At 58.5% G+C, this 40,896-nt stretch carries 39 protein-coding genes, 1 tRNA gene and 2 pseudogenes; 8 read left to right on the top strand and 34 right to left on the bottom strand.

The genetic code is table 11. The features are described 5' to 3' along the window. Nucleotides 1–37: 37 nt before the first annotated feature. Nucleotides 38–382 (bottom strand): annotated as a pseudogene (locus AMM33_RS04990) (transposase); the annotation flags it as partial. Nucleotides 383–442: 60 nt separating this feature from the next. Between AMM33_RS04990 and AMM33_RS04985 the strand changes: the two are divergent. Continuing rightward, nucleotides 443–1,303, top strand: a complete 861-nt coding sequence (locus AMM33_RS04985; protein ID WP_194945248.1) for a ShlB/FhaC/HecB family hemolysin secretion/activation protein — start codon at nucleotides 443–445, stop codon at nucleotides 1,301–1,303. A 269-nt stretch (nucleotides 1,304–1,572) separates the two neighbouring features. Here the strand turns inward: AMM33_RS04985 and AMM33_RS21775 are convergent, their stop codons facing one another. Continuing rightward, nucleotides 1,573–2,661, bottom strand: a complete 1,089-nt coding sequence (locus tag AMM33_RS21775; RefSeq protein WP_194945247.1) for a flagellar biosynthesis protein FlhF — start codon at nucleotides 2,659–2,661, stop codon at nucleotides 1,573–1,575. Between the two features lie 243 nt (nucleotides 2,662–2,904). Here AMM33_RS21775 and AMM33_RS04970 point away from each other — a divergent pair, with 243 nt between their 5' ends. After that, entirely contained in the window at nucleotides 2,905–4,227 is a 1,323-nt protein-coding gene (locus AMM33_RS04970; RefSeq protein WP_090139281.1) for an ISL3 family transposase, read from the top strand. Between the two features lie 176 nt (nucleotides 4,228–4,403). Here AMM33_RS04970 and AMM33_RS04965 read toward each other — a convergent pair whose 3' ends face one another. The 16 genes from AMM33_RS04965 to uvrB all read right to left on the bottom strand — a co-directional run bounded on the left by AMM33_RS04965 (nucleotide 4,404) and on the right by uvrB (nucleotide 18,312). Then, a complete protein-coding gene (locus AMM33_RS04965) occupies nucleotides 4,404–4,808 on the bottom strand; it encodes a YkgJ family cysteine cluster protein (protein ID WP_019430691.1) in 405 nt (134 codons plus the stop codon). Nucleotides 4,809–4,815: 7 nt separating this feature from the next. Next, entirely contained in the window at nucleotides 4,816–5,103 is a 288-nt protein-coding gene (locus AMM33_RS04960; RefSeq protein WP_228767968.1) for a HigA family addiction module antitoxin, read from the bottom strand. 5 nt (nucleotides 5,104–5,108) lie between these two features. Beyond that, nucleotides 5,109–5,387, bottom strand: coding sequence for a type II toxin-antitoxin system RelE/ParE family toxin (locus AMM33_RS04955; RefSeq protein WP_090139279.1), 279 nt, complete (start codon nucleotides 5,385–5,387; stop codon nucleotides 5,109–5,111). 82 nt (nucleotides 5,388–5,469) lie between these two features. Beyond that, on the bottom strand, nucleotides 5,470–6,084 hold the full coding sequence (locus AMM33_RS04950; RefSeq protein ID WP_090139278.1) for a class I SAM-dependent methyltransferase: 615 nt from the start codon (nucleotides 6,082–6,084) through the stop codon (nucleotides 5,470–5,472). A 304-nt stretch (nucleotides 6,085–6,388) separates the two neighbouring features. Then, nucleotides 6,389–8,434 (bottom strand): phenylacetic acid degradation bifunctional protein PaaZ, encoded by a 2,046-nt coding sequence (gene paaZ / locus AMM33_RS04945; RefSeq protein ID WP_090139277.1) that lies wholly within the window; start codon nucleotides 8,432–8,434, stop codon nucleotides 6,389–6,391. Between the two features lie 185 nt (nucleotides 8,435–8,619). Then, the gene (locus tag AMM33_RS04940; protein WP_090139276.1) at nucleotides 8,620–9,603 is read right to left on the bottom strand and encodes a Bug family tripartite tricarboxylate transporter substrate binding protein; all 984 of its coding nucleotides are present in this window, start codon (nucleotides 9,601–9,603) and stop codon (nucleotides 8,620–8,622) included. Nucleotides 9,604–9,836: 233 nt separating this feature from the next. Next, nucleotides 9,837–9,911: transfer RNA gene (locus AMM33_RS04935), tRNA-Val, on the bottom strand. Between the two features lie 83 nt (nucleotides 9,912–9,994). After that, nucleotides 9,995–10,708: a DNA polymerase III subunit epsilon gene (gene dnaQ, locus AMM33_RS04930; protein WP_090139275.1), complete on the bottom strand. Its 714-nt coding sequence runs from the start codon at nucleotides 10,706–10,708 to the stop codon at nucleotides 9,995–9,997. A gap of 16 nt (nucleotides 10,709–10,724) precedes the next feature. Beyond that, nucleotides 10,725–11,063 carry an ISC system 2Fe-2S type ferredoxin gene (gene fdx, locus AMM33_RS04925; protein WP_090139274.1) on the bottom strand — a complete coding sequence of 113 codons (339 nt, stop codon included), beginning with the start codon at nucleotides 11,061–11,063 and terminating at the stop codon, nucleotides 10,725–10,727. A 33-nt stretch (nucleotides 11,064–11,096) separates the two neighbouring features. Further along, the gene (hscA, locus tag AMM33_RS04920; RefSeq protein ID WP_090139273.1) at nucleotides 11,097–12,974 is read right to left on the bottom strand and encodes a Fe-S protein assembly chaperone HscA; all 1,878 of its coding nucleotides are present in this window, start codon (nucleotides 12,972–12,974) and stop codon (nucleotides 11,097–11,099) included. Nucleotides 12,975–12,990: 16 nt separating this feature from the next. Further along, nucleotides 12,991–13,506, bottom strand: coding sequence for a Fe-S protein assembly co-chaperone HscB (gene hscB, locus AMM33_RS04915; RefSeq protein WP_194945250.1), 516 nt, complete (start codon nucleotides 13,504–13,506; stop codon nucleotides 12,991–12,993). 36 nt (nucleotides 13,507–13,542) lie between these two features. Then, on the bottom strand, nucleotides 13,543–13,866 hold the full coding sequence (gene iscA, locus AMM33_RS04910; protein WP_019425275.1) for an iron-sulfur cluster assembly protein IscA: 324 nt from the start codon (nucleotides 13,864–13,866) through the stop codon (nucleotides 13,543–13,545). Nucleotide 13,867: 1 nt separating this feature from the next. Beyond that, complete coding sequence (gene iscU / locus AMM33_RS04905) at nucleotides 13,868–14,254, bottom strand: Fe-S cluster assembly scaffold IscU (protein ID WP_062405706.1); 387 nt, start codon at nucleotides 14,252–14,254, stop codon at nucleotides 13,868–13,870. A 32-nt stretch (nucleotides 14,255–14,286) separates the two neighbouring features. Continuing rightward, entirely contained in the window at nucleotides 14,287–15,504 is a 1,218-nt protein-coding gene (locus AMM33_RS04900; RefSeq protein ID WP_090139272.1) for an IscS subfamily cysteine desulfurase, read from the bottom strand. 19 nt (nucleotides 15,505–15,523) lie between these two features. Further along, on the bottom strand, nucleotides 15,524–16,060 hold the full coding sequence (gene iscR / locus AMM33_RS04895; RefSeq protein ID WP_090139271.1) for a Fe-S cluster assembly transcriptional regulator IscR: 537 nt from the start codon (nucleotides 16,058–16,060) through the stop codon (nucleotides 15,524–15,526). A gap of 125 nt (nucleotides 16,061–16,185) precedes the next feature. Then, nucleotides 16,186–18,312: an excinuclease ABC subunit UvrB gene (uvrB, locus tag AMM33_RS04890; RefSeq protein ID WP_228767967.1), complete on the bottom strand. Its 2,127-nt coding sequence runs from the start codon at nucleotides 18,310–18,312 to the stop codon at nucleotides 16,186–16,188. 119 nt (nucleotides 18,313–18,431) lie between these two features. Between uvrB and AMM33_RS04885 the strand changes: the two genes are divergently transcribed. The 3 genes from AMM33_RS04885 to rsxB all read left to right on the top strand — a co-directional run bounded on the left by AMM33_RS04885 (nucleotide 18,432) and on the right by rsxB (nucleotide 22,067). Further along, nucleotides 18,432–19,628 (top strand): amino acid aminotransferase, encoded by a 1,197-nt coding sequence (locus AMM33_RS04885; RefSeq protein ID WP_090139270.1) that lies wholly within the window; start codon nucleotides 18,432–18,434, stop codon nucleotides 19,626–19,628. A gap of 178 nt (nucleotides 19,629–19,806) precedes the next feature. Then, nucleotides 19,807–21,372, top strand: coding sequence for a polyhydroxyalkanoate depolymerase (locus AMM33_RS04880; protein ID WP_090139269.1), 1,566 nt, complete (start codon nucleotides 19,807–19,809; stop codon nucleotides 21,370–21,372). Between the two features lie 5 nt (nucleotides 21,373–21,377). Then, nucleotides 21,378–22,067, top strand: a complete 690-nt coding sequence (gene rsxB, locus AMM33_RS04875) for an electron transport complex subunit RsxB (protein WP_090139268.1) — start codon at nucleotides 21,378–21,380, stop codon at nucleotides 22,065–22,067. Between the two features lie 89 nt (nucleotides 22,068–22,156). On the opposite strand, the gene AMM33_RS04870 is transcribed toward rsxB, so the two are convergent. From AMM33_RS04870 to scpA, 10 genes are read right to left on the bottom strand one after another with little or no spacing between them, the layout of a single operon-like run. Then, nucleotides 22,157–22,639, bottom strand: coding sequence for a VOC family protein (locus tag AMM33_RS04870; RefSeq protein ID WP_090139267.1), 483 nt, complete (start codon nucleotides 22,637–22,639; stop codon nucleotides 22,157–22,159). Beyond that, nucleotides 22,640–24,688: an acetyl-CoA carboxylase biotin carboxylase subunit gene (locus AMM33_RS04865; protein WP_090139266.1), complete on the bottom strand. Its 2,049-nt coding sequence runs from the start codon at nucleotides 24,686–24,688 to the stop codon at nucleotides 22,640–22,642. Between the two features lie 49 nt (nucleotides 24,689–24,737). Further along, nucleotides 24,738–25,415, bottom strand: coding sequence for a phosphatase PAP2 family protein (locus AMM33_RS04860; RefSeq protein WP_090139265.1), 678 nt, complete (start codon nucleotides 25,413–25,415; stop codon nucleotides 24,738–24,740). After that, nucleotides 25,412–27,049, bottom strand: a complete 1,638-nt coding sequence (locus AMM33_RS04855; RefSeq protein WP_090139264.1) for a sulfatase-like hydrolase/transferase — start codon at nucleotides 27,047–27,049, stop codon at nucleotides 25,412–25,414. Before AMM33_RS04855 ends, AMM33_RS04860 begins: the two co-directional genes overlap by 4 nt. Before the next feature lie 36 nt (nucleotides 27,050–27,085). Then, a complete protein-coding gene (locus tag AMM33_RS04850; RefSeq protein WP_090139263.1) occupies nucleotides 27,086–28,618 on the bottom strand; it encodes an acyl-CoA carboxylase subunit beta in 1,533 nt (510 codons plus the stop codon). Between the two features lie 18 nt (nucleotides 28,619–28,636). Beyond that, complete coding sequence (gene meaB, locus AMM33_RS04845) at nucleotides 28,637–29,665, bottom strand: methylmalonyl Co-A mutase-associated GTPase MeaB (RefSeq protein WP_090139262.1); 1,029 nt, start codon at nucleotides 29,663–29,665, stop codon at nucleotides 28,637–28,639. Next, on the bottom strand, nucleotides 29,662–30,111 hold the full coding sequence (locus AMM33_RS04840; protein WP_228767966.1) for a DUF4260 family protein: 450 nt from the start codon (nucleotides 30,109–30,111) through the stop codon (nucleotides 29,662–29,664). The genes meaB and AMM33_RS04840 overlap by 4 nt, the downstream gene beginning before the upstream one ends. Nucleotides 30,112–30,121: 10 nt before the next feature. Continuing rightward, nucleotides 30,122–30,529 (bottom strand): type II toxin-antitoxin system VapC family toxin, encoded by a 408-nt coding sequence (locus AMM33_RS04835; protein ID WP_090139261.1) that lies wholly within the window; start codon nucleotides 30,527–30,529, stop codon nucleotides 30,122–30,124. After that, nucleotides 30,526–30,858, bottom strand: a complete 333-nt coding sequence (locus tag AMM33_RS04830) for a hypothetical protein (RefSeq protein WP_090139260.1) — start codon at nucleotides 30,856–30,858, stop codon at nucleotides 30,526–30,528. Before AMM33_RS04830 ends, AMM33_RS04835 begins: the two co-directional genes overlap by 4 nt. A gap of 50 nt (nucleotides 30,859–30,908) precedes the next feature. Continuing rightward, on the bottom strand, nucleotides 30,909–33,086 hold the full coding sequence (scpA, locus tag AMM33_RS04825) for a methylmalonyl-CoA mutase (RefSeq protein ID WP_090139259.1): 2,178 nt from the start codon (nucleotides 33,084–33,086) through the stop codon (nucleotides 30,909–30,911). Nucleotides 33,087–33,273: 187 nt separating this feature from the next. On the opposite strand from scpA, the gene AMM33_RS04820 reads away from it, so the two are divergent. Beyond that, nucleotides 33,274–33,909 carry a GntR family transcriptional regulator gene (locus AMM33_RS04820; RefSeq protein ID WP_090139258.1) on the top strand — a complete coding sequence of 212 codons (636 nt, stop codon included), beginning with the start codon at nucleotides 33,274–33,276 and terminating at the stop codon, nucleotides 33,907–33,909. A gap of 48 nt (nucleotides 33,910–33,957) precedes the next feature. Here the strand turns inward: AMM33_RS04820 and AMM33_RS04815 are convergent, their stop codons facing one another. Both AMM33_RS04815 and dusA read right to left on the bottom strand, forming a co-directional pair. Further along, nucleotides 33,958–34,581 (bottom strand): FMN-binding negative transcriptional regulator, encoded by a 624-nt coding sequence (locus tag AMM33_RS04815; protein ID WP_090139257.1) that lies wholly within the window; start codon nucleotides 34,579–34,581, stop codon nucleotides 33,958–33,960. Nucleotides 34,582–34,691: 110 nt separating this feature from the next. Then, entirely contained in the window at nucleotides 34,692–35,693 is a 1,002-nt protein-coding gene (gene dusA, locus AMM33_RS04810) for a tRNA dihydrouridine(20/20a) synthase DusA (RefSeq protein WP_090139256.1), read from the bottom strand. Nucleotides 35,694–35,805: 112 nt separating this feature from the next. On the opposite strand from dusA, the gene AMM33_RS04805 reads away from it, so the two are divergent. Then, entirely contained in the window at nucleotides 35,806–36,225 is a 420-nt protein-coding gene (locus AMM33_RS04805) for an NfeD family protein (RefSeq protein WP_090139255.1), read from the top strand. 36 nt (nucleotides 36,226–36,261) lie between these two features. Beyond that, a complete protein-coding gene (locus AMM33_RS04800; RefSeq protein WP_090139254.1) occupies nucleotides 36,262–37,179 on the top strand; it encodes an SPFH domain-containing protein in 918 nt (305 codons plus the stop codon). Between the two features lie 63 nt (nucleotides 37,180–37,242). Here the strand turns inward: AMM33_RS04800 and phbB are convergent, their stop codons facing one another. From phbB to AMM33_RS04780, 4 genes and pseudogenes are all read right to left on the bottom strand, one after another. Next, nucleotides 37,243–37,980, bottom strand: coding sequence for an acetoacetyl-CoA reductase (gene phbB / locus AMM33_RS04795; protein WP_090139253.1), 738 nt, complete (start codon nucleotides 37,978–37,980; stop codon nucleotides 37,243–37,245). 120 nt (nucleotides 37,981–38,100) lie between these two features. Further along, on the bottom strand, nucleotides 38,101–39,282 hold the full coding sequence (locus AMM33_RS04790) for an acetyl-CoA C-acetyltransferase (protein WP_090139252.1): 1,182 nt from the start codon (nucleotides 39,280–39,282) through the stop codon (nucleotides 38,101–38,103). 24 nt (nucleotides 39,283–39,306) lie between these two features. Next, nucleotides 39,307–40,548, bottom strand: a pseudogene (locus AMM33_RS04785) (PHA/PHB synthase family protein); the annotation flags it as partial. A 16-nt stretch (nucleotides 40,549–40,564) separates the two neighbouring features. After that, nucleotides 40,565–40,896, bottom strand: a 332-nt coding sequence (locus AMM33_RS04780) for a transposase (RefSeq protein ID WP_194945246.1), incomplete at its 5' end; no start/stop codon positions are given.

Here is a 40,896-nt window from a genome sequence, read left to right as displayed (position 1 = left end):
CACTGTTTTACGGTAGGTTCAGCGGGCTCTCTTCCGATCTATTCTTGGTGAAGTACGTGGGCACCCAGACTACCTCGTCCATTGCCAGTCCTACCAACCAGCGAAAGAGCATGTTGTACTGAATTTKCTCCMTGAGCATGCGCTCCGAGCGCACGCTGTAGAGCACCTGCAGCAGCATGGCGCGCAATAGCTTCTCGGGGGCAACGCTAGGGCGACCGCCTTTGATGTCAGCTTCATACATGTCCGCAAACAAGCCGTCCATGGCCACCAGTGCTTTATTGACCATCTCACGGATGGCTCGCAAAGGGTGTCCAGCAGGTACGAAATCATCCAGCCGTTTCATCAGAAACAAGCTCTCGGTAAAGGTGTCTGCGCCGCGCATGTCAAACTGTTTTTTTGTGATGCCTGAATTCTCGAACGCGCAGCTGAATTGACGCTTTCAGTGAGTCAGTATTTCAGCAGCCTGCTAGTGCCCGATAACACGCCACCGGCAGACCGCTTGAAGGCCAATTTCGCAGTCAGCCGAACCCGGTATGTTTTGGGTAAGGAGTTTGCTGCGCTCGACGCCTTGGGTATATCGGACATGATCTCCGGTGGAATTTCTTACCCCGTGGTTCGCTCTCAACAGACCAACCTTTATGCCAGCATGACCCTGCAGCGGAAAGAGTTGATGGATTTTTACCGCACGACTGAAACCAAACTCCAGAAATCCAGTACAGCTGGCGTTTTTGCCGTCAACTTTGATCTGCGCGATTCATTTGCAGGTGGCGGTCTGACTTATGGCGCGTTGACTTATACAGTGGGGAATATGAGTAATTTGAATGATTTCGCAAATACCGTCGGCGAGTTCAAGAAAACTTCTTTGGATTTGGTGCGCATTCAGTCCTTGTCACCACGTTTCAGTGCCTTTTTCAAATATTCGGGCCAGTTTACGAGGAAGAATCTGGACTCCTCGGAGGATCTTTTCCTCGGTGGGGCCAATGCTGTCCGCGCTTACCCTCAGGGTGAGGGGGCCGGCGATAGTGGCTACTTCACGCAAGTGGAATTGCGCTACACCGATGGTGCTTATTCGCCGTATGTGTTTTATGACAGCGGTCGAGTCAGCGTGTATGCCGAGCCTACTGACACTTTGCCTGCAGACGTTCGCAAGCTTGCCGGTGTGGGCTTGGGTCTGCGTTACAACCGGGATAAGTTCAGCTTGGATGTTTCGGCAGCCTGGCGCAAACAAGGTGGCAAGCCTGTGGCTGATATGTCCAGCGATCCTAAACCTCGGGTGACAGGTACAGCCGGATATCGCTTCTGAAGCTCAGGCGCGGCGGCCAACATGGGGGTGGCTGCACACCCCGGGGGGGGACTGACACACACCCAGGCGGTGCTGTTACGGTGAAGCTCCACAGTGATGGTGCAGGGCGTGCGCTTGGGCACTTTGTCAACCGAACATTGTGTGTGCTTCTGAAGCAACTGGCTTGCGTTGGAGCTGGCGATAGCGATTGGGCGGGGTGTTTTGCATCTGCGGACCTTACACGGTTGGCAGGTGTTGCACTTCACTTGTGTTTCCCACCGATTAGTTTTTCAGTTTTTGAATCCAAAATTATTGTTGCTTAATTCGTAAGCAAATTCCCCTTTGGTTACGGTCAGGGTGCAGTTGTCTGTGTTTCTGAATAATTCATCAAATTGGATTCTCTCCATTTGGGTATTCAGAATAATTTCATTGATCAATTGACTTCCAAAATTGGATTGATTTTGTTTGTTGAAGAAATCAATGATGTTCATTCGTGAATTGAATGCAAAGCCACCTGCGGGGTAATTCTTGATTTCTTTTGCACAATTGGATGCTGCGGCGGCATCAAGGGACATAGCCAATAAATAGTGTCTCGAAAAAACGTTGTAGAACAGAATGGCTTGTTCATTGCTGTACCGTGGTGCCGAAGGAAAGAATTTCGGCGCGGATGGGCCTTCAGTTCGAGCGTCTGATTGTCTGGCTGCAGGAACCATCTCTTGAGATGGGATGAGGGATGTACTTTGTGGTGATTTGGGCTGAGCAGCGTCTTGAAGTTGCGCAGGGGCAGGAGCAGGTGTCCCGGTTGTGTCTTGCGGCGGCTTGGCCGATCCCGGTGCCGGATTGACTTGAGCAGATTGGCCAGGTCGTAGCGCTGCCGGTGGTTCAGATTTTTCAACCGCCTCAGGTTCCGGTGGACTTGCTGCTTGTACCATCGACTTTGTCTGGATTTGCGCTGTTGCCGGTATGGGTGCAGTGGTGACGATGGGAACATCCGATTTTGCAATTTCGGTAATTTCCAGACCATTTTCAAGAACGGCGACTCTGACGATCAATTCTTCATCGATCATTTTCTGAATCAATTCAGGTGAGGCTTTCAGTATTCTGTTGGGTGATTTTATTTTTGATCGCTCTTTTATGGATGAGAATTTGCAATCTGCTTCATCCTCTGCATCTTTTTGGTTGAATCTGTAAAAGTTGGCTCGGTCTTGTAAAATAAATAATGCCAAAGTAACACGTGTGTTGCTGTTGAGCAGCGAAACGCCAGAGCTGTCGATTTTGTCTTTGGCTGATATTTTGGTCGTGTATGAGCAAATTTCCTGTGCATGCAAATTGAATGATTGGGAAATCAAGATGCTCAAGGCGATGAATGATTTTTTCATGAGTCCTGCCCTTCTTGTTTTTAAATATCTGAATAACTTATTTGCTTTTCATATTTTATCCAAAAATGCTGACTACGCACTGTTTTGATGCCGCTTCCACCGGCTCTTCGTCATTCCGTGTGGAACTTGACTTGAAAAATACAATGCAGCAACCGAGCCCGGTGGTGTTTGTTGGCAACAGGCGCAGTCGGCTGCTCACAAATCCTCATGGCGGATGTCCGTTCATCAACTGAAGATCCGTAAATGGCTATTGGAATCGAATCTTTGTTCACCAGTGCGCTGGGCTTGTCTGCCCCGTGGCGCGTTGAAAACGTCAACCTTGACACGGCCCGCCGTCGCATTGACTTTGATCTCACCTGTGATGCCAAGCGTCTGGCCTGCCCCGTGTGTGGCTTGCTCGATCAAGGCATTCATGACCGACAAAAACGCCAATGGCGGCACTTGGACTTCTTCCAATACGAAGCCTGGCTGCACGCCGAGGTGCCACGCGTGGCCTGCAGTGGCTGCGGCAAGACAACACAGGCACAGGTCCCCTGGGCGCGCGAGGGCAGTGGTTTCACTGCATTGTTTGAAGCGCTGGCTTTGTCTTTGTGCCGGGAGCTGCCCGTGCGCCAAGCCGCTGCACTGCTGCGCTGCACCGACAAACAGCTGTGGCGGCGCATTGAACACTACGTGGGAGCGGCCCGCACGCTCGACGATATGTCGGCGGTGCGCGTTATCGGCATCGATGAGACCAGCCTGCGCAAGGGTCAAAATTACATCACCGTGGTGCATGACCTTGACAAGAAGCGCCTGCTGTTTGCCTGTGAAGGAAGAGACCATCAAACGGTCGTCAACTTTGCGCAAGACCTTCAAGCGCACGGTGGCAAACCAGAGCAAGTCTCGCACGTTTGTCAGGACATGAGCGCAGCCTACGCCAAAGGGGTTGCGCAAGCCTTGACGCAAGCGCAAATCAGTTATGACCGGTTTCATGTGGTGGCGATGGCCAATGAGGCCATGGACGAGGTGCGACGCCACGAGACAAGCACCCAGCCCCAAGCGATCAAGGCTGCATTGGGTGACAACGACCGCAAATTGCTCAAGAGTCTGACCTGGGGCATGCGCCGCAATCCTGATGGCTGGAGCGTCAAGCAGACCAACGCCATGCACTGGCTGCAGCATTCCACCTTGAGGAGTGCCCGCGCGTGGCGGCTGAAGATGGCGCTGCGTACGGTTTATGCCAATGCGGCCAGGCACAACAACGCGACACAAGCCAAGTCTGAATTGAAGGCGTGGCTGAGTTGGGCCGCGCGCTGTCGTCTGGCACCCTTTAAGAAGTTGGCCAGCACATTAAAGCAGCGCTTGGACGCAGTGGTGCGGGGCATGCTGGACAACCGCAGCAATGCTTATGTGGAGGCCATGAATGGTTTGCTCCAACAGGCTAAACGCGCCGCGCGTGGCTTCAAAACTGCAAGCAACTTTATCGCCATTGCGTATTTGCGGATGTCCAAGCTCAAGCATCTGCCAAGCAACCCGCTGGAGCGGGCTGTGCCCAAATACAACGTGCTAATCCACCGCTGCCTTTGATGTCAAGTTCCACACTAAACGGCATAGAGCCGATCAAACTCGTATCGACAAAGACAGGGCTGTTGGTATGGTTGTATTTGAGCGCGTTTTCCAAAAGATGGGAGAAAAGAAATAGGAGCATTTCCTCATCCGCTTTAATGGACAAGACGCCCAAGCTCGTTTGAGCAAACCGCCGTTCAACGCGACTGCGCTTTGTTACCGTAAGGGCAGTGGTTGGGACGTGGCCCCACTTGCGGGTGCAGGCGGCAGGTGTTGGGACGCTTGTCATACACGGTGCAGCGGCGCGTCTTGGCATCGAGAAACTGGCAGTCGCCACTGGCGCGGCGTGCCAAACTGAAGATGCTGTTCTTGAAGTTGAAGTGCTCGATCAGCCCGGCTTTGGACAGGCGTTTGGCGATCTGTTTGGGGTCTTCGTGCTCGGCCTCAAACGGGTCCACCAATTCCAGACGCACCAGATCGGCCAGCTTGACCTCGACCGGCATGGTGCAGCAATTGGCCGCGCAGGTGTCGCACAAACCGTTTTTGTAACGGGTCCAGGTTTCACAACGGTCAACGTCGACAACGGCAATGGGGGATCTCATGGCGTGCTCAGACCGCAGAAAACTGCAAAGGCACCACGCGGTTCATGTCCACGTTTTGACGAGCGATCCAAAGATCATGGGCATCTTGCAGGCTCAACCAGCTTTCGGGCGTGCGGCCCAAAGCCTTGGACAGACGCAGCGCCATCTCGGGCGTGACCCGGCTGCTGCCCTTGAGTATGCGGCTTAAGGTAGACGGAGCCACATCGAGTTTTTCAGCCAATTCCCTGCCGGAAATGCCGTGCGGATCAAGGTAGACTTCCTGGATGAATTCACCAGGATGAGGGGGTGTGTGCATGGCCATCAGTGGTAGTCCTCGTAATCCAATATGTAGGCGTTGCCATCTTCAAACTCAAAGGTCAAGCGCCAATTGCCGTTGACGGTGATGGACCACCGCCCGCGCATCTCGCCTTTGAGTGAGTGCAAACGAAATCCCGGAATGTCCATGTCGTCGATGACTTGCGCGGTGTCCAGCGCTGCCAATTGCATGCGCAAGCGCTTGACATGGCTGGCTAGAACACCGGCCCCCTTGCCTGACTCAAACAGACTGCGCAAGCCTTTGTGTCGAAACGACTTGATCATGGCTGGACTTTAGCATGTTGCGCACCACGCAACGAATGAGGGCGAATCCACGCAACTGCTTCACGGCTTTCTGCAATCGTTTTCAGGCCGCTTGCGCCTGGCCCCAGTAATGAAAAGTCATGGGTCGCGGCCCTGCCAGATAGGCCGATTGCGTTTGGGCGGCAAAGCCCGCTTCTTGCAGCATGGCGGGAATGTCGCGCCCCAGCTGACAACCTCCGGCCAGCGGCCCCCAGAGGGGCTGCAAGCGCTCTTGCCAACGGCGCACACCCGAATCCGGTGCGCGGCCGTGCTCGCAAAAAAGCAGTTTTCCGCCCGGCACCAGCACCCGTCGCATCTCGCGCAGGGCCTGCGCCGCATCCGGAATGCTGCACAAGGTGTAAGTGCAGACCACGGTGTCAAAGCTGGCGTCTGCTGTGGGCAACTGCTCGGCCGACAGACCCATCAGCTCGACTGCGATGCCTGCCTTTTGGCTGCGCTTTTGGGCCAAGCGGTGCATCTGCATGGCCGGGTCTACACCCACCAGGCGGGTCACTCGGTTGCGGTCATAAAAAGGCAAATTGCGCCCGGTGCCCATGCCAATCTCCAGCACCCGGCCCTGCGCCTGGGGCACCAGCTGGCGGCGCTGCGCCTGCACCATGGGCAGGCCACAAGCGAAGTCGATCAGGTATGGCAAGACGTAGCGGTCATAAACATTCATGGCAACGGCCTCCTGCCGTGTTCACTCAACACCGAGAGCAAAGTTTTTCAGGCCTTGTGTCACACCCATCGCGCACGGGGTCCGCTCCTACAAAGTCAGCCCCTGCGTATATGCAAGGTCGGACCTTGTTTTTTGTCGATCCATCGCGCACGGGGTGCGCTCCTACGAAGTCAGACCCTGCGTATTTGCAAGGTCTGACCTTGTATTTTGTAGGAGCCCACCCCGTGGGCGAAAAAAACGGTGTGGGCTCTGCAGGATCAAACCACACCAAGTCGCCTGCAAGCACGGCCTGCATGACCCAGTTTCAACCCTTCTTGGCCACCAAGGTCAAGATGTCATAACTGGCCACCAGCTCGCCCAACTGGTTTGTCACCTCCACGTCCCAGGCGACCACGCCCTGGCCCACACCGTTGGCGTCTTTCTTGTTGCGGTCAATCTTGCGCTTGGCCGTCAGGCGGGCCTGGATGGTGTCGCCAATGCCCACGGGCTTGACGAAGCGCAGCGTGTCCAGACCGTAGTTGGCCAGCACCGGGCCGGGCGCAGGCGAGACGAACAAACCCGCAGCTGCAGACAGCACGAAGTAGCCGTGCGCGATGCGCTTGCCAAAAGGCGAATCCTTGGCGGCGATCTCGTCGAAGTGCATGTAGAAATAGTCGCCCGACAAACCACCAAAGGCCACGATGTCGGCCTCGCCCACGGTGCGGCGGTGGGTCAGCAGGCTCTCGCCAATTTGCAGGTCTTCGAAGTGGCGGCGGAAGGGGTGGACCTCGGTCTCGATCAGCTTGGCGCCGCGCATGTACTCGCCCGTGACGGCTGCGATCATGGTGGGTGAGCCCTGCAGCGCGGTGCGCTGCATCAGGTGCTTGACGGCGCGGATGCCGCCGAGTTCTTCACCGCCACCTGCGCGGCCGGGGCCTCCGTGCTTGAGCGGGGGCAGTGGCGAGCCGTGGCCGGTCGATTCGACCGCCGATTCGCGGTCCAGGATGTGCAGGCGGCCATGCAAGGCGGCTGCCACCGGGATCATGCGGGCCGCGATTTGCGGGTCTTTGGTGACCAGCGTGCCGACCAAGCTGCCTTGGCCGCGAGCGGCCAATTGCAGCGCTTCGTCGATGCCGTCATACGCCATGAGCGTGCTGACTGGACCAAAGGCTTCCACATCGTGCACGCTGTCGGTGTGCAAAGGCTTTTGGCACAGCAGCAGCGTGGGCTGGAAGAAAGCACCGCCTTCAACGCCCTGCCCCACGGGTTTGAAATCGGCACCGCCACCAAACACCAACTCGGCGCTTTGGCGCAGCAGGGCCACGCGCTCGGCCACGTCGGCCTGCTGCGAATGTGAAGCCAAGGCCCCCATCTTCACGCCTTCAACAGACGGATCGCCCACCACCACTTTGGCCAGGCGTGCCTTGAGTTTTTCAGCCACGGCGTCCAGATGCTGGCGCGGCACGATGGCGCGGCGGATCGCGGTGCACTTCTGGCCGGCTTTGACGGTCATCTCGCGGGCGACTTCTTTCACGAACAAATCAAACTCTTCGTCGTCGGGCGAGACATCGGGCGCGAGGATGGCGCAGTTGAGCGAATCGGCTTCGGCGTTGAACGGGATGCTGTGTTTGACCACATTGGGGTGCACACGCAGCATGGCGGCGGTGTCGGCCGAGCCGGTGAAGGTGACCACGTCCTGGCCGTTCAGGCGGTCCAGCAGGTCACCCGTGGAGCCGATCACCAGCTGGAGCGAACCGGCAGGCAAGATGCCCGATTGCTCCACCAAGCGCACCATGGCTTCGGTCAGGTAGCTGGTGGACGAAGCGGGTTTGCCGATGCAAGGCATGCCGGCCAAAAAGCTGGGCGCAAACTTTTCAAGCAAGCCCCAGATGGGGAAATTGAAGGCGTTGATGTGCACTGCAATGCCGCCACGCGGCACCAGGATGTGCGTGCCCGCAAAGCCGCCATTTTTACCGAGCGGAAAAGCCGGGCCTTCGTGGATCAGGTTGCCGCTGGGCAGTTCGTTGCTGCCGATGCCCGAATAGGCGAACAAGGTGCCTGCACCGCCTTCGATGTCCACCCAGCTGTCGGCGCGGGTGGCGCCCGTGTGGGCCGAGATGGCGTAGAGCTGCTCTTTGTGCTCACCGAGGTATTTGGCCAGGGCCTTGAGGCGCTGGGCGCGTTCCTGAAAGTCGAGTTTCAGCAAATTGGGCAGGCCCACGGTGCGGGCGTAGTGCACCGCGTCGCCAAAATCGATGGCTTCGGCGTGGGTTTGGTAGACGGTCTGGCCGTTGAGGGCGCTGCGCAGAGCTTGCGCGCCTTGCTGGCCGATCCACTGGCCACCGATAAAACTTTGCAGGACTTGGGACATGTGTGAGAGCTTTCTGAAAAGAACAAAGCTCGGTTGATCCGAATTAACCAACCGAGCGGTCGGTTAATTCTAGTCGGTTTGCTTGCCGCCATAAGCCCAACGAGACTGGGGTTTCCCCTTGTGTCCCTTACATGGACTGCTCTTAGCACTTGGCCCCTGCCATGCATCGGCCTTCAGCTGGAACATTAATCGATGGTGGCACCAGAGGCCTTGACGATTTTGGCCCAGCGCGGCAAATCTTCACGAACCAAGCTGGCAAACTGCTCTTGAGAGGTTTTGAAGGGCTCGCAGCCCACCGCCGCCAAGCGCTCCTGAACGTCTTTGGACTCCAGCGCTTTCGCAATTTCCGCATTGAGCTGGGCCACGATGGGTTTGGGAGTGCCCGCTGGGACAAACAGACCATACCAGGGCGTGGCACCAAAGCCCTTGAGGGTTTCACCCATGGTGGGTGCATCCGGCAAAGCGGGCAGGCGTTGCGGGTTGACGACGCCCAGGACTTTGATCTTGCCACTGCGGATAAAAGCAATTGAAGAAGGCAAACTCTGCACCGACACCTGAACTTGCCCTGCGATGAGATCCGTCACAGCCGCAGCAGAACCTTTGTAAGGCACATGCACCAGATCAATGCCTGCCGCCTTACCCAACATTTCACCGATCAGGTGGTTCAGCGTGCCGTTGCCCGCAGAACCGATGTTGATCTTGCCCGGTTGCTGTTTGGCCAAAGCAATCAATTCGGCGGTGCTTTTGGCCGGGAATGCCGGATGGGCGACCAGCACATAGCCAGCCGTGGCCACAGTGCCTACTGGTTCAAAGTCCTTGATCGGATCAAAACCCGTGATTTTGTAAAGCGATGGATTGATGACCATGGAGCTGTCAGCCGTGATCATCAGGGTATAGCCATCGGCCTTGGCACGCGCAACCGCCACGGTGCCCACGTTACCGCCCGCTCCGGTGCGGTTGTCCACCACGAAAGACTGGCTCATTTGCTCGGACAACTTTTGCGCGATGACGCGGGCAATGGCATCGTTGGCACCGCCGGCCGCTTGCGGCACCACCACCGTGACGGGTTTACTCGGATATTTGTCTTGCGAAAAGGCCAGACCGGTCAAAGCCAGTGACAAGGCCAGTGCCAGCAGGTTTCTGCGCTGATGTGTGCGTACTGTAGTCATGAAATTCTTCCTCGTAGGTCGCAGGCTCATTGGATCTGTCCGTGAAAGGACAGGCATTTCAGTTGGACAAGGGTGCAGGCGATTCGTTCATGGTTGCGTTGAGTCCGTTCATCCAAGGGCGTCGTCGTCAAGCACTGAGGAGGATCCGCTTTGCAGCCAGCGCTTCTATTGGAACCACAAGGCGAAAAAAAAGCACCTAGCGTTTCCGCTAAGTGCATTTTTGAGGCTTGTTTTGGTGGGCGATACATGGATCGAACATGTGACCCCTGCAGTGTGAATGCAGTGCTCTACCGCTGAGCTAATCGCCCCTCACTGCGTTGCAGCGAAGACCTCAATTATGGCATGAAAATTTACGCTCTTTGGGGCCTGCCTGAAAAATTTGAAGCAATTTTCAGGCGCAGGCCAATTGTCGCCAAACAGTCTTGCCCCCACTGGACTTGTCCAACTGGGCAAGCACCTCATCATGCGCCGCCAGCTCTTGGGCATTGGCGGGCAATACGGGCAATACAAAGGTGGTCAAGTCGACTTGAACCATCACTTGCTGAGCATCGTTGGGCGTACTGTCCCCAACATCCATCAGCAAGGCCTCTTGCCCACGGGTCATGTTGATGTAGACATCGGCCAGCAACTCGGCGTCGAGCAAAGCGCCGTGCAGTGTGCGCCCGGAGTTGTCGACTTCGAGGCGGTCACACAGCGAGTCGAGGCTGTTGCGCTTGCCGGGGAACATTTCCTTGGCCATGGCCAAGGTGTCGATCACGCCGCTGACATAGGCCTTCAAAGGCTTTTTGCCAACGCGTTCGAGTTCCTTGTTCAGAAAGCCGATGTCAAAAGCCGCGTTGTGGATGATCAGTTCCGCATCGGCCAGGTAATCCAGAATTTCATCGGCCAGCTGTGCAAACTTGGGCTTGTCGCGCAAAAACTCGTTGCTGATGCCGTGCACCTTGAGGGCGTCTTCGTGGCTGTCGCGCTCGGGGTTGAAATAGAAATGCAAGTTGTTGCCCGTGAGCTTGCGGGCGTACAGCTCCACACAACCGAGCTCGATGATGCGGTCACCACCTTCGGCCGACAGGCCGGTGGTTTCGGTGTCCAGAACGATTTGACGCATGGCTTGCAGCTCCGGCTCAGTGCAGTTCTTTGGCGTGGTTGATGGTGTAGCGCGGGATCTCGATGACCAGATCGCTCTTGGCCACAAAGGCCTGGCAGCTCAGGCGCGAATTGGGCTCCAGGCCCCAGGCGCGATCGAGCAGGTCTTCCTCGGTTTCTTCCATCTCGTTGAGCGTCTTGAAGCCTTCGCGCACCACCACATGGCAAGTGGTACAGGCTGCGCTCATGTCGCAGGCGTGCTCGATGTTGATGTGGTTGTCGAGCAGCGCTTCGCAGATGCTGGTGCCCGAAGGCGCGGTGATCTCGGCACCTTGGGGGCAATACTCAGCGTGGGGCAGGATTTTGATGACGGGCATAAGAGTCTTCTCAATTCAGGGCAGGTCGGGCTTTTACAAGGCCTGGATGTTTTGACCGGCCAGGGCTTTCTGGATGCTGTGGTTCATGCGCTCAGCGGCAAAGGCTTCGGTGCCTTTGGCCAATGCCTGGGTGCAGTCTTCCAGCGCCTTGGCGTCTTGTTCGGTTTGCACGGCGGCTTGCAATGTGGCCATGAGTGCGTCGATGGCGCTGCGCTCTGACGCTTGCAGCAAATCGCCGTCGGCTGCCAAGGCGCTGCGGGTGGCCAGCAGCATGCGGTCGGCGTCCACACGCGCCTCGACCAAGGCACGCGCCTTCATGTCGGCTTGCGCAGTGGTGAAGCTTTCTTGCAGCATGGTGGCGATTTGGTCGTCGCTCAGGCCATACGAGGGCTTGACGTCGATGCGCGCCTCTACACCGCTGATTTGTTCTTTGGCACCCACGTTCAGCAGACCATCGGCATCCACCGTGAAGGTGACGCGGATGCGGGCGGCACCAGCGGCCATGGGCGGGATGCCACGCAGCTCAAAGCGGGCCAGGCTGCGGCAGTCTTGCACCAGGTCGCGCTCGCCCTGCACCACATGCAACGCGAGGGCCGTCTGGCCGTCTTGGTAAGTGGTGAAGTCTTGCGCCATGGCGGTGGGGATGGTCTGGTTACGCGGGATGATGCGCTCCACCAGACCGCCCATGGTCTCGATGCCCAACGACAGTGGAATCACGTCGAGCAACAACAACTCGCCTGCGGCGTTGTTGCCCGCCAGCTGGTTGGCCTGGATGGCCGCGCCCAAAGCGACGACTTCGTCGGGGTTGAGGTTGTTGAGCGGGGCTTGACCAAAAAAGTCAGCCACAGCCTGCTGGATTTGCGGCATGCGGGTGGAGCCGCCCACCATGACCACGCCTTGCACATCGTCTTTGGACAGCTGCGCATCGCGCAGGGCTTTGCGCACGGCGGTGACGCAGCGGGCCGTCAGGGCTTGGGTGGCTTGCTCGAAATCAGCGCGGCTGAGCTGCACCGACAAAGCGCCAGTGGACAGGGCCACATTCAGGCTGGCCGAGTCTGCGCTGGTCAAGGCTTCTTTGGCCGCACGGGCCGCTGCTTTGAGCCGTGTTTTGTCTTCGGCCGTGGCGGCTTGCAAGCCAGGCTGCTGAGCCATCGCGAAGTCGGCCAAGGCCTGGTCGTAATCGTCGCCGCCCAGGGCCGAATCGCCACCTGTGGACAGCACTTCGAACACGCCTTGCGTGAGGCGCAGGATCGAAATATCGAAGGTGCCGCCGCCCAAATCGAACACGGCGTAAACGCCTTCGCTCGCGTTGTCGAGGCCATAGGCAATCGCGGCAGCCGTGGGTTCGTTGATCAGGCGCAGCACATTCAGGCCAGCCAATTGCGCGGCGTCTTTGGTGGCCTGGCGCTGGGCGTCGTCAAAGTAGGCGGGCACGGTGATGACGGCGCCGTAAAGGTCGTCGTTGAAGGTGTCTTCGGCGCGGTAACGCAGGGTGGCCAAAATCTCGGCACTCACCTCCACGGGCGACTTGGGGCCTTGCACCGTCTGGATGCTGAGCATGCCACCCTTCGCTGTGCCTTCGCTGGCGGTGAACTCATACGGCAGCTTGCTGCGGTCGGCGATGTCGTTCAGGCCACGGCCCATGAAGCGCTTGACCGAGGCGATGGTGTTGACCGGGTCGGACGCAGCAGAGTGCACGGCGTCGAAACCGATCTGGCGGCCTTGGCCCGGCATGAAGCGCACGACAGAAGGCAGGATCACCCGGCCATCGTCGTCGGGCAAGCACTCGGCCACGCCGCTGCGCACCGAAGCCACCAGCGAATGCGTGGTGCCCAGGTCAATGCCCACCGCGATGCGGCGTTGGTGCGGGTCGGGCGACTGGCCCGGTTCGGAAATCTGCAGTAAGGCCATGGTCAATCGGGAAAATTCATGTCAATCGGTCGAGTTTAGCGTTCACTTCTTGCGTGAAGCGCTCGATGAACATCAGCGCCCTCACCTGCCCCACGGCTTGCAGAGGGTCTTGCACCTCGTCGAGCAAGCGGGCCAGTTCTTGCTGCACACGGCGCTGCTCGGCAGACACTTCATCCGCCAGCGCTTCCAATCCTTGAGCGGATTCGGTGTCGTCGAGGTTTTCACGCCACTCCATCTGCTGCATGAGGAACGCTGCAGGCATGGCGGTGTTGTTTTCGGCTTGCACTGGCGCGCCACGCAGCTCGCACAAATAGGCGGCGCGTTTGAGCGGGTCTTTGAGCCTTTGATACGCCTCGTTGATGCGCACCGACCACTGCATGGCCACGCGCTGGGCGGCGGCGCCTTCGGCGGCAAAACGGTCAGGGTGGGCTTCGCGCTGCAGGGCTTTCCAACGGGCGTCGAGCTGTGCGCGGTCCTGCGCGAAGCGCGCTGGCACGTCAAACAGCTCGAAGTCGTTGGCTTGCAGCGAGATCACACGCAAAAACTCACAGTCGACTTCAAACGCGGCTTAAACGCGAAACGACTCACCGCAACCGCAGCGGTCACGCTCGTTGGGGTTGTTGAAGCGAAAGCCCTCGTTCAGGCCTTCGCGCACGAAGTCGAGCTCGGTGCCATCGATGTAGGCCAGGCTTTTCGGGTCCACCAGCACCTTGACGCCGTGGCCTTCAAAGACCACGTCTTCCGGCGCAATCTCGTCCACGTATTCGAGCTTGTAGGCCAGGCCCGAGCATCCCGTGGTCTTGACCCCCAGGCGCACACCGACACCCGAGCCACGCTTGGCCAGGTACCGGGTCACATGCCGAGCTGCGGCAGCAGACAGTGAGATGGCCATGTCAGTTCAGGTGTTTCTTTTTGTAGTCGTCCACAGCCGCCTTGATGGCGTCTTCGGCCAAGATGGAGCAGTGGATTTTGACGGGGGGCAGCGCCAGCTCTTCGGCAATTTGGCTGTTCTTCAGGGCCGCTGCTTCGTCCAGCGTCTTGCCCTTGACCCACTCGGTCACGAGTGAGCTGGAAGCGATGGCCGAGCCGCAACCGTAGGTTTTGAAACGTGCGTCTTCGATCACGCCGGTTGTTGGGTTGACCTTGATCTGCAGCTTCATCACGTCGCCGCAAGCCGGTGCACCGACCATGCCGGTGCCCACGCTGTCGTCGCCCTTGTCAAAAGAGCCGACGTTGCGGGGGTTTTCGTAGTGGTCAACCACTTTTTCAGAATATGCCATGGTGTTTTCTCCGTATTCAGGTCAGTGTGAACTCAGTGGGCCGCCCACTGGATGGTGCTCAGATCGATGCCGTCTTTGTGCATTTCCCAAAGGGGACTCAAGTCACGCAGCTTGGCCACATTCTCACGGATGGTCTGGATCGCGTAGTCGATGTCTTCTTCGGTGGTCCAGCGGCCAATCGTCATGCGCAGGCTGCTGTGGGCCAGCTCGTCGCTGCGGCCCAGGGCACGCAGCACATAGCTGGGCTCCAGGCTGGCCGAGGTGCAGGCAGAACCGGACGACACCGCCAAGCCCTTGATGCCCATGATGAGCGACTCGCCTTCAACAAAGTTGAAGCTCATGTTGATGTTGTGCGGCACGCGCTGCGTGGCGTGGCCGTTCAAAAACACCTGCTCCATGTCGCTCAGGCCGTTGATCAAACGGTCGTGTAGCGCACGCGCTTTGGCGTTGTCTTGAGCCATTTCCAGTTTGGCAATGCGGAACGCTTCGCCCATGCCCACGCACTGGTGGGTGGGCAAGGTGCCCGAGCGCATGCCGCGCTCGTGACCGCCGCCGTGCATTTGCGCTTCGAGGCGAATGCGGGGCTTGCGGCGCACATACAAAGCGCCGATGCCTTTGGGGCCATAGGTTTTGTGCGAGGCCAGGCTCATCAAATCGATGGGCAGCTGGGTCATGTCGATCTCGACCTTGCCCGTGGCTTGGGCCGCATCGACGTGGAAGATGATGCCTTTTTCGCGGCACAGGTTGCCAATCGCGGTCACGTCTTGGATCACGCCGATTTCGTTGTTCACGAACATCACGCTGATCAGGATGGTGTCGGGGCGAATCGCGGCCTTGAGCGCGTCCATGTTGAGCAAGCCATCGGCCTGCACATCGAGGTAGGTGACTTCAAAACCCTGACGCTCGAGCTCGCGCATGGTGTCGAGCACTGCTTTGTGCTCGGTCTTGACGGTGATCAGGTGCTTGCCGCGTGACTTGTAGAAATGCGCTGCGCCCTTGATGGCGAGGTTGTTGGATTCGGTCGCGCCGCTGGTCCAGACGATTTCGCGCGGGTCGGCACCGATCAGGTCGGCCACTTGCTCGCGGGCGGTTTCAACGGCGGCTTCGGCTTCCCAGCCCCAGGCGTGGCTGCGGGATGCGGGGTTGCCAAAGTGCTCGCGCAACCAGGGGATGATGGCGTCCACCACGCGGGGATCACAAGGGTTGGTCGCGCCGTAGTCAAGGTAAATGGGGAAGTGGGGCGTGGTCATGGTCGGGTCTTCTTTTCAATCAGGATTTGGCAAACACGTTGCCCAGGTCGAACACAGAATTGGGGCCGGTCAGGCGGATGGGTTGGCTCATCGGCATCGGGGCAATCGCACGCTTGATGCTGGGTTTGTTTTCGACCACCAGGCCTTTGGCCAGTTGGTCGTCCACCAGCTTTTGCAGGGACACGGAGTCGAGAAACTCGACCATTTTGGAATTCAGCGAAGCCCACAGGTCGTGCGTCATGCAGCGGCCATCGCCGCCGTTGCAGTTTTCCTTGCCGCCGCAGTGGGTGGCGTCGATGGGCTCATCGACTGACAAGATGATGTCGGCCACGGTGATGTCGGTCGATTTGCGGCCTAGGGTGTAGCCTCCGCCGGGGCCACGGGTGGACTCAACCAGGTTGTGGCGGCGCAGCTTGCCAAACAACTGCTCCAGATAAGACAGTGAAATCTGTTGGCGCTGGCTGATGGCGGCCAAAGTCACGGGGCCGGCGTCTTGGCGCAAGGCCAAGTCGATCATGGCGGTGACGGCGAAACGGCCTTTGGTGGTTAAACGCATGGCAGACTCCTGAAGTGGGTGGGGGCTTGGTCTTGGCCCCGCCGAAGCGGGTTCCCGACTAAACAAGTCAAGTATAAACCAATCCCGATCAAAACACTCGGGTTATAGGGTCATTCACTGAGTTCTTAAGCCCGGATCAGCGGCACGATGTGGTCGCCGCCTGTCGCCCCAAACGCCTGCTCTTTCAGGATGGTCAACTGGTCTCGCACCTGGGCGGCTTTTTCGAACTCCAGATTGCGGGCGTGCTCCATCATCTGCTTTTCCAGCTGCTTGATGGCGCGGGCGATGTCTTTCTCGCTCATGTCCTCGACCTTGGCCTTTTGCATGGCCGCTTGTTCCAGGCGTTCGGCTTCCTTGCCCGATTTTTCGCTATACACGCCGTCGATCAGGTCTTTGACCTTTTTCACAATGCTCTTGGGCGTGATGCCCATGGCCTCGTTGTGCGCCAATTGTTTGATGCGCCTGCGCTCGGTCTCGCCCATGGCTTTTTTCATGGACTCGGTGATGCGGTCGGCGTACAAAATCGCCCGGCCGTTCAGGTTGCGCGCTGCGCGGCCAATGGTCTGGATCAGGCTGCGCTCGGCACGCAAGAAACCTTCTTTGTCGGCATCCAAAATAGCGACCAGCGACACCTCGGGAATATCCAAGCCCTCGCGCAGCAAGTTGATGCCCACCAGCACATCAAAAGCGCCCAGGCGCAGGTCCCGCAAAATTTCGACCCGCTCCACCGTGTCCACGTCGCTGTGTAAATAGCGCACCTTCACACCGTTGTCGCTCAGGTAATCGGTCAGCTGCTCGGCCATGCGTTTGGTGAGGGTGGTGATCAGCACGCGCTCGTGCTTTTCGACCCGAATGCGGATTTCCTGCAGCACATCGTCCACTTGGTGCGTGGCGGGGCGGACCTCGACCTGCGGGTCCACCAGGCCCGTGGGGCGCACCACCTGCTCGACCACTTTGCCCGAATGCGTCTTTTCATAATCAGCGGGAGTGGCCGAGACGAAGATGCATTGGCGCATGCGCTTTTCAAACTCTTCGAACTTGAGCGGGCGGTTGTCCAGCGCGCTGGGCAGGCGAAAACCGTATTCGACCAGCGTGGTCTTGCGGGCCTTATCGCCGTTGTACATGGCGTTGAGCTGGCCAATCATCTGGTGGCTTTCGTCCAGAAACATGATGGCGTCGGGTGGCATGTAGTCGGTCAGGGTGCTGGGCGGGTCGCCGGGGGCCGCGCCCGACAAATGGCGGGTGTAGTTCTCGATGCCTTTGCAGTGACCCACTTCGGACAGCATTTCCAGATCAAAACGGGTGCGTTGCTCCAGGCGCTGCGCCTCAACCAATTTGCCCATGCCTACCAGTTCTTTCAGGCGTTGGGCCAGCTCGACCTTGATAGTCTCCACCGCCGCCAAGACCTTGTCGCGGGGCGTGACGTAATGGCTAGATGGATAGACCGTGAAACGCGGGATCTTCTGGCGTATGCGGCCGGTGAGTGGATCAAACAGCTGCAGGCTTTCGATCTCGTCGTCGAACAACTCAATGCGGATGGCCAACTCCGAGTGTTCTGCCGGGAACACGTCGATCGTGTCGCCGCGTACCCGGAACTTGCCGCGTGAAAACTCCATGTCATTGCGCTGGTATTGCATGCGGATCAGCTGCGCAATCACGTCACGCTGGCCCAGCTTGTCGCCCGTGCGCAGCGTCATGATCATGCGGTGGTAGCTCTCGGGCTCACCAATGCCGTAGATGGCCGACACCGTGGCCACGATCACCACATCGCGACGCTCCATGATGCTTTTGGTGCAAGACAGCCGCATCTGCTCGATGTGCTCGTTGATCGCGCTGTCTTTTTCAATGAACAGGTCCCGCTGGGGCACATAGGCCTCGGGCTGGTAATAGTCGTAGTAGCTGACGAAATACTCCACCGCGTTCTTGGGAAAGAACTCCCGGAACTCGCTGTACAGCTGCGCGGCCAATGTTTTGTTGGGCGCAAACACGATGGCGGGCCGCCCCAGCTGGGCGATCACATTGGCCATGGTGAAGGTCTTGCCCGAACCGGTCACACCCAGCAGGGTCTGAAAAACCTCGCCGTCGTGCACGCCTTCGACCAGTTGCTCAATGGCCACGGGCTGGTCGCCTGCGGGCGGGTAAGGCTGGTAGAGCTCAAACGGGGAGCCCGGGTAGCTGATGAACTTTCCCTCAGCGTACTTGTCCGCATCAGACACAACTTCAACAACGGAGGCTTCGGGCACGGTGGACATCTTTGTAGGGACCGCCTGGCCAAACCAGACGGCGGGGGCCGTTAAAATAAGGGACAACCCGAAAGCCTAACCGAGGAACGGGTTTTCTGCCACCACTGAACACAATCCAAGGACTTTCCATGTCTCTGTTTTCCGCCGTCGAAATGGCCCCCCGCGACCCGATCCTGGGTCTGAACGAGCAATTCAACGCCGACACCAACCCCAACAAAGTGAACCTGGGTGTGGGCGTGTACTTCGACGACAACGGCAAACTGCCCCTGCTGCAATGCGTGCAAGCGGCCGAAAAAACCATGATGGCCACCCCCACTGCGCGTGGTTACCTGCCCATCGACGGCATCGTGGCCTATGACAACGCCGTCAAGGCGCTGGTGTTTGGTGCTGAATCCGACGTGGTCAAGTCTGGCCGTGTGTCTACAGTGCAGGCCATTGGCGGCACGGGCGGCCTGAAAATCGGCGCTGACTTTCTGAAAAAAGTCAGCCCCAAGGCCAAAGTCATGATCTCCGACCCCAGCTGGGAAAACCACCGCGCCATCTTCATCAACGCGGGTTTTGAAGTCGAGAGCTACACCTACTACGACGCGGCCAAGCGCGGTGTGAACTTCGAGGGCATGTTGGCCAGCCTGAACGCGGCCGAGCCCGGCACCATCGTCGTGCTGCACGCCTGCTGCCACAACCCCACGGGTTACGACATCACCGACGCCCAGTGGGACCAGGTCATTGCGATGGTCAAGGCCAAGAGCCTGACCGCATTCCTGGACATGGCCTACCAAGGCTTTGGCCACGGCATTGCCGAAGACGGCGCGGTGATCGGTAAGTTTGTGGCGGCCGGCCTGAACATCTTCGTGTCGACTTCTTTCTCGAAGAGCTTCAGCCTGTACGGCGAGCGCGTGGGTGCCCTGTCGGTGGTGGCCTCTGACAAGGAAGAAGCCTCACGCGTGCTGTCGCAACTCAAGATCGCCATCCGCACCAACTACTCCAACCCGCCCATCCACGGCGGTGCGGTGGTGGCGGCTGTGCTGAACAACCCCGAGCTGCGGGCTCAGTGGGAAAGCGAATTGGCCGAAATGCGCGTGCGCATCAAGGCCATGCGCCAAAAGTTGGTCGACGGCCTCAAAGCTGCAGGCGTCCAGCAAGACATGAGCTTCATCACCAGCCAGATCGGCATGTTCAGCTATTCGGGCCTCACCAAAGACCAGATGGTGCGTCTGCGCAGCGAGTTCGGCGTGTATGGCACCGACACCGGCCGCATGTGCGTGGCGGCGCTCAACAGCAAGAATATCGACTACGTGTGCGCCTCAATCGCCAAAGTTGTCTAATTTGACACCTTCCGAAACTGACATTCGGCTTGCAACCGCCCCTGACGGGGCGGTTTCTTTTTGGTCGGTCAAGAAGGTGACTCCCAATTAGGGGGACTACTCAAAAAATACACGATCAAGTCCTGTAGGATTGCTGCACCGCACCATTTCACGGCCAAGCCGCAAGGGAAACTGTTACATGCTCTACCAGATCTTCGAAACTCAACGCTCGATCATGGAACCCTTTTCTGATCTGGCGCAGGCTGCTGCCAAGCTTTACAGCAACCCGCTGAGCCCGATTTCTCAGACCCCCCTGGCACAACGTGTGTCTGCGGGTTATGCGCTGATGCACCGTCTGGGCAAAGACTACGAAAAACCCGAATTCGGCATCAAAACCGTCAAGGTCAACAACACCGATGTCGCCATTCATGAGCGCATTGAAATTGACAAACCCTTTTGCGAACTGCGCCGTTTCAAGCGATTTTCGGACGATCCGGCTACCCTGACCCAGCTCAAGACGCAACCCGTTGTCCTGATCGTGGCCCCCTTGTCCGGCCACTACGCCACCTTGCTGCGGGACACCGTGCGCACCATGCTGCAAGACCACAAGGTCTACATCACCGATTGGAAAAACGCCCGTTTGGTGCCCCTTTCTGACGGCGAATTTCACCTGGACGACTACATCAACTACGTGCAGGAATTCATCCGCCACCTGCAATCCATTTATGGCAATTGCCACATCGTGAGCGTTTGTCAGCCCACTGTGCCCGTCATGGCCGCCGTCTCGCTGATGGCCAGCCGTGGCGAAAAAACCCCATTGACCATGACCATGATGGGCGGCCCCATCGATGCGCGCAAGTCGCCGACATCGGTCAACAACCTGGCCACCAACAAGAGCTTTGAGTGGTTCGAGAACAATGTGATCTACCGCGTTCCGGCCAACTTCCCGGGCGCGGGTCGCCGCGTGTACCCCGGCTTCCTCCAGTACACCGGTTTTGTGGCCATGAACCCCGACCGCCACGCCAACAGCCACTACGACTACTTCAAGGACCTGATCAAGGGAGATGACGCGAGCGCCGAAGCCCACCGCAAGTTCTATGACGAGTACAACGCGGTGCTGGACATGGACGCCGATTACTACCTGGAAACCATCCAGACCGTGTTCCAGGATTTCAAACTGGTTAACGGCACCTGGGATGTCAAAGGTGTGGACGGCAAGATCGAGCGCGTGCGCCCGCAAGACATCAAGGGCACGGCCCTGATGACCGTGGAAGGCGAGCTGGACGACATTTCTGGCTCGGGCCAAACGCGCGCTGCACAAGACATGTGCACGGGAGTGGCCGCCAACGATCGCTTGCACCTGGAAGTGCCAGGAGCGGGTCACTACGGCATTTTCAGCGGCAGCCGCTGGCGCTCGCTGGTTTACCCGCAAGTGCTGAACTTCATCAAAAGCCGCGAACCCCAAGCCAAAGCACAAGCCGCTGTGAGTGCTGCGCCCGCATCCGCATCCGCAAGCCCTGCACAAGCCAAAGCCAAAACCCCTGTTTCGGCAAAAACAGTGCCAGCTCCTTCCAAAGTGGCGGTGAAACCTGCCGAGAAAGTGGCAGCCAAACCTGCGGCTCAGGCTGCCACCCGTGCCAGCAAAGCCACCACAGCAAAGGCAACACCGGTCAAAGCTAAAGCTGCAGCCAACAAGGCAGCGCCCACGGCCAAGCCCACGACAGGCGTGAAAACGACCTGGGTTGCCCCCAAGAAAAAAGCCTGAGGCCCATGCCTAACTTGCCCCGAACAGCGCCTGAGACCCAGGCGCTTTTCTTATTGCTCAACGATGCCCTGCCCCAAACCCAGTGCACGCGTTGCGGCTTTCCAGACTGCGCCAGTTATGCCCGGGCCATGGCCGAGGGACGAGCGACCATCAATCAATGCCCGCCGGGCGGACAAGAAGGCATAAAGCGGTTGGCTGCTTTGACAGGACAAACCAACGTGCCCTTGAACACCAATCACGGCATCGAAGGCCCACGCCATGTTGCCATCATCGACGAGGCCTGGTGCATCGGCTGCACCCTGTGCATCAAGGCCTGCCCGACCGATGCAATTTTGGGCGCCAACAAGCTCATGCACACAGTGATTGAGCCGTGGTGCACAGGCTGCGAACTGTGCATCCCGGTCTGCCCGGTGGACTGCATCCAGCTGGAAAACGTGACCGACACGCGCACCGGCTGGGCCGCATGGTCTGCGCAAGAGGCCTTCACGGCCCGCACGCGTTTTGAGGCTCGCCAGCAACGCCTGCTGCGCGAAGATGCGGTCCATCAAAGCCAGCTTCAGGCCAAAGCCGAACATAAGCTGGCCGATCTGGCCGCACACACCAAGGGCACAGAAAACGCCCCCGAGGTGGACCGCAAACGCGCCATCATCGAAGCGGCGCTGGCCAAAGCAAAAGCCCGCCAGACCGGGGTCTAACGGGCTTTTTAAGTACATCGGACTCTGCGAGTGCCGACCTACAGACTACCTCGTCGGTCGGTGGTCGAAGACCCCGATGGCTGTTGATTTCAATGCGAAGCCGCCGCCAACGCCTCAAACGCCTTGACCACTTCGGGAGGTGCCTGCACCAACTCGATCAACACGCCCTCCCCGCCAATCGGAAACTCTTCATTCGCCTTGGGGTGCAAAAACGTGATGTCAAAACCGGCTGCGCCCTTGCGGATGCCCCCAGGCGCAAAGCGCACGCCTTGCGACGTGAGCCATTCGACAGCCACCGGCAGATCGTCGATCCACAAGCCGATGTGGTTCAGGGGCGTGGTGTGCACGGCGGGCTTTTTCTCGGGGTCCAGCGGCTGCATCAGGTCGACCTCGACCTTGAACGGGCCTGTGCCGATGGCGCAAATGTCTTCGTCCACGTTCTCGCGTTCGCTTTTGAAGGTGCCGCTCACTTCCAGGCCGAACATGTCGACCCAGAGTTTTTGCAGGCGGGTCTTGTCAGGCCCGCCGATGGCAATTTGCTGGACGCCCAGCACTTTGAAAGGACGCGTCATTTATTCAAACTCCACAATCATCTGGTCCACGGTGAGCGATTCGCCTTTGGCAGCGACCACCTTCTTCACAACGCCGTCTTGCGCGGCAAACAGCACGTTTTCCATCTTCATGGCTTCGATCACGGCCACACGCTCGCCGGCTTGCACCTTCTGGCCAGGCTGCACCGACACCTCGACCAAAAGGCCGGGCATAGGCGAAATCACATAGCGGCTCAGATCCGGTGGCGCCTTGAACGGCATGAGCTTGTGCAGCTCGGCCATGCGGGGCGACATCACCAGCGCTTCAATGCGGGTGCCGTTGTGCTGAACTTGCAGGGCCAGCGGGTTCTTGACCGTGCCGCGCTCGATCTGCGCTGTGAAAGGCTGGCCGTTGCAGGTGCCTTCGATGCGGATGTCGTTCAGGCGTGAATTGCTCTCGATCGCGTAGGTCTTGCCATCCACGGTGATCTGCGCCACGCCGGACTTGCCCAAGAACTCGTCCACATGCACTTGCACGTAGCGGTTGTTGCCGCCTTGGCCGAGTTCGACCACGGTGTAGTCCTGACCGACCTTGACGTCGTAACCGGGCAACTGGCCGCTCAGGTTGGCGGCGCGTTCACGCGACTTGCGGCGCACAAAGGCAGCCAATGCAGCCAAAAAGTCATGGTCATCGTGCGGCACATCTTCGGCACGGAAGCCTTGGGCGTAATGTTCGGCGATGAAGCCGGTGTTGAACTGCCCCGTCACGAACTTGGGGTGGGCCAGCAAAGCGGCCTGGAAGGGGATGTTGGAGCTGATGCCACGGATCACAAAGCCGTTCAAGGCTTCGCGCATCTTGGCGATGGCCTCATTGCGGTCTTTGCCGTGCACAATGAGTTTGGCAATCATCGAGTCGTAGAACATCGGGATCTCGCCGCCGTCCTGCACACCAGTGTCCACACGCACGCCTTGCAGGTCGGCGGTGTTGCCCTGGAACATGCTCTGCTTGGGCGTCTGGAAACGGACCAGACGACCCGTGGAGGGCAGGAAGTTGCGGAAGGGATCTTCGGCGTTGATGCGGCACTCGATGGCCCAGCCGTCGCGCTTGACGTCGGCCTGACCAAAGGCCAGCTTCTCACCAGCGGCCACGCGAATCATCTGCTCGACCAGGTCCAAGCCAGTGATGCACTCGGTCACCGGGTGCTCGACCTGCAGGCGGGTGTTCATCTCGAGGAAGTAGAAATCCTGGTCCTTGCCGACCACGAACTCGACCGTCCCGGCGGACTGGTACTTCACAGCCTTGGCCAGGGCCACGGCCTGTTCGCCCATGGCCTTGCGGGTGGCGTCCGAGATGAAGGGCGACGGGGCTTCCTCGATCACCTTCTGGTGGCGGCGCTGGATCGAGCATTCGCGCTCGTTCAGGTACACCACGTTGCCGTGGCTGTCGCCCAGGATCTGGATCTCGATGTGGCGGGGCTCGAGCACATATTTTTCGATGAACACACGGTCGTCACCAAAGCTGTTGCGCGCTTCGTTGCGGCAAGAGGTGAAGCCTTCAAAAGCTTCCTTGTCGTTGAAGGCCACGCGCAGCCCCTTGCCGCCCCCACCGGCCGAAGCCTTGATCATGACGGGGTAACCAATGCCCTTTGCGATCTCGACCGCCTGCTCGGCGGTGTCGATGGCGTCGTTGTAGCCAGGGATGGTGTTGACCTTGGCTTCATTGGCCAGCTTTTTGGAGGCGATCTTGTCGCCCATCGCCGCAATCGAATGGGCCTTGGGGCCGATGAAGGCGATGCCTTCGTCTTCGCAGCGCTTGGCAAATTCGGTGTTCTCGCTCAGGAAGCCGTAGCCGGGGTGAATGGCCTGGGCACCCGTGGCTTTGGCGGCGGCGATGATTTTTTCTGCGACCAGATACGACTCGCGCGAAGGCGCAGGGCCGAGCAAGACGGCTTCGCCCGCCAGTTGCACATGGCGAGCTTCTTTGTCGGCTTCGGAGTAAACGGCTACGGTTTGGATGCCCATTTTGTGGGCGGTGGCAATGACACGGCAGGCGATTTCGCCGCGGTTGGCAATCAGGATTTTGGTAAACATGATGAATTTCTAAATCGTCAATGGGTGGTTGAAATAAAGTTCCTGGGAATCACATGGCGACAGACACTTTTCTGGGACTGGTCATGACATAAGTCACCACCACCCCCAAAATGGCGCCTGCAAGCACTGCGGAAATCGTATGAGCGGATAAAAAAACACGTGTTGCCATGGTGGCAATCAAAATGGGCAACAAATACATCAAATGCCAAGCGCCATATCGTCTCCAGACAAAACCCAGCGCAGAACCAGCCATGGAAGAATGACCGGAAGGCACATTATGTCGCCCACCATTTGGACGTTCACCCAAGCGGGTTTGGCCAATATGCACGTCATTTTTCACGCGCTTGAGAAAATGCGTCGTCACGGTGGTGGCCAAACCCGAATACAACATTTGAGCCAAGCCGACTTTGTCATTCAGCAGCAATGGAATCATGACTTGCGCAGCAGTGGAAATAAATCTGCCGCGATTTTCGACCCACTGAACACCTTCTTCCAGAATGGTGTGCACATTTTCAACAGGCGTGCTCGTGGCATTGGCCAGCCAAAAACTCGATGACAACAAGGGCGTTTCATCACGGTAACTGGCAATATCGGAAGGAAAAATACCGCATGCCATGATGGTCACAAAGGCCACCACCATAAATCTCCGATGCATCGCCATAGATTTTTTGCATTCATTCCAAGCTTGTCGCCAGAACGAATTTTCAGTCTTGATGCTTGAATTCATTTCCTCTCCCCATGGTGATTAAAAATATCCTGGTCAGACAAATAAACACTGCCGCGCCCCCCCAAGACCCCCACCACACTGTGAAAAACCTGAAAATGTCCATTTTGCCAAATTTTATCTGCATGGTCATTGCTTTTGGCATCCAACCGTTTGGCATTGATGGTGAGTTTATTCGCCATGGATGGTGATCTCCAAACCAGGAATGGAATATCTTTTTGCTCGTTTGGTGCCACCATCTCCGGGGCGCCATGCAAATACCAGCCTCCCTCGCCCAAAGATTCACCATGATCCGACAAATACATCATGACAATATTTCTATTTTTTTTCTGCTCAAGAACACTTATTAATTTATTCAAAAAATGATCGGTATAGACAATGGTATTGTCGTAAGCATTTATCAATGAATCAGGGCTACAAGCTTTCAAATCCACAGAGTCACACACGGGCATAAATTTCGCAAACTGAGCGGGGTACTTGCTGTGGTATGAAGGCCCATGGCTGCCTGCCTGATGCAACACAATGAACTGCCTGGCATGCTCCGAATTGGAAATGTCTTGCTCCAGACCGGCCAGCAACGCTTCATCTTGATCGGGATTCAAACAAGTTGGCCCTTTGCACAACTGCGATAAATCTTTGCCACGTAAAACTTTAAAGTCAGCCAAAGCAGGCTCACCCCAATTGCGTGTGCGCCAAATGACCTCGACCTGACCTGATCTGTGCAAATAATTGGGAAGGATTTCAAACTTCAAATCATCTGCCGTCGGGTCGTGCGACAAAATACATTCCAAAGACCGACGGGTATAGGTCGAACACGCCTTGGCTTTGGGCATGATCAGTACATCTCGTTGAACGAGCATTGGATTTGTCTGGCGAGGATAGCCATACAACTGGAAATTTTTGACCCTGGCTGACTCCCCAATGACCAAAACCACTGTGATGGGCGTTTCAGGTTTTTCAGCCCAACTCAAATCGGGTAATTTTTCAAAACTTCTTTTTGCTTGTGCTTGACTTTGAAAATGGCGAAGTGAATTCAAGGTATACGACCAAGGCAAAAGCAAGCCGCCCACCACCTTCGAGTGTTTGTCAATCCACAGCCAAGCTGATGCGTTGTAGAAAACAATGCCCAAGCCTAAAACGCCTGCTATCACAAAATGGAGAAGGAATTTCAAACGTGTTTGTGCCCGCCACTGCACTTTTCGCACAACAAGCCAGCAAACAAGCAACGCAGCTGACACATACACCAACAACTTGGGATGAAACAATTCACCCGCTTCACCGCTGTGGGTCTTCCAGACATTGCCCATCATGGTGATATCCAGAATCACTTGATAAGTATCAATGGCATACAAAGCAATGGCATTGCAGATGATCATGGTCAGGGCCAAGGGCTTGATCAACCGAGTCGTCATCAAACCTGAAAACCCCAACAACAACCACATCAAAACACAGGACAAACTCAACAAAACCAGTTGAACGCCAATGCCCAAACTGCTGGAAAGTTCAATTTGCGATTGAACATACCTCAATAAAGGCCAATGGAATACCAGTCCATTGACAAAAGCAAAGCACCACACAAATACCGCAGGTGATATTTTGTATTCAGAAACGGAAAAATCACGCTGAGGTATTTTCATAGCCAAAAAACAGCAGTTTCAGTGGTGTACATGCCATCACAGCGGAATGTTCCCGTGCTTGCGCCAAGGGTTTTCAATCTTCTTGTCTTTGAGCATGACCAGCGACCGGGCAATGCGCTTGCGGGTTTCGTGCGGCTGGATCACGTCGTCAATGAAGCCACGGGCACCGGCCACAAAGGGGTTGGCAAAGCGGGCTTTGTATTCGGCTTCCTTGGCGGCCAGCTTTTCGGGGTCGCCCTTGTCTTCGCGGAAGATGATTTCCACCGCACCCTTGGCACCCATGACCGCGATTTCGGCGTTGGGCCAGGCAAAGTTCACGTCGCCGCGCAGGTGCTTGGAGGCCATCACGTCGTACGCGCCGCCATAGGCCTTGCGGGTGATGACGGTGATTTTCGGCACGGTGCACTCGGCGTACGCGTAGAGCAGCTTGGCACCGTGTTTGATGATGCCGCCGAACTCCTGGCTGGTGCCGGGCATGAAACCGGGCACGTCCACGAAGGTGATGACGGGGATGTTGAACGCATCACAGAAACGCACAAAGCGGGCAGCCTTGATGGAGCTCTTGATGTCGAGACATCCGGCCAGAACCAGTGGCTGGTTGGCCACGATGCCCACGGTCTGGCCGTCCACACGGGCAAAGCCGATCAGGATGTTCTTGGCGTAGTCGGGTTGCAGCTCAAAGAAATCGCCATCGTCCACGGTCTTGACGATGAGCTCTTTCATGTCATAGGCCTTGTTGGGGTTCTCGGGCACCAGGGTGTCCAAGCTCATGTCCATGCGGTCGGTCGGGTCACCGCTCTTGCGCACAGGGGCCTTTTCCTTGTTGTTGAGCGGCAGGTAGTTGTACAGGCGGCGCAGCATCAGCAACGCCTCCACGTCGTTCTCAAACGCCATGTCGGCCACACCGCTCTTGGTGGTGTGTGTCAGGGCGCCGCCCAACTCTTCGGCTGTGACTTCTTCATGCGTCACGGTCTTGACCACTTCGGGGCCGGTCACGAACATATATGACGTGTCCTTGACCATGAAGATGAAGTCGGTGAGCGCGGGGGAATACACCGCACCACCCGCCGATGGGCCCATGATCATGCTGATCTGGGGCACCACGCCGCTGGCCATCACGTTGCGCTGGAACACGTCGGCATAACCGCCCAATGACGCCACGCCTTCTTGAATGCGGGCACCGCCCGAATCGTTCAGGCCAATCACCGGCGCACCGACCTTCATGGCCTGGTCCATGATCTTGCAGATCTTCTCGGCGTGTGTCTCCGACAAAGCGCCGCCGTACACCGTGAAGTCCTGGCTGAACACAAAGACCAAGCGGCCATTGATCATGCCGTAGCCCGTCACCACGCCGTCGCCGGGAATCTTGTTGTCTTGCATGCCAAAGTCGGTGCAGCGGTGCTCCACGAACATGTCCCACTCTTCGAAGGTGCCTTCGTCGAGCAGCACTTCGATGCGCTCACGCGCAGTGAGCTTGCCTTTGGCGTGCTGCGCGTCGATGCGCTTTTGCCCGCCGCCCAAGCGGGCCGCAGCGCGCTTTTTTTCCAGTTGTTCAAGGATGTCTTGCATGGTGGTTCTCTCTTTTCTTCAGGAAGATGGGGTTTCGCTCTGCGCCTGGTAAGCACTGAGCAGTTGACGGGCCGCTGTGGACGCGGCGAGCTGGCCCGCCGCGACTTGTTGACTGAGTTGGGGCAGCAGCGTTTGCACACGCGGCTGCGCCCGAAAATTGTGTTTGAGCCCGGCGTCGATGCGCTCCCACATCCACGACAGGGCTTGTTTCTGGCGGCGCAAGGTCAGTCGGCCATTGGCCGTTTGCAGGCTTCGGAACTCGCTGACCGCCGCCCAAAAGCTGTCCACGCCCTGGCCCAGCAAAGCGCTCAACTGCACCACCTTGGGGTGCCACTGCGTGGTGTCGGCGTGCGCATGGCCCGAGCCGCCGTGCATGCCCAAGAGCTGCAAGGCGCTGGTGATCTGCAACTCGGCGCGGGTGGCGGCGATGGCATCGATGTCGGCTTTGTTGATGACCACCAAATCAGCGATTTCCATCACGCCTTTTTTGATGGCCTGCAAATCGTCACCCGCGTTGGGCAGCTGCATCAGCACAAACATGTCGGTCATGTTGGCCACCGCCGTCTCGCTCTGGCCCACGCCCACGGTCTCGACGATCACCACGTCATAACCCGCCGCTTCGCAGACCAGCATGGACTCGCGGGTTTTTTCGGCCACCCCCCCCAAAGTGCCGCTGCTGGGGCTGGGGCGGATGTAAGCGCGCTCGTGCACGCTGAGCAACTCCATGCGGGTCTTGTCGCCCAGAATCGAGCCGCCCGACACCGTGCTGGAAGGGTCTACAGCCAGCACCGCCACGCGGTGTCCTTGACCGATCAAGTACAGGCCGAGCGCTTCGATGAAAGTGGACTTGCCCACGCCGGGCACACCGCTTATCCCTAAGCGAAACGAGTTGCCTGTGTGCGGCAGCATAGCCGTGAGCAACTCGTCGGCCAAGGCGCGGTGGTCGGCGCGGGTCGATTCGAGCAGCGTGATGGCTTTGGCCATGGCGCGGCGTTGGGCGGGCGCGGGGCCGTGCAGTAACCCTTGGAGAATTTGCTCAGACGTCATGCCTTTTCCCTCATGCCCCGCAACACGCCCAAATGTGTCACGCGAAAACCCAAGGGAAATTTCAATCCGAAGCCCAGGGCACGGTCGAAGCCCATGTGTGCAAACCAGATCAAAGCAGCTTGCAAAAACAGGGGCGCATCCAATGCAAGCCCCATCACAGCCAAAAGGCCTGCCCCCACGGTGCTGTGGGTCAGGTTGTAGGCCCACATGCCGAGCCGCTCATTACCCAACACATAAACCCAAATGGCCACATCGGGCAGCAAAAACCAAAGGCCAAATTCAAGCCATGAAAACCCTTGCACTTGATACAAGACACACGCCAGCAACAAACACACCAGACCTTCAGCGCGCAAAATTTTCAGCGCAGGATTCATCAGTCCATATTGATGGCCTCTGATGTCCTGCATGTCCATGTCGGGCTGAGCGAATGGGTTGTTGAGCTTCATGTGCATGGCCTCACAAGATCTCAAAATGCCGCCCATCGGGCAAGCGATAACGCGAGAAGTCGCGCACATCCATGGTCATCACGTTGAGCGTGTTTGTGTCTTGCGCCAACCACACCAAAGAAGCATCGGCCAAGTCCATTTCTGTGCGAGGCTCAGCGGTATAACGCGCCATCAGCTCCGCCAGGTCAGGGAGGTTCGACACGTCAAAAGGAAAGACGATGACACCACCTTCGGACACCCAGCGCAGAAATCGCTGGACAGCATTGGCACCCAGAAAGTGACACACCTCCAACACACAGGGCCAGGTGGTCGTCAACCGCCAGTTGTCGGCCAACAAGCTGGTGTAGTGCCGATGCGCCACATCACTGGCGTCAAACAACGCCACCATGGGGCCCGTGTCGATCAAGGCCACCTTCACGGCGCGTCCGTTTCCTGGTCTGAGCCTGACCACACTTTGCCCTGCTTTTTGGCTTCTTGGTATGCCAGCCAATCGGCTTGATTGGCATCCCTTTTGGTTTTGAGCTTGGACCGAATGGCCGCCTTGGTTGATGAGATCAGTTCGCCACTTTCGGGCAAAGGCTCCCGCACCTCAGCTTGCACCTTGAGCAACAGGTCATAAGGGTTCTTGCGCCCCAATGCCCTCTCCAACGCCGAAACGATGAACTGTGACTTGGTCACGCCCATGCGTTTGGCAGTCAGCTCCAGCTCTTTCTCGAGCAGAGGCTCCAATCGAACGGAAACAGCCATGGCAGACTCCTTGATGATGCTTGAAATACCGTATTACTGTATCACAGACATCAAGCCAAAGCCTTCTTGATCTGCTCCAGCACATCCTTGGCGCTGACCGGGATCGGGGTGCCGGGGCCGTAGATGCCCTTGACGCCGGCTTCGTAAAGCATGTCGTAGTCCTGGCGCGGGATCACGCCGCCCACGAACACGATGATGTCGTCTGCGCCCTGCTTTTTGAGCTCGGCAATGATGGCGGGCACCAGGGTTTTGTGGCCCGCAGCAAGTGTCGAGACACCCACGGCGTGCACGTCGTTTTCAATCGCTTGGCGAGCGCACTCTTCGGGCGTTTGGAACAGCGGGCCCATGTCCACGTCGTAGCCGAGGTCGGCGAACGCCGTGGCCACCACTTTGGCACCCCGGTCGTGGCCGTCTTGGCCCAACTTGGAAATCATCACGCGAGGGCGGCGGCCTTGGGCATCGGCAAATGCGGCGATGTCGGCTTTGAGAGCGTTCCAGTATTCCATGGTGTCTCCCACGTTGTCGCCGTCGTCATAAGCCGCGGCGTACACGCCTGTGACCTTTTGCGTGTCGGCGCGGTGGCGGCCAAAGGCTTTTTCCAGTGCATCCGAAATCTCACCCACCGTGGCACGCAGGCGCACAGCCTGGATGGACAGGTCGAGCAGGTTGCCCTGACCCGAATCGGCAGCGGCGCTCAGCGCGTCCAGCGCAGCTTGCACCTTGGCACTGTCGCGGCTGGCGCGGATCTTGGCCAAACGCTCGATCTGGCCGTCGCGCACACGAACGTTGTCGATCGACAGCGTCTCGATCGGGTCTTCTTTGGCCAGCTTGTATTTGTTGACACCCACGATGACGTCTTTGCCCGAATCGATGCGGGCTTGCTTTTCAGCAGCCGCCGCTTCGATCTTGAGCTTGGCCCAGCCGCTGCCCACGGCCTTCGTCATGCCGCCCATGGCTTCGACTTCTTCGATGATGGCCCAGGCCTTGTCGGCCATTTCTTGCGTCAGGCTCTCCATCATGTAAGAGCCAGCCCAAGGGTCGATCACGTTGGTGATGTGGGTCTCTTCCTGGATGATGAGCTGCGTGTTGCGCGCGATGCGAGAGCTGAATTCGGTGGGCAAGGCAATCGCCTCGTCAAACGAATTGGTGTGCAGCGACTGCGTGCCGCCGAACACGGCCGCCATGGCCTCGATGGTGGTGCGCACCACGTTGTTGTAGGGGTCTTGCTCAGTCAGCGACCAACCGGACGTCTGGCTGTGTGTGCGCAGCATCAGGCTCTTGGGGTTCTTGGCGTCAAAGCCCTTCATGATGCGGCACCACAGCAAACGGGCGGCACGCATCTTGGCGATTTCCAGATAGAAGTTCATGCCCACCGCCCAAAAGAAGCTCAGGCGGCCAGCGAACTCGTCCACGTCCATGCCCTTGGCAATCGCGGTCTTCACGTACTCTTTGCCGTCGGCCAAGGTGAAGGCCATCTCGAGCGCTTGGTTGGCTCCGGCCTCTTGCATGTGGTAACCCGAGATCGAGATCGAGTTGAACTTGGGCATGTTCTTGGCCGTGTACTCGATGATGTCGCCGATGATCTTCATCGAGGGCTCGGGCGGGTAGATGTAGGTGTTGCGCACCATGAACTCTTTCAGAATGTCGTTCTGAATCGTTCCAGAGAGCTTGTCTTGCGAGACGCCCTGCTCTTCGGCCGCCACCACATACCCAGCCAGCACAGGCAGCACCGCACCGTTCATGGTCATCGACACACTGACCTTGTCCAGCGGGATTTTGTCAAACAGGATCTTCATGTCCTCGACCGAGTCAATCGCCACACCGGCTTTGCCCACGTCGCCCGTCACGCGGGGGTGGTCGGAGTCGTAACCACGGTGCGTGGCCAGGTCAAACGCCACCGACACGCCCTGCCCGCCCGCTGCCAGGGCCTTGCGGTAAAAGGCGTTGGATTCTTCGGCGGTGGAGAAACCCGCGTACTGGCGGATCGTCCAGGGGCGCACGGCGTACATGGTGGCCTGCGGGCCGCGCAAGAAGGGCTCAAAGCCTGGCAGCGTGTTGGCGTAGGGCAAGTTGGCCGTGTCTTCGGCGGTGTAGAGGGGCTTGACGACGATGCCGTCGGGCGTCTTCCAGTTCAGGGCGTTCACATCGCCACCGGGGGCGGATTTGACCGCTGCTTTTTGCCAGGCTTCCAGGTTGGAAGCGTTGAATTCAAAGGATTTGGATGTCATGGCGCTGTGCTTTCGGGACAAAAATGGCTGAACCGGATTTTGGCTGCCCGGGGCTGCCTACCGGCTTACAAGTACCGTGATTCATAATTATTGATGCAGAATATTTTAACCGGCTTACAATTCAGCATCTGAAACGCCTGAAATACCGTTCGGCCCAGCCCGAACAGCATCCCCTCTAAAACAGCCCATGTCCGCCCTGTCCCTCGCCCCCCGCGCCCTGTACGAAGAAGTTGCCGAACTGTTGCGGCAGCGGATTTTTGCGCGCGAACTGGAGCCAGGCAGCTGGATCGACGAGCTGCGCATTGCCGAGGCCCTGGGCATCAGCCGCACGCCTTTGCGCGAAGCGTTGAAGGTGCTGGCGGCCGAAGGCCTGGTGACCATGAAGGTGCGCCGGGGCGCTTATGTGACCGAAGTGAGTGAGAAAGACCTGCGCGACGTCTACCACCTGCTGGCCTTGCTCGAATCGGACGCGGCCCGCGTGGTGGCGCAAAACGCCAGCACCGAGCAGATGGCGCAGATCAGCGCTTTGCACGCGGACCTGGAAAAAGCCACCCACGACCGGGACCGCTTTTTCGAAATCAACGAAGCCTTTCACATGCTGCTGCTGGAGTTGGCCGACAACCGCTGGCGCGACCAAATGGTGGCCGACCTGCGCAAGGTGATGAAGCTCAACCGCCACAGTTCACTGTTCAAAGAGGGCCGCATTGAGCAGTCCTTGGCCGAGCACCGCGCCATCGTGCAGGCCCTGATCGAACGCCAGCCCGAGCAGGCGGCCGAGCGCATGTCCGCGCACTTCATGAACGGCCTGCAGGCCGCTCAATAAGCGATCAACATCCACCAGGCCTCAACAGTCTGGGTCTTTGACGGAAGATCAGCCCGCCTCCCGCATCGCTTTGCCCAAACCTTCTGCACCCTTGGCAAGCAGGGTCTCAGCGGCGTTCAGGCGATCCCGCGCCTCACGGTTTTGGCTGAGCTTGGCCTTGGCCTCGATGCGCTGGATCTCCACCTGAATGCCAACCACCGCCTTGAGCATTTGGGCAATGTATTCGGGCGGCGAATCGCCCATTTTCCAGGGCCGAGGCTCGGAAGCCTCATGTTCACGGGTCAGCCGCGCCACAACGCCACGGACGAACTTTTCCTCGTCCATCACCGTCAGCCGGCCATGGACATGCACAACTTCGTAGTTCCAGGTGGGCACCTGCCTGTGGGTTTCGTGTTTGCTCGGATACCAGTTGGGCGAGATGTAGCTCTCGTTGCCGCGAAAAATCACCAGTACATCCGCGCCATCCTGGCATTGCTGCCACACAGGGTTGGCCCGCGCAACATGCGCTGTCAGCAGTCCATGCGCCCCGTGACTGGGATCAAACTCAAAGGGAATGTGGTTGGCATCCAGCCCTTGCGGCCCCAGCGTGACAAGGGCACCGAGCGGGTGTTCCTGGATGATGGTGTGGATGTCTTGCGGATTCTTGATGAGGAAATGGGCAGGGATGTACATCGGATCGGCTCAAATGGTGAATAAGCAGAGTGCACCATCTTGCCATCGAATCTACGACTGGATTCCGGATGAGAGATGACCGTCTATCCAGGCGCTTGCCAAAAAGCCCCTCAGTCGGTCACCACCGCGCCGCGCGCCAGTGCCGCACGGGCCAAAGCCCAGACTTCACGCGGCGGCAAGGGTTTGAGTTTGTGGTCACTCCAGACCTGTCGCCACAAACGCCCGCCGCGCTGCCCGTGGTACAGGCCCAACATGTGCCGCGCGATCGCATACCAAGGGCAGCCGTCTTCGGCAAATGCGCGTTCCATATAGGTCACCATGGCCTCTTCGACCGCTTCCCGGCTGGGCACTTCGTGGGCATCGCCATAAAACGCGCCGTCCCAGCTGCCCAACAGCCAAGGGTTGTAGTACGCCTCGCGCCCGACCATCACACCATCGGCTTGCTGCAAATGCAGGGCAATTTCTTCGTTGGTCTTGATGCCGCCGTTCACGGCGATCAGCAGCCCCGGAAAGTCTTTTTTGAGTTGGTAGGCCAGCTCGTAACGCAGCGGCGGAATCTCGCGGTTTTCCTTTGGAGAGAGGCCATCGAGCCAGGCATTGCGGGCGTGCACGATGAAGACTTTGCAACCGGCATCGCTCACCGTGCCCACAAAGTCGCGCACAAAGTCGTAGCTTTCGATGCGGTCAATGCCGATGCGGTGCTTCACCGTGACCGGCACATCCACCACGTCCAGCATGGCTTTCACGCCATCGGCCACGGTGCGCGGCTCGTTCATCAGGCAAGCACCAAATGCACCGCGCTGCACACGGTCACTGGGGCAGCCGCAGTTGAGGTTGATCTCGTCGTAGCCCCACTCCTGCCCCAACTTGGCTGCGTGGGCCAAATCGGCGGCGTCGCTGCCGCCCAGTTGCAGGGCCACGGGGTGCTCTTCGGCGTTGAAGCGCAGGTGCCGCTGCACACTGCCGTGGCGCAGTGCACCGGTGGTCACCATCTCGGTGTAGAACAAGGTGTGGCGGGTCAGCAGGCGGTGGAAAAACCGGCAATGCCGGTCAGTCCAATCCATCATGGGGGCGACCGACAAGCGCCAGCGTTGGGGTTCGGGGAAATGCATGGGGGCTGATTATCCTTGGCTTGTGGCGGACTTGGCCCGAGCTCTGGGTGGGCAGCGTATAAAGACAGAAGTTCAAGCCCGACAATACAGGGGACAAGCTGAAGGAGGCGAAATGAGCAATGCAACGATGTGGTGGGTGCTGACCGGCGTGCTGGTGGCACTGGAGTTGGTGACGGGCACTTTTTACCTCCTGATGCTGAGCCTGGGGTCTGTGGCGGCGGCGCTGGCCGCGTTGGCCGGTTATGGCCTGAGTACCCAACTGGTGGCTGCGGCCATCGTCGGCGGCTTGGGGGCTGTGCTGCTGGGCCAATGGCGCAAGCGCCAGACCACCACGCCCCAAGAAGCCCAGGACCAACATCTGGACTTGGGCGCCACGGTGCAGGTCGATGCCTGGGATGCCCAAGGCACCGCTCAAGTCAAACACCGGGGCGCTTCTTGGACCGCGGTGCTGGCCCCAGGCCAAACCGCCACGCCGGGCGTTTACCGCATTCAGGCCATGGCGGGCAACCGCTTGGTCCTCGAGAAAATCTGAGCACACCGCTCGCAACACCGAAAAGGGAGAAAAACCATGGAAGTCGCAGCCGTCCTCGTGATCATCGCGATCCTGTTCATCGTCAAGACCGTCAAGGTCGTGCCCCAACAAGAGGCCTGGGTGGTCGAAAGGCTGGGCAAATTCCACGCCAGCCTGGCCCCGGGCCTGAACTTTGTGGTGCCCTTTGTGGACAACGTGATCCAGAAACACAGCCTGAAAGAAATCCCGCTCGACGTGCCCAGCCAGATTTGCATCACGCGCGACAACACGCAGCTGCAGGTCGACGGCATTTTGTACTTTCAAGTCACCGACCCCAAGCTGGCCAGTTACGGATCGTCCAACTACATCGTGGCCGTGACCCAATTGGCGCAAACCAGCTTGCGCAGCGTGATCGGCAAGCTGGAACTGGACAAGACCTTTGAAGAGCGCGACATCATCAACGCGCAGGTGGTGGCCGCCATCGACGAAGCGGCGCTCAACTGGGGCGTGAAGGTGCTGCGCTACGAGATCAAGGACCTGACGCCGCCCAAAGAAATTTTGTTGGCCATGCAGTCGCAAATCACGGCCGAGCGCGAAAAGCGCGCGCTGATCGCCGCCTCCGAAGGTCGCCGTCAGGAGCAGATCAACATCGCCACGGGCGAGCGCGAGGCCTTCATTGCCCGCTCAGAGGGCGAAAAACAAGCCGCCATCAACAAAGCCCAGGGCGATGCGGCCGCCATCACCGAAATGGCCAATGCCACAGCCCAAGCGATTGAGCGGATTGCCACCGCCATCCGCCAGCCCGGAGGCGAACAAGCTGTGCAACTCAAGGTGGCCGAGCAAGCAGTACAGGCCTACGCCAAAGTGGCGCAAGACGCCAAGACCACGCTGATCGTGCCGGGCAACATGACCGAGGTGTCGGGCCTGATCGCATCGGCCATGCAGATGGTGAGCACGGGCAAACAAGCGGGTTAAAGCGACCCTGCAGACGCAAAAAAACCCGCAGAGGCGGGTTTTTTTGTGGGTACTGCTTGCGCATCAGCCCATGTGCAAACCGCCGTTGACGGCGAAGTCAGCACCGGTGGTGTAGCCACCATCTTCGCTGGCCATCCAGGCGATGATGGACGCGATCTCGCTGGGCTTGCCCAAGCGCTTGACGGGCACCGTCGCGACGATCTTTTCCAGCACATCAGGACGAATGGCGTTGACCATGTCGGTGCCGATGTAGCCAGGCGACACGGTGTTGACTGTCACACCTTTGGTGGCCAGCTCTTGAGCCAAGGCCATCGAGAAACCGTGCATACCGGCTTTGGCAGCCGAGTAGTTGGTCTGACCGGCCTGGCCTTTCTCGCCGTTGACCGAGCTGATGTTGATGATGCGGCCCCAGCCTTTTTCGACCATGTCGGCGACCACTTGCTTGGTCACGTTGAACATGGAGTCCAGGTTGGTGTTCATCACGGCTTGCCAGTCTTCACGCGTCATCTTCAGGAACATGCGGTCCTTGGTGATGCCGGCGTTGTTGACCAAGACATCGATGCTGCCGTGCTCGGCTTTGGCCTTGGTGAAAGCTTCCACGGTGGAATCCCAGTCACCCACGTTACCCACCGAGGCGTAGAAGGTAAAGCCCAGTGCCTTTTGCTCGTCCAGCCATTTGTTGAAGTCACGGGTGGGGCCGCAACCTGCGATGACCTTGAAGCCTTCTTGGTGAAGGCGCTGGCAGATGGCGGTACCGATACCGCCCATGCCACCTGTGACGTACGCTACTTTTTGACTCATGATTGTCTCCTGGTGATGAGTGTGTTGAGATCGTGGAAAACCGCTCAAACCCGCATGATCGGCTGCCCTTATACAACTGGACAGTGCGCCGATTCACTCAGTTTGAGCAGCGGGGTTGGGTTAAACGCGTTCGATGGCCAGCGACACGCCCATGCCGCCGCCAATGCACAGCGCGGCCAAGCCTTTGTTGGCTTGGGTGCGCTGCATTTCATGCAGCAGGGTCACCAAAATGCGGCAACCTGACGCGCCGATGGGGTGGCCAATCGCGATCGCGCCACCGTTGACGTTGACCTTGGCCGGATCGATGTCGAGCGCCTGGTTCACGGCGCAGGCTTGTGCGGCAAAGGCTTCGTTGAGTTCGAACAGGTCCACGTCCTGGGCTTTCCAGCCGGCGCGGGCCAGTGCCTTTTGCGAAGCAGGCACGGGGCCCATGCCCATGGTGGCCGGGTCCAGGCCACTGGTACCAAAAGCGGCAATGCGGGCCAGGGGCTTGAGGCCCAAGGCGGCAGCCTTCTTGGCTGACATGACCATCACGGCGGCTGCGCCGTCGTTGATGCCCGAGGCGTTACCTGCGGTCACGCTGCCGGTCTTGTCAAAGGCAGGGCGCAGGCCAGCCAAGACTTCCACCGTGGTTTTCTTGTTGATGAACTCGTCGGTGTTGAACACCAGGGCGTCGCCCTTGCGCTGGGGGGTCAGCACGTCAACGATTTCGTCCTTGAACTTGCCCGCGTCTTGCGCGGCAGCGGCTTTGCGCTGGCTGCCTGCGGCCAGGGCGTCTTGCATGTCGCGGGTGATGCCGTGGGCCTTGGCCACGTTTTCGGCGGTGATGCCCATGTGGTACTGGTTGTACACGTCCCACAGGCCGTCCACGATCATGGTGTCGGTCATCTTCCAGTCGCCCATGCGCTGGCCGTCGCGGCTGCCGTTCAACACATGCGGGCTGGCGCTCATGTTTTCCTGACCACCGGCGATGACGATCTCGCTGTCACCCCAAGCCACGGCTTGCGCCGCCAGCATCACGGCCTTGAGGCCCGAACCGCACACGGCGTTAATGGTCAGCGCAGGGGTTTCCTTGGCCACACCGGCTTTCATCATCGCTTGGCGTGCAGGGTTCTGGCCCACGCCAGCAGCCAGCACCTGGCCCATGATGACTTCACCGATGGCGTCCACAGGCAAGCCGCTGCGTTCGAGCAAACCCTTGATGACGATGCTGCCCAGCTCGGTGGCCGGGGTTTTGGCGAGCGTGCCGCCAAATTTGCCCACGGCGGTGCGTGCGGCTGCAACGATGACGATGTCTTCCATGTTTGTCTCCAATAAAAAAACGAATCAGGCCTTGGCTTTGACGTAGCGACCGGGGGCCGCTTCGATGGCTTTGAATTTGGTGCCTTTGCCGTAGGTCTTGGGCGCGGCAATTTGCTTGCCCGCATGGCCCTTGAGCCAATCCGACCAATCGGTCCACCAGCTGCCCGGCACCTCTTTGGCGCTGGCGATCCAGTGGTTCACATCGGCTGGGAACTTGGTGCCCTCGCTCAGCCAATGGCTGCGCTTTTTCGCTGCGGGCGGGTTGATCACGCCCGCAATGTGACCCGAGGCCCCCATCACAAAACGCTTTTTGCCCGGCAGCACTTGCGTGCTGGCATAAGCCCCGCCAATCGGCACGATGTGGTCTTCGCGTGAGCCGTAGATGTAGACCGGCATGTCGACCTTGCCCAGATCGATGGGCTCGCCGCACACGGTGACTTTGCCGGGTTGGACGAGGTTGTTTTCCAGATAGGTGTTGCGCAGGTACCAAGCGTAAAAGGGCCCGGGCAAGTTGGTCGAGTCGCTGTTCCAGTAGAGCAGGTCAAACGGCGGAGGTGTCTCGCCCTTGAGGTAGTTGCCCACCACATAGTTCCAGACCAAGTCGTTAGGGCGCAAAAAGCTGAAAGTGGAGGCCAGGTCCTGACCTTTGAGCAAGCCGCCTTGGCCCATTTGCTGCTCACGGAACTTGACGAAGTTCTCGTCGATGAACACGTCCAGAATGCCGGTGTCGGTGAAGTTGATCAGGGTGGTGAGGAAGGTGGCGCTGGCCACCGGCTTGTCGCCACGCGCCGCCAACACGGCCAGGGCGGTGGACAAAATGGTGCCGCCCACACAAAAACCCAGGGCGTTGATCTTGGGTGCACCGGTGATGGCCTGCACCGTGTGGATGGCCTCGATGGCGGCGTGCTCGATGTAGTCGTCCCAGGTCTTTTGGGCCATGGACTCGTCAGGGTTGCGCCAGCTCACCACAAAAGTGCGGTGGCCTTGGCTGACCGCATAGCGAATCAGCGAGTTTTCGGGCTGCAGATCGAGGATGTAGAACTTGTTGATGCAAGGGGGCACCAGCAAAAACGGCTTTTCATAGACCTTGGTGGTGAGCGGCTTGTATTCGATCAGCTGGAAAAATTCGTTCTCGAACACCACCGCACCTTCGGTGGTGGCCACGTTTTTGCCCACTTCAAACAGGCTCTCGTCGGTCATCGAGACGTGGCCTTGCTGCATGTCGTGCATCAAGTTCTTGACGCCTTTGGCAATGCTTTCACCTTTTGGGCTCTGATGAATTTCAAGTGGGTTGCCCAGCATGAGGATTGATAGCGTGGAAGTCGAGTCTCCCGGCGATCAAGAAGATGACAGTCTTGATCGTTGTGATTCGCGTAAACCCACGCGCACGACGCTTGGATGCCTGGAACAAACCGTTGATGGCTTCGAGGAATCCGTTGGTCTGGCGTGTCTGCGCCCAGGCCACGATGCCTTCCATATGAGCGCGGATCATCTTGGCAACGTCCTTCATCGGTTCGACCTTGGAGCGCATCACGCATGTGCACCAGTGATCCAGCATGGTTCGCACAACGTTGATCTGCTTTCGATCAAGGATCTCACGCAACTGCTCTTTGT

The organism is Limnohabitans sp. DM1, from assembly GCF_001269385.1.
Lineage (GTDB): Bacteria > Pseudomonadota > Gammaproteobacteria > Burkholderiales > Burkholderiaceae_C > Limnohabitans_A.
Note: the sequence above shows the minus strand (reverse complement) of the source record. Positions and strands in the feature narration are given on the sequence as shown.

Coding starts and splice junctions, on each gene's coding strand:
- AMM33_RS21775 (WP_194945247.1), bottom strand. CDS start 2,661: ATGAAAAAATCATTCATCGCCTTGAGCATCTTGATTTCCCAATCATTC.
- AMM33_RS04970 (WP_090139281.1), top strand. CDS start 2,905: ATGGCTATTGGAATCGAATCTTTGTTCACCAGTGCGCTGGGCTTGTCT.
- AMM33_RS04965 (WP_019430691.1), bottom strand. CDS start 4,808: ATGAGATCCCCCATTGCCGTTGTCGACGTTGACCGTTGTGAAACCTGG.
- AMM33_RS04960 (WP_228767968.1), bottom strand. CDS start 5,103: ATGCACACACCCCCTCATCCTGGTGAATTCATCCAGGAAGTCTACCTT.
- AMM33_RS04955 (WP_090139279.1), bottom strand. CDS start 5,387: ATGATCAAGTCGTTTCGACACAAAGGCTTGCGCAGTCTGTTTGAGTCA.
- AMM33_RS04950 (WP_090139278.1), bottom strand. CDS start 6,084: ATGAATGTTTATGACCGCTACGTCTTGCCATACCTGATCGACTTCGCT.
- paaZ (WP_090139277.1), bottom strand. CDS start 8,434: ATGTCCCAAGTCCTGCAAAGTTTTATCGGTGGCCAGTGGATCGGCCAG.
- AMM33_RS04940 (WP_090139276.1), bottom strand. CDS start 9,603: ATGACTACAGTACGCACACATCAGCGCAGAAACCTGCTGGCACTGGCC.
- dnaQ (WP_090139275.1), bottom strand. CDS start 10,708: ATGCGTCAAATCGTTCTGGACACCGAAACCACCGGCCTGTCGGCCGAA.
- fdx (WP_090139274.1), bottom strand. CDS start 11,063: ATGCCCGTCATCAAAATCCTGCCCCACGCTGAGTATTGCCCCCAAGGT.
- hscA (WP_090139273.1), bottom strand. CDS start 12,974: ATGGCCTTACTGCAGATTTCCGAACCGGGCCAGTCGCCCGACCCGCAC.
- iscA (WP_019425275.1), bottom strand. CDS start 13,866: ATGGCCATCTCACTGTCTGCTGCCGCAGCTCGGCATGTGACCCGGTAC.
- iscU (WP_062405706.1), bottom strand. CDS start 14,254: ATGGCATATTCTGAAAAAGTGGTTGACCACTACGAAAACCCCCGCAAC.
- AMM33_RS04900 (WP_090139272.1), bottom strand. CDS start 15,504: ATGACCACGCCCCACTTCCCCATTTACCTTGACTACGGCGCGACCAAC.
- iscR (WP_090139271.1), bottom strand. CDS start 16,060: ATGCGTTTAACCACCAAAGGCCGTTTCGCCGTCACCGCCATGATCGAC.
- uvrB (WP_228767967.1), bottom strand. CDS start 18,312: ATGTCCACCGTGCCCGAAGCCTCCGTTGTTGAAGTTGTGTCTGATGCG.
- AMM33_RS04885 (WP_090139270.1), top strand. CDS start 18,432: ATGTCTCTGTTTTCCGCCGTCGAAATGGCCCCCCGCGACCCGATCCTG.
- AMM33_RS04880 (WP_090139269.1), top strand. CDS start 19,807: ATGCTCTACCAGATCTTCGAAACTCAACGCTCGATCATGGAACCCTTT.
- rsxB (WP_090139268.1), top strand. CDS start 21,378: ATGCCTAACTTGCCCCGAACAGCGCCTGAGACCCAGGCGCTTTTCTTA.
- AMM33_RS04870 (WP_090139267.1), bottom strand. CDS start 22,639: ATGACGCGTCCTTTCAAAGTGCTGGGCGTCCAGCAAATTGCCATCGGC.
- AMM33_RS04865 (WP_090139266.1), bottom strand. CDS start 24,688: ATGTTTACCAAAATCCTGATTGCCAACCGCGGCGAAATCGCCTGCCGT.
- AMM33_RS04860 (WP_090139265.1), bottom strand. CDS start 25,415: ATGAATTCAAGCATCAAGACTGAAAATTCGTTCTGGCGACAAGCTTGG.
- AMM33_RS04855 (WP_090139264.1), bottom strand. CDS start 27,049: ATGAAAATACCTCAGCGTGATTTTTCCGTTTCTGAATACAAAATATCA.
- AMM33_RS04850 (WP_090139263.1), bottom strand. CDS start 28,618: ATGCAAGACATCCTTGAACAACTGGAAAAAAAGCGCGCTGCGGCCCGC.
- meaB (WP_090139262.1), bottom strand. CDS start 29,665: ATGACGTCTGAGCAAATTCTCCAAGGGTTACTGCACGGCCCCGCGCCC.
- AMM33_RS04840 (WP_228767966.1), bottom strand. CDS start 30,111: ATGAAGCTCAACAACCCATTCGCTCAGCCCGACATGGACATGCAGGAC.
- AMM33_RS04830 (WP_090139260.1), bottom strand. CDS start 30,858: ATGGCTGTTTCCGTTCGATTGGAGCCTCTGCTCGAGAAAGAGCTGGAG.
- scpA (WP_090139259.1), bottom strand. CDS start 33,086: ATGACATCCAAATCCTTTGAATTCAACGCTTCCAACCTGGAAGCCTGG.
- AMM33_RS04820 (WP_090139258.1), top strand. CDS start 33,274: ATGTCCGCCCTGTCCCTCGCCCCCCGCGCCCTGTACGAAGAAGTTGCC.
- AMM33_RS04815 (WP_090139257.1), bottom strand. CDS start 34,581: ATGTACATCCCTGCCCATTTCCTCATCAAGAATCCGCAAGACATCCAC.
- dusA (WP_090139256.1), bottom strand. CDS start 35,693: ATGCATTTCCCCGAACCCCAACGCTGGCGCTTGTCGGTCGCCCCCATG.
- AMM33_RS04805 (WP_090139255.1), top strand. CDS start 35,806: ATGAGCAATGCAACGATGTGGTGGGTGCTGACCGGCGTGCTGGTGGCA.
- AMM33_RS04800 (WP_090139254.1), top strand. CDS start 36,262: ATGGAAGTCGCAGCCGTCCTCGTGATCATCGCGATCCTGTTCATCGTC.
- phbB (WP_090139253.1), bottom strand. CDS start 37,980: ATGAGTCAAAAAGTAGCGTACGTCACAGGTGGCATGGGCGGTATCGGT.
- AMM33_RS04790 (WP_090139252.1), bottom strand. CDS start 39,282: ATGGAAGACATCGTCATCGTTGCAGCCGCACGCACCGCCGTGGGCAAA.